Source organism: Shimazuella soli (assembly GCF_022511585.1).
GTDB classification, from domain to species: domain Bacteria; phylum Bacillota; class Bacilli; order Thermoactinomycetales; family Thermoactinomycetaceae; genus Shimazuella; species Shimazuella soli.
Window position 1 is genome coordinate 57672 of sequence record NZ_JAKWBN010000004.1, and the last position, 57671, is coordinate 115342.

Sequence of the window (57671 nt, forward strand, 5' to 3'; positions counted from 1 at the left end):
GTGGCAAGGAGCGAGAGGAGCAGAGTATCATGGATTTCGTATCCATAGTGTTCGCTTACCAGGATTGGTTGCCCATCAAGAAGTTTTATTTGGAGGAACAGGACAGTTACTGACAATTCGTCATGACTCTTTGAATCGTGAGTCTTTTATGCCTGGGGTGCAAATAGCGGTAGAGAGAGTATTAGAATTAAATGAACTGATATATGGTTTAGAAAATATTTTAGAAGTATAGGGGTAGTATTATGAATAAAATTGATATATTAGCTTTTGGGGCACATCCTGATGATGTGGAATTGGGTGCAGGTGGAATTCTAGCAAAACATGCAAGGGCTGGATTTAAAACCGCAATCTGTGATCTCACTTATGCAGATCTGTCTTCCAATGGTACGGTGGAGAATCGTCAAATGGAGGCGGAAAAAGCGGCGCATGCACTTGGATTGACTGCAAGATATTGCTTAGGTTTTCCAGATAGAGGTCTTACAGGGTCAAAAGAACAGATTTTAAAAATAACTCAGATTATACGTCAGCTTCAGCCTAAAATAATCTTTTCACCTTATTTTAAAGATCGCCATCCTGATCATGTAGCTTGTAATCAATTAGTAAAAGAAGCTATTTTTGATGCTGCTATTAAAAAAATTGTTACTCCTGGAGATGAAGAAATTCATCGTGTGACAAAAGTGTATCATTATTTCATCAATGACCTTGCTGAAGCGGATGTCATTGTAGATATTGGTTCTGTGTATCAACAAAAAATTGCAGCTTTTAAAGCATATAAAAGCCAATTTGGCCAACAAGAAAATAATGCTAAAACACCTTTGAACACGCCGAACTTTTTTGGAATGATTGAAGGGCGAGATCGGTTATGGGGACAACAAATCGGCGTGATGTATGGGGAAGCCTTGGTCAGCGCACGTCCTATTTCATTAAGTTACCTTTTGTAAGGGGAATCCATCATGAAAATTGGTTTTACTTGCTATCCCACTCACGGTGGCTCTGGTGTTATCGCGACAGAACTTGGAAAATTATTAGCAGAACGTGGTCATGATATTCATTTTATTACGTACGATATGCCTTTTCGATTAGGAGGCTTTCAACAAAATATTTTTTACCATGAGGTAGAAGTAAGCCGATATTCGTTATTTAAATATCCCCCCTACGATTTAACTTTGGCTAGTCGAATGGCTCAAGTAGCCAAATTATATGAGTTAGATTTGTTACATGTTCACTATGCTGTTCCTCATTCGGTGTCTGCTTTCTTAGCTAAACAAATGGTTGGAGAAAAATTAAAGATAGTCACTACTTTACATGGGACGGATATTACCGTACTGGGGGAAGATCCAACACTACACAACATCATCTGTTTCGGCATGAAGCAAAGTGATGCTGTTACGGCTGTCTCTGAAAGTTTAAAACAGCAGACAAGAGATCTATTTTCTGCTGATCAAGAGATAGAGCGAATTTATAACTTTGTGGATCAACGAATTTATCATCCTCGAAACGTTCGATATTTGCGAGATAATTATGTTTGCCCTGATGAAAAATTAATCATTCATATTTCAAATTTTCGGGCAGTAAAGCGACCTCAAGATGTCATACGTGTGTTTGATCAAATTCAAAAAGAAATTCCAGCAAGACTATTACTTGTTGGACAAGGTCCTGAATGGTCTGCTATTCATCAGTTGGCGCAATCACTTGGTCTAACTGATAAAGTGAATTTTCTTGGAAGACAAGATGACGTTTCGCAGTTTATGTCTATAGCAGATTTACTTCTATTACCATCTGCAAAAGAAAGTTTTGGATTGGTGGCGTTGGAAGCAATGGCCTGTGGCGTGCCTACTGTGGGGGCACGTATTGGTGGAATTCCTGAAGTAGTAGTGCACGGAGAAACAGGATTTCTTTCTGAACTAGGAGATGTAGAGAATATGGCAAAGCATGCTATTCATCTTTTACAGGACGAGTCCAAGCATAAGTTATTTGTGCAAAATGGTCTTCATCGAGTTGACCAGGAGTTTTGTGCAGATCGAATCGTAGATCAATATGAAGCACTATACAAGCGTGTGTTAGGAGCAGAATAAATGAGTGAGCAGTTTATAGCTGCCCAAAAAGTATTAGAAGCTTTAGAAAAAGCTGGGTATGAAGCATATCTGGTGGGAGGTTGTGTGCGTGATAGTCTGCTCAATAAAGAACCAGCAGACTATGATGTCACCACTAATGCCTTACCAGGGGAAGTACAAAAAATATTTCCACGGACTGTTCCTACTGGGTTACAACACGGTACGGTAAGTGTGATACAAAATAAGACCGTTGTAGAGGTAACCACTTTTCGAGTAGATGGAACATACGAAGATTGTCGTAGACCAAGGGATGTGAAGTTCGTTTCTAATCTGAAGGACGACTTGATGCGAAGGGATTTTACCATCAATGCACTGGCAATGGATCGAGATGGAAATGTAATCGATTATGTTGATGGTCGTATAGATTTAAAAAGAGGATTAATTCGAACCGTTGGAAAAGCAGAAGAACGGTTTAAGGAAGATGCCCTTCGAATGATGAGAGCATGTCGTTTTGCAGCGCAACTTTCCTTTCAAATCGAAGAATCTACAAAAGTAGCCATAAACACTTGTAAATGTTTTGCAAATCACTTAGCTGTAGAGCGAATTGTAGCAGAATTTACTAGAATCTGGAAAACGAATCAACCTTCTAAAGGTTTGATTCCTTTAGTGGAAACAGGTTTGCTAGGTGAATTACCACCATTTTATGAAACATCCATAACACCAAATATTCAGCAGAGAGAATGGGAAAATCTTGATAGATTTGAAACTCATTTGGAAAAGTGGGTTTACTTTTTTTATCTTGTTTTTCGCGACAATGAAAATCATAAACAAGTTTGCAAAGCAAACATAATTGATGTGTTGCCTAAATTCAAATTCTCCAATTCAGAAAAGAAGACAATCTTCAACATGATTAACCTGATCGCATCATGGAACCCGAATATAAAAGAAAAAGAAGGAAAACTTCTATTATTAAAGCATCACTTTAAAAGGGTACAATTAGCAGAAAAGTTATGGCGAATCATTTCATGGAGAGAATCATCTCTTCCATTGGAAAAATGGTGGACGGAAATGCCTGTCCATCATTTTTCCGAATTAGCTATTAACGGAAATGATTTATTACGAGTTACAGAACGAACTCCAGGTCCTTGGATAAGAGAGACTTTACAGTATTTATTTTATCAAGTAGCATTTGGACATATTAAAAATCAGAAACAGGTTTTAGAAAAGGAAGGCGGGAAATATGGGGCAGGAATTACGCCATAAAATCTTATCCGTCCTGCTGAATGATAGCACTACATTTTTGTCTGGAGAAGAGATCAGTAAACGAGTTGGTGTTAGCAGGGCAGCAATTTGGAAGCACATCGAAGAATTGAGAAATGAAGGATACCAGATAGATGCTAAACCAAGAAAAGGTTATCAGTTAATCTATCGACCAGATCGGGTAGCAGCAGAAGAGATTCAAAATGAATTACAAACTTTGGCTTTCGGTCGACAAATAAGGTATGAACCAGTAACAAAATCAACGCAAATTTTAGCTCATCAGTGGGCTAGAGCTGGAGCACCGGAAGGTTCACTCGTCATTGCTGATGAGCAGAAGGATGGCAAGGGAAGGCTAGGCCGTGTTTGGTATTCTCCACCTAAGACAGGTGTTTGGATGAGTCTTGTCCTTCGTCCGTCAATTCCAATTCAACAGGCTTCCCATCTTACTTTGTTGGCATCTGTTGGTGTTAGTATGGCAATTATGAATCAAACCAATCTACCGATCCAAATCAAATGGCCAAACGATCTCCTTTTACATGGAAAAAAAATTTGTGGCATTTTAACAGAGTTGCGTGGGGATCAAGATAAAATCGATTATGTTGTTTTAGGGATGGGAATAAATGTGAATCAACAAGCGGAGCATTTCCCATCTGAGTTAAGAGAAGTAGCGACTTCTTTGGCTGTAGAAGGTAATCATATACTTTCAAGGGCAAGCCTCATTGCAGAAGTGATGAAAGAGTTAGAGTGTTATTATCATCTGTATTTAGATCAAGGATTTGAACCAATTCGCAATAAGTGGGAGTCTTTATCGAACTTAATTGGGAAAAAAATAACAGCTAAAACCCCTCAAAAAGAAGTAGTGGGGGTAGCAGAAAGTTTGAGTTCGGATGGATCCCTTTTAGTAAGATCCGGGGAAGAATTAATTAAGATATATTCTGCTGATATTGATAAGTAAGATAAAAAGAACGAGTACACAACAAGAATGTGTGCTCGTTTTCTATAACGGAAATATATGAAATTAATTGAACATAAAATTAATTCTTTGATAATATAAAAGATAGGGTCCGCTGATTCAAAAGATGAGGTACTCAGATGGCGCAGCAAAAACAGCGACTTCACATCTGTGGCGAAAATAGTAACGGAGACAAGATCTGCCTCATGGAGATCTTTACTCCTGAGCACAAATACAGGATCACATCCTCCAAACCGAACCAGAATGGTTCTTATGGGAAGCCAGCCGAAGCATTTCGATACTTCCTTGGATTCACTGAATCCGACTCGCGGCGTGCTATCTCTAATAGAGAGGGGAGTGAGTGTTTCTTTCATAGGAAACGGCTTCACACATATGGTCGAGACCGTGAAGGGAATCAATACTGTGTGAGGGAAGTCCTCATTCCCAAGTTTGGTTATCGAGTGAGCTCTCTCAAGACAGGATCTTCCTTCACTTCGGATCAACCCTATGCCAAAGAGACCAATGCATTGCGCTTTTTTGGTAGTTTGGCACCGCATGTCGACTTGAGACGTGAGATCGATGATGTAAACGGGGAAGTGTGTCCTGTCTGTGCCTGATCGCCACACGGCCACGAGGATTTCTCTATCTGACGAGAATCTACGTGGTCGTTGGACTACAATGATAAACATATAGATCATTTGTTAGAAGTGTTTTCATCCTTCTAGGATGGCGGTGTTGCTTTTATTGATAAAAATGATAATATCAACCAATACAATAAGAATTTCCTATTGTTTTTTTGTGCTATTTTGGCTACTCTAAGCATAGAGCAGGTGATTGCATCCGATAATGGAGCGATACACAAAACATGCTGTACTGGCTTAATCTGTTTTTACTACACAGATTCTGTATGTATCGGCTACTTGCACCAGCCAGCTCTCGCCTTAAAGGGAAGAGCTTTTTTTATTTCCCATAGGTTCGCATATTGCCTTAGGAGGGTTTTTCGGATGGGTGTAACAAGAAGAACATTAGATAAGAAGAAGTTACAAGGTGAGAAAATAGCAATGGTAACTGCTTATGATTTTCCAACTGCAAGGATTGCAGAAGAAGCAGGTGCGGAGATACTTTTAGTTGGAGATTCTCTTGGTATGGTAGTGCTTGGTTACGATTCGACTATTCCTGTAACATTAGAAGACATGCTGCATCATACCAAAGCAGTTACACGAGCAACAAAGCAATCTATGGTAATTACGGACCTACCATTTCTTATTGCTCATCTTTCTACTGACGAAGTGTTAAAATCGGCTGGCAAATTAATGCAAGAAGGTTTCGCTTATGGCGTAAAACTTGAGGGAGGAGAGCCTGTTTTAGAAAAGATTAAAGTTTTGACGGAAGCAGGTGTACCTGTAATGGGTCATCTTGGGCTTACTCCTCAATCAGTTAATCAACTAGGCGGATATGTTATACAGGGCAGAGAAGAACCTGCAATTAAACAGTTACGGTTCGATGCAAAAGCAGTAGAAGCAGCAGGGGCCTTTGCTTTAGTATTGGAGTGTGTTCCTGAGGAAATAGCAGAAGAGATTAGTAATATGTTGTCCATTCCTGTGATTGGAATAGGAGCAGGAAGGTATACAGATGGTCAAGTATTAGTCATACACGATCTGTTAGGTATTGGTGGAGATTGGTCGCCTTCCTTTGTTAAACAGTTTGCAGCTGTAGGTAAGTCTATGCAAATGGGTTTGAATCAGTACGTAAAAGAAGTAAAGAGCCAAACATTTCCTAGTGAAGAACACGTTATCCATTTAAAAGAAGAAGTAAAATTAGCTTTATATGGGGGAAGAGTGGATGGAACTAGTTGAAACAGTAGAAGAATTAAATAATTCCTTGCGAAAGCACCGAAATAGTATCATAGGCTTGGTTCCAACAATGGGATATCTACATGAGGGACATTTGAGTTTGGTTAAAAAAGCAAAAAAAGAATGTGACTTTATTGTGATGTCCATATTTGTAAATCCACTGCAATTCGGTCCAAACGAAGATTTAGATAGATATCCAAGAGATTTAGAACGCGATTTTGATTTAGCTCGTCAAGCTGGAGTAAATGTTTTGTATCATCCTAATGTAAAAGAAATGTATCCAAGTGAACCGCTTATTACGACAAAAGTGTCGAATAAAATTTCAAATGTATTGTGTGGTAAGTATCGTGAGAGCCATTTTGATGGAGTGACAACCGTTGTAGCTAAATTATTTAATCAAACAAAACCAGATCGTGCTTATTTTGGACAAAAAGACGCACAGCAATTAGCGATAATCACACAAATGGTCAAAGATTTGTCATTTCAGGTAACAGTTGTACCCTGTGAGACAGTAAGAGAAGAGGATGGCTTGGCATTAAGCTCACGAAATGTTTATTTGTCTGAAGAAGAGAGAGAACAAGCTCCTATTCTTTCTCAAATACTAAATGAAGTTCGTGATGGATTAATACCAAGAAAATGGAATACACCGGATGAAATAAATCAATATGTAAGAGAGAGAATATCTACGAAACCATTAGCAAAACTACAATACATAGAGACATTAGAATATCCAAATTTACAAGCAACAACTAGTTTGTATGACAAACAAATTATAGTAGCCCTTGCAGCCTATTTTGGCAAAACCAGACTAATTGACAATATTTTATTTTCAGCAGAAGGGGAAAGTCATGTTCCGAACGATGATGAAATCCAAATTGCATCGAGCCACCGTAACAGAAGCTAATCTTCACTATGTGGGTAGTGTGACTATAGATGAAGATTTAATGAATGCTGTAGACTTGCTTCCTAATGAAAAGGTTCAAATTGTGAACAACAATAATGGTTCACGATTTGAAACTTATGTGATTAAAGGGGAAAGGGGCAGTGGTGTTATTTGTCTCAATGGTGCAGCTGCCAGACTAGTTCACCCCGGCGATAATGTCATTATTATTGGTTATGCTTTGTTGAGTGAAGAAGAAGTGAGAAGACACCGGCCAAAAGTTGCAATTCTTAATGAGAATAATCAAATTGAAGAGATTTTAGGCCAAGAAATCGCAGGAACCACATGCTGAGTTAATACAACCAAGGTTTCCATTTTGATAGAAATCTTGGTTGTATTTTTTAAGTTAAATTTCTGGGATATAGTACAACCAAGTGTAATGTTTCCTCAGTTCTCTTTGGGTGTTTTTGTAACTTGGAACGTGGTTCAGTCGAGAATCCGAAGTAATGATCGCGATATTCACTTGGGATTGCACTCGATGAACCTAGTTTTTCTTTCAGTAAATGTGCAAACAATTGCTGGATGAGAGATGTACTAGCTAGATTATGACTCAACCAAACACACATGGTAACTAGATCTTGTCCCGATACGTGCTCATTCGTCTTACAAATTCGGTTGTCCTAGCCAATTGTTCTAGTTCTGTAGGCGACAAATATTTTTGTAAAATCTAGGAAAACAAATGAGTCTACTTCGGTGGTTCCCTTCACAGAAAAAACGCCATCCTTTTCTTTTTTAAATCTTTGAGAAAGAATAGCGTGTTTTTGGGGAGATTATTTCGTTTTTAGCTTGATGGCTATGGAGTAGAGCCACTACATTGCCCCTTACCTACTAAGCATCCAAGCAAAGTAACTGAGATAAGGCTTGTTCCATAGTTTGCTCAGGGTTTTCTACCTTATTCTGGGATTTCCAACCGATAAACCCATCTGGACGAATAAGTACAGCACCTTTTGAAGTCACTCCATATGTGTCACACCATAAATGATCAACATCTAAAAGGTTTTTTTCTTTGTTTATCACATGAATATCTAGAACAATATTCAAGCGTTTTGCTACTTTTTGAGCTGCTTTAGACCAATCTCTTCCGTCTGCACCAACAAGAAGGACAAAATGATGACCGAAAAGATCAAGTGTAGACAATGAGTCATTATTTCTCTTAAGTTTAAAGTGAGGAGCACGTGTACCAGACTGCCCTGTTCGTTGGCGTGAATCATTAGAGAAAGGAATAAGATCTGATTCTTCTTCGATAATCGCTTGAGATCGATAGCTGTAACCAAGGGTCACATTCATTTCGTCTACAATTTTGTCAGATGAAGATTCTCTAGAACCACTGTGGCTCATCAATCGTAATGTTGCTTGTTCTACAGTAAATTCAGCAATAGGTTTACGTTCTATCTCAAAAGTAGCGAGAAGAGAGGGATTAGCAATACCTTTAAGAACGTAGGCAAGCTTCCAAGCCAAATTATGTGCATCTTGGATGCCTGTGTTTGCACCAAAACCTCCAACTGGAGGCATAACATGAGCCGCATCGCCCACAAGAAATATTCGATTGTTTTGATAGCTCTTAGCTACAAAGGATGAAATTTCCCAAGGCTGTATTTTCAAAATATCCAAATCCAAATTAGGATCTCCTATTGCTGAACGTACCAGTTTTGTACAATAATCATCGGTGAAATTTTCTATGTGATCACCTTTCTCAGGATAATAAGGAAATGTCAACAATGAACGATCGTCATAAAACGCTAAAAGTCCACTAACTTGTTGGTTGTCAACGTAGAAGACATTGAATTTTCTTCCCATTAAGGCTTTTTTTAGATCTGCTTTAAATAGAATACTCATACTGTCACCTACCTTGCCAAGTCCTTGTATAGGGATTTTAAGTTTTTGGCGGATGGGGCTCTTTGATCCATCTGCGGCGACTAAATATTGAGCATAAACGGTTTGCTCAACCCCAGTGGTTCTATTTTTAATCAATGCAGCAATTCCTTCATTATTTTGTTCAAATGATACTAGTTCCGTATTAAATCGTATGTCACTCCCTAACACCCTAGCATGTGCTAATACAATAGGTTCTAAAACATCTTGAGGAATATTTGCATACGTAGTTGGGGTAATTTTATTAAGGAAGTCATCATTCGGTAGATCATAACGAAATTCTTCTTTCCCTATAAGTGTTTCTCCTTTGCCGATGCAAGGGGTATTGAACTTTTGACTGTAATCCAGAATAGTGGATTCTAAACCTACTGAGCGATACAATTCCATCGTGCGAGGATAATAACCTGCAGCACGAGGATGAATCGAAGTGCTTGGATGACGTTCGATTAATAAAGAATTTATGCCATGTGAAGATAAAAAAAGAGATGTTGATAAACCAACAATACCTCCGCCAATGATCAAAACAGGAATTTTTTGGTCCAAAGATAACACTCCTAAAGCAGATTTATACACGCTGCTTATTGGTACATAGAAAGATTTTTGTACCCTCTTTTCGATGTAATATAAGAGCAATTATACTGTTGTCCTAGGTTAGAGTTCTTCTGATTTTGAGTGGCTAGTTGCTATTTTACGTAGCCATTCCATATCCCATTGAAGCTTTTCTGCTTGTATATCATTAATAATGGATCGTATCCACTCTAACTCAGCTTTAATCACTGCGCATTGATATTCAATCTCCAGCAAAAACAAACGAGGAATCTCCCCAATTGTGGAAAATTGATATTTGATTTGAGCCAATATTTCTTCAAGAGCATTTGCTCTTTTTTGAAATTGATCAATTACATCTTGGGGTGTTAAAAACATAAGAAAAGAAATTGCTGCAGGGAAATCAGAAAATTCTTGTTTTGGTACAGATAGCATTTCACGTAACCATGTATAAGCAGTTTTAATTCCTACGTCTGTTATCTCGTAAACTGTCCGATCAGGTTTGCCTTCTTTCTGCTTTCTTTCTTGTATTGCGATGATTTTATGATGATGCAAACGTTCGATTGTTTGATAGATACTAGTCCGTTGGCGAACATTAATAACTTCATGTTTCCCCCTCTCTCTAAGAAGTTGTTACATCCGATAAGGGTGCATAGGTTCTTCCATAAGAAGACAAAGTATGGCTAGGGCAATTGGTGAGCTTTTGATTGGCTTTTTCATAGTTATAACATTACTATTCATTATATAACTAAGTCAAGTCGAGAAAGGGTATTTTTGCCCAAATTCCTTGAAAAGATACATTAGCAAAAAACAAACTTTTGTATTCAATGCAAAGGTTGTTTTTCATCTCACTGTTTAAAGGTTCGATTCGTATTCTTTTACCTTTCTATAAAAAGTGTTACTTTTCATCCCCACTTTTTTCATGGCTTCTACAGCTGTTATCTTTTTCTGCTTCCAATCCGCAGAATCAATTATGAACAGATGCTAGATTAGACACTTTTTTATGTTAAACTATATCAACAATGAAACTTTTTATTTTATTGAATTTAGTGCTTGACAATTAATTGCAATTGTTATATCTTAAATTTAAGATAAATAAACAAATCAACAGAAAGGGAGTGGTTCCGATGAATACAACCAAAAACAACGCATTAAACCTATACATTGCTCTATCCCGTGCTCAACAGTGGGTGAATGCGCATGCTGACCGAGACATTAAAAGGTTAGGTTTAAATCGCACTGAATTCGGAGTTTTGGAATTGTTGTATCACAAAGGCCCACAACCCTTGCAAAGAATTGGTACGAAAGTATTGATGAGCAGTGGGAATATCACTTATGTAGTAGATAAGTTAGAAAAGAAAAATTTAGTGTGTCGAAAGTCTTCTACTAGTGACCGTCGTCTTATTTATGCAGAAATCACTGATAAGGGAACAAAGTTTATCGAAGAAGTTTTTCCTCATCATACAAAAGTGATTGAAAATGCAGTAAAAGGCCTGACAGAGGAAGAACAAAAGACTGCTAGTCAGTTGTTAAAAAAGATGGGTCTATATGCACAAGAACATTATTAGGTCGAGTAGTTTTTATTTGCCATATATCTCTAATTTAAGATTTTTAATTATGAAGTATTTGGGGATTCATTTGGATATGCTAAAAATAAAAAGAGAGAAGTGTTTAAAATGAGACAACCAACAGCAGGAATTCACCATATCACTGCATTTGTACAAGATGCACAAGGAACAGTAGATTTTTACTCAGGAATTTTGGGGTTAAGACTGGTGAAGAAAACTATTAATTTTGATGCTCCTGAAGTGTATCATTTGTATTTTGGTAATGAAATCGGTAAACCAGGAACAATTATCACATTCTTTCCATGGGCTGGTTCAAGAAAAGGACGAATTGGCGGGGGACAGGTTGGTATTACAACTTATGTGGTTCCACCAAATTCTTTGGATTTTTGGAAACAGCGGTTGGAGAGTTTTAACGTAAAAGTGACAGAAGTAGAGCGATTCCAAGAAACATATCTTCAATTTCAAGATACAGAAGGACTGCGCCTTGAGATAGTAGAACGTGAAAGTGGTGAAAATAGCAATTGGTCTTTTGGAAATGTTACAACAGATAAAGCAATTAAAGGGTTTGGGGGAGCAGTCCTCTATAGCAAAGCTCCCGAAAAAACAGCTGAAACATTGGAAAGTGTAATGGGATTAAAACGAATTGGTGAAGAAGGCTCATTTGTACGTTACCAAGCTACAGGAGATATTGGCAACATTATCGACATCGATCGATCGGTGACCTATGATGGTATAGGTGGTGCTGGAACTGTTCACCATATTGCTTGGAGAGCCCAAACGGATGAAGAGCACACATTATGGAGAACTCATGTAGAGAATAGCGGATACCATCCAACGAAAATCATTGATAGACAATACTTTCATGCGATCTATTTCCGTGAACATGGAGAAATTTTGTTTGAGATCGCAACAGATCCTCCTGGTTTTGCAAACGATGAAGCAGCAGAAAACTTGGGTGAAAAATTGATGCTGCCAGCTTGGTTTGAAAAATATCGTCACGAAATTCAAAGCAACTTGCCGGATATTGAAGTAAGAACATTAGAGGAGGATGTAGAGTGAAACATATTTATCGAGAAGGATCAAATAAACAAGCTCCCGTTCTTCTTCTCTTACATGGTACAGGGGGAACGGAGAAGGATTTGCTGCCCCTCGCCGAAATCATCTCGCCAACATCTTCTGTATTGAGTGTGAGAGGCAATGTGTTAGAAAATGGTATGCCTCGTTTTTTTAAACGAATAGCTGAAGGGATATTTGATGAAGAGGACTTGAAGATCCGCACAAAAGAACTAAAAGAGTTTATTGACACCTCAGCAGAGCAATACTCTTTTGATCGAAGTAACGTGATTGCTATCGGATACTCAAATGGAGCAAATATCGCTGCGAGTATACTTTTTCAATATCAAAATGCTTTAAAAGCAGCTATTTTACACCATCCTATGGTTCCTCTTCGGGGACTCAAGCTGCCTGATTTATCAGGTACCAACATTTTCATTAGCGCAGGGATGAATGATCCCATTTGTTCTCCGCAAGAGACAGAGGAATTAGAAAGATTATTACTAGAAGCCAAAGCTTCTGTCAGTGTTCATTGGGAGACATATGGACACCAACTAACTCAATCAGAAGTACTTGCCGCAGCAAATTGGTATAAAGAGCATTTTTCAAAGTAAAGTAAACGGAGGGTACACAGTACTCTCTGTTTTTTATCATGATTGTATCTTTAGATTCTTGTAATATAGATCTAAAGACAGATTACGATTTAGACGAATGGTAAGTCATGGAGGTGTGGAATGGATATAGCGATTGTTACAGGTGTCAGTCATCCAAAAGGAATTGGAGCATCTATTTGTCGAAGGCTCTCTAAAAATGGTGTTGATATCTTTTTTACTCATTGGCAAGCAGATAAATATTGGCCAAATTTATTCGCTGATGAGATTAGAGACAAAGGTGTTCGATGTAAATCATTAGAAATCAATCTGGGAGATAAACAAGCAGCTGATACCCTTATAAATCAAGTCGTCCTTCATTTAGGATCACCTACTATATTAGTTAATAATGCTGCATATTCAAGTTTAGATGGCTATCAAAAGCTAAATGCAGATATTTTAGATCGGCATTACGAAGTAAATGTTCGTGCAGTATGTCTGCTAAGTGTCGAATTTGCGAAACAATTAGAAGGTTCAACTATCAGACGGGGTAGAATTATTAACCTTACCTCAGGACAAGCACAAGGGCCGATGTTAAATGAATTGGCTTATGCAGCGTCTAAAGGTGCTATTACGGCTTTTACTTTAACTTTATCGGCCGAGTTAGCACATCTTGGTATTACGGTTAATGCAGTCAACCCTGGTCCTACAGATACGGGTTGGATGACAGATGAAATAAAAGGGGAACTAACTACGAAATTTCCTATGGGCAGGGTAGGTCAGCCAGAAGATGCTGCGCGTTTGGTAGCGTTTTTAGCAAGTGAAGAAGCTGGATGGATAACAGGACAGGTCATCAATTCTGAAGGCGGATTTTTACGTAAATAGAAGTACATAGCCACCTTTTAGAGGCTATGTACTTCTATTTATTTATACTATATTTGGAGTTTCCAATCATTTGTTTGCATAAAATGACCTATCGGATATTCAAATTGGCATTGCTCTACTAGTGTGAAATGTAATTTACGACATATAGCATTTGATGCTGGGTTGCTTATTGATGGAAAAGCATGAATATAGCTGTGTTTATTTTCTAGTTTCGCTTTTTCGATAGCCTTGGCTACTGCAGGTGTTGCTAGTCCTTTTCCTTGAAAATCGGGAAGTATGGCCCAACCTATTTCATAAATCATTTGACCCTTCCATAAATGTTCCCAATAGCCAACGGAACCAATTGTTTCAGTTTCGAAAATGATGCGATAGAAGGTTCCGGTATCACCCATATTTAGATACCGATTATGTCGGGAGATAATTTGAGCTTCTGTTTCTGGTCCTCCGAGGTATTTTGTCATTTCAGGTGTATTTTGGAGATAGAGCAAAAAAAGACATTCTTCGGTCCAAGCTTCTAGATGAAGTTTATCCATGTCGTTACTCCTAATCTTGTTGATAGTGTTTTGTTAAGTTTTGAGCAAGTATGGTTAACGATTTTTTTAAAGAGATTGGTTCTATTACTTTTATAGTAGTTCCATAGGTGAATAAAAAACCAGGGATATACGTTTCCAAACTTTCTCGTTCCACTAAAAATTGAATTTCTGTTTCGGTTTGATGGACAAAATAATATTGCAGTTGCCAATGATGACGCAGATACTGAATGGCTTCTTTATTTCCATGAATCGTCAACGGTACAAAATTTCTTTGATTTTGTTTTGGGGCAAGCCAACTTAAGAAAAAATCGGTTGCTATAAAGTTTTCTGGACGGTTAAAAGTAAATGATTCTATTTCTAATTTTTCTACTCGATCTAGTCGAAAGGTTCTATTCTCACCACGTAAGTGACAATAACCAACTAAATACCATTTCCGGTTCCAATGAACGATACCATAAGGGTCTACTTGTCTATTTTCAGGAGAATTAGATCCTGTCTTTTGATAATGGAGTGTTAGCCTGTTACAAGAAGCAATTGCTTTTTCAATCGTACGCAGCATTTGATCATCTATCTTCATGATTGCTGGAGTTACGACATCAAATCCACGAGTATAATTGGAAAATTCTTTTTGTTGGTCTTCGCTCATTTGATATTTAATTTTTTGAAGTGCATTTTCTAGTGAGCCTTCATACGGATAACCAGCTTGTTTGGCGAATAAGGAAGCGTAATATAGAGCTTTTCGCTCATCTGTATCAAAAAACAAGGGAGTCTCTATAAATTTGTTAAACAATCGATAACCACCATCATGTCCAGATTCTGCTATGATTGGGACTCCGCTAGCACATAAGGAATCAATATAACGATATATAGTACGTACGCTTGTTTCCAAGCTCTCGGCCAGCTCAGATGCAGTCATTCGATGTCTAGAAATTAATAACCACAGAATAGCTAGCATATTATCTGCTTTTGCCATAATATTCCCTCGTTCTTTAGGTCTATTTTCTGTAAGTATATATAACATTCGTACTTCCTACAACAAACAAGCAGCATACAATTCTTCTTACAGGAGATACTTTCTTATAATCAGTTGTTTGTACGGGAGGAAAAGGAATGTTTTATGAAAGTTGGCTTCAAGAAATGGAAGATCAGATTGATGAAATAAAGAAAAAATATCCTCATTCTTCTTCTGATGATAAATGTAAATGGCGTAAACGTTATTCTGAATTAAAACGGGCTTCTCATATGCTATTGGAAACATGGGCAAAAATAGAAGATAAAATGGCAGCAATTACAGCAGATTATCCTGAATTATCTGGTGAAGAAGACATAGAGTTAGAAGAGGAATTTTGGTTAGATGAATCTGTTGTTCGGCAATTTCGACAGGGTCAAGGTTATTACGATTTAACGATGTTTCAAGAAGCAGAAGGATTTTTTTCAGAAGTGGTAGAGGAAGAACCAGATTTTTTGCTTGGTCGTCTATATTTAGGTTTAAGTCAATTTCACCGAAAAGAATGGGAGATGGCATTACAGCATTTTCAATTGGTTTCAGCTACAGCTACACAGTCAGCTTTTTTGGCTTTTTCCCACCATATGATCGGATGTATTCGTGTAAAGCAAGGGAATGAAACGGCTGCGGTTCGTTCTTTTCAACAAGCAATTGAACATGATAAAGAAAATGTTGATGCATGGTTTAATTTAGGTGCTGCATATTTTCGATTGAAACAGTATTCGGATGCTATTCCAGCCTTTTATCATGTTTTAGCGTTAAATGAGCATGATTGGGAATCGATGTTCTATTTATCTAGTTGTTATCGCCATTATGGGGAATGGAAAAGCGTGACTTATTGGAGATTGGCCTCTTTAGAGAAAACAAACCATCCCCAAGTGATGTTATCTTTGGCTCATGATTATGAAGAGATGGATCAAGCCGATCAAGCTATCATCTGGTATCGAAAATTATTGGCACATCCAGAACATAAAAGAGCAGCATATCATGGATTGAGTTGGAATTATTGGACAATGAAGAAGAAGACAGAAGCGGAATTATGGGTGAAAAAAGGTTTAACCCTTTATCCAAATGATCCTGATCTACTCTTTACTTTTATGTGGATTAAACTTGCTGAAGGAAATGCAGAGCGAGCTGAAAAAGCTTATGAGATGTTATCTGATGAAGTGAAAAATGAACCGATTTGGCAAGCGATGAAAATGCGTATTTCCACTAAATCAGGCAGGTATGAGGAAGTACAGGAGATGGCGCAATCTTTAATCGATCAAGAGAAGCCGATGGTACAGGCGATGGGATATTATCATCAAGGAAGATCGATGTTAGAAATTGGTCAAATTCCCCAAGCGATGGAGCATTTTCAGTTGGCGAGACAAAGAGCAACAAAGTGGCAGGAACCATTATTTTATGAAGGGGTTTGTCATTTGTTAGAAGGTAGGCCAGAGCAAACATTAGCATGCTGGGAACAGCTCAATATAACATAAGGAATGATCAAAAATGCATACGATGTGGAAAGGTTCTATCAGTTTTGGTCTCGTCAATATTCCAGTAAAAATGTACGCTGCTACGGAAGAAAAGCCTGTGCGATTTCGTTCGCTGCATAAAGAATGTCAAACTCCCATCAAAATGGAGCGCACATGTCCAAAATGCAAAAAGGAAGTCCCATGGTCTGAGGTAGTCAAAGGCTATGAGTACCAAGAGGATCGATTTGTGGTAATGGAAAAAGAGGAGTTAGAAAAATTATTACCTGATCAAGGAAAAACGATAGAAATATTAGATTTTGTTGATCTCAAAGAAATTGATCCGATTTATTATCAAAAAACATATTACTTAGGTGCACAAGATGCAAAGAGTAAAGCTTACGCTCTGCTGAGAAAAGCATTACAAGACTCACAGAAGATCGCGATTGCCCAAATAACGATTCGATCCAAACAAACATTAGCTGTTGTTCGGGTTTATAGGGATTGTTTGGTCATGGAAACCATTTTTTATCCAGATGAAGTGCGTGATGTCGGATTAGTACCAGATGTTCCACAAGATTTACAGCTCAATGAAAAAGAAGTGATGATGGCGAATCAGTTAATCGAACAATTGACGACTGCGTTTGATCCGAGCAAGTACCAAGATGAATATCGCCTTGCATTAGAAGAAGTGATTGAGAAGAAAATTCAAGGGGAAGAAATAGTAGAAGTCAAAGAAGTGCGTGATGAAAAAGTCGTTGATCTGATGGAAGCTTTAAAAGCTAGCTTAGAAGCAGCAAAAAAGAAGCCGCCTGAAGAGGAACAGCGAGCAAGTTCCTAAATATAAAGCAGGCGCCGCATATCGATCTCATCGATATGCGGCGGCCCTCTGACAGCATTTGGGGAGGTGGCTCACACGAAGAGTGTGACCATCCAACTTACGGTGGCTACTGCCAGAACAGATACGCCGACCCAACCGAGCCAGATGCTGATCTTGATCCACTTGTTCTTGATGGGAAGGATGTGCGCCGTGAGGTAGTGGCACTCATCCAGCAGACGGTTGTACTTGCTCTGCATGAACTCTTCGGAGTCCGTTGCGAGCATTTGCTTGCTGAGGTCCTCCTTGGAGAGCGACTTGTTGTTCAAGCACTTCGTTCGCGGGTAGACCGCGTACTGGGTAGCGACAACAGCTGCCATCAAGAACAGGGCTGCAAAGAGCAGCAGTCCCTTCAGCAGGTTCGAGAGGTTGTCGGGAGAGCTGCCGACCAGAGTCGCCGCAGCAATGGCGAGGGTACCGCCACCGGTACCCAGGAAGTTCGCCTTCGAGTCTGCTGCGCGGATGTTCTCCTGCGCGTTCTTGGTGGTTTCCTTCACGTTCTCGACCGACTCCTTCTGCTGCTGAGTCGTCAGGCTGGAGAAGGTGTCAATGGTCTGAGCAGTCATGATTGCCTCCGATGAGTCCGTCACCCATGCTGTCAAAGGGTGATTACGAATGCCATATTCATTATAATGAATTTAAAAGTAAATATCAAAATAAATTATATATTTACAATATTTCCTTATCCTTTGTTTGGTGGATACTTTATTTTCAAGTAGAATTAGATCTTTTTTTGTGATACATATAAAAAACAGACCAATCAAAATAAATTGGTCTGTTCTCTTATTCTCCTTGATCATCTATGATGACTTTTCCTTTTTTGGAATTCCAATATCGCAAATAGGTGTGATCCCCAGTCGGACTTCGCTTGATTTCTTTTCCTTTTCGGTCATACCAAACCTCGATCGCTTCGTAGTCCTCAACAATATAATCACCTTGTTTTGTTGTCTTCACCTTCTCTGATATGATCTCACTTCTAGTAGTAGGTGTATTTACCTCCGCTATTGAAGGTACATCACTTTCTATGTGGACTGCATTTCTTTCCCATAAGAATAAAATTAAAACGAGATTTACGAAAACAAAAGTACCGATAAGAGAAACTTTTATATGTTTCATACCATTCCTCCTTTTACGAATGAAAAGATGGCAGATTTTGTACTCTGTTCGAATCGTGTGGGTATCGTCTACACTAAATATGATTATGTGAAGAGGAGGTTAGACATGTCCGGTTATCAATTACTTCGTCAATTAGACGAACACCAAATTTCACAACTACACGATCTATACTCTCGCCAATGGTGGACAAGTGAGAGGACTTTAGCAGATATAAAAAAGATGCTCGCTTCTAGTGATTTGCTTTTTGCCTATTGGGATAAACAAATGGATAAATTAGCAGCGTTTGCTAGAGTGCTGACCGACCATGTCTACCGTGCTATCATTTTCGATGTGATAGTGGATGAAGACCTGCGAGGCTCTGGACTAGGAAAGAAATTGATGAATGATATTATAGATGAAACTTCTCATATTGAGCGGGTAGAATTATATTGTAAAGAGGACAAAATAGCTTTTTATGAGAAGTTAGGATTTGCGACATTACCAACAACTTTGTTAATGCGCAAAGGATGAGAAAAACACCTTATGAAAAGGTGTTTTTTTGATGTGCTATTTTGCTCTGACAACACTTTCGAAATTGCCTTTGTGACTTCCATCGCAAAATGGTTTATTATCAGACAAACCGCATCGACAAAGAGAGATAGCTGGTTTGGTTTCAAATACATTTCCCTCTGCATCTACCAATTCAAAATCACCTTGAATCAGCAAAGATCCATTATCACGAACGGTGATTTTTGTTTTACTCATTTTCATTTCCCTCCTATTTCTATCCCTTCATTATGCCCGATGGTGGATAAAATTAGCAATAGATGTGTTGAGTGTTTTCGCTGCTTTTGTAGGAAGTTGATGAGTAACGTTTTCGATCATTTCGAGCGTATGGTCTGACAGTTTTTCTTGCAGCAATTGCTTGTCTGCTTGAAAATTTTTATCTTTTCCACCGTATAAAAGAAGAGATGGCTGCTTGATATTCGAGAGTTTCTTACTGTAATCGAACGAAAGGCTATAGCGGTAGTATTCTTGTATTCGATTAGGGTTTCCTTTTATCGCTTCATGATATAACATTTGATAGGTAGATGTACAGTCTGAATTACTATTGCATATTGATTTAGCCAATATCGGAAGGGTTGCCTTATTAGAAAGAAATACAGCCAATTGAATAATGCTTTTTAGATAAAAGCTTGTCGGCTTTACCATTGCGCTAATTAAGATTCCACCACAAAACCGGTTGCTATATGTATGCATCGCTTCTAGTGCGATGGAACCACCTGTAGAATAACCTGCTATATATGCTTGTTCGATTTGCAAGGCATCCAGCAAACCCATCATATCTTCGATAATTAGGGGATATGTAAGGATTTTATCACCAGAAGAACTTTTGCCGTGTCCGCGAATATCAAAGGTAATAATTTTGAACTGTTCGCCTAGTTCTAGCTGCTGATAGTAAAAATTAGAACTAGATAATAAGGGAGGATGGATGAAAATAATCGGTACTCCATCGCCAATTACTTCGTAATATAAATTGGTGTTGTTTACTTCAATTTCAGGCATTTTGAAAACTCCTTGTTGAATTTGCGTGTTTTTAATCATCGCCGTACATACTAATATGGTGATAAAAATGATCGTATGGTATATAACTCTTCGCCTTCTAAAATGATGACAGTAAAAGAATTTCAGGCTATTATTTTATCGTTTTTCTTCTCGACTTATCCCTTTAGTCCATGAAGTATTGCAGGAAAGATTTTTATTTCAGCTTTGAAAAATGAAATTTCAGAAATTGAAAAAGTAGTACAAGAAAATAAAATGCGTGTCGGTTTTCATCCCGACTACCTTACTGTACTCAATACACCTCGAAAAGAAATTCTTCAATCATTTGTAAAAGACTTATTCCACGATGTGGTCGATAATCTCACAAGACTTCCAGATGTGAAACAGATTACTGAAGGTATTGTGGAAATCACTTAAAAAGTAGGGCTGGTTTACTACCTATAAAATAGGGTATAAATGTGGAGTGGAAATTTTTTATTTTTCGTCTAGGAGGATAATCATCATATGCATAAAGCAATCGTACTGGGCACTGGACCAGCAGGACTAACAGCAGCGATTTATCTAGCGCGTGCCAATCTAGAACCATTAGTAATTGAGGGTCCTGAGCCAGGTGGACAACTGACAACCACTACAGAGGTCGAAAATTTCCCTGGTTTCCCAGAAGGTATTATGGGTCCAGAACTTATGGAAAATATGAGAAAACAAGCAGAACGATTTGGGGCAATTTTTCGTCGAGGCTGGGTCAAAAAAGTAGAATTAACAGAGAGACCTTTTACCTTATTTTTAGGGGAAGAAAAAATCCAGACAGAATCCTTGATTCTCTCAACTGGTGCAACAGCAAAATTACTTGGTATTCCAGGAGAACGTGAAAACATTGGGCTTGGAGTAAGTACTTGTGCAACTTGTGATGGATTTTTCTTCCGTGGGAAAAAGATTATTGTTGTAGGTGGCGGTGATTCTGCAATGGAAGAAGCGAACTTCTTAACTCGTTTTGCATCAGAAGTTCATATTGTTCATCGCCGAGAAGAATTACGTGCATCTAAAATCATGCAAGACCGTGCCCGTGAAAATGAGAAAATAACTTGGGGCTTAAATAAAACTCCGCTTGAAGTTGTCCGCAACGAGAACGGAGTAACAGGACTAAAAGTAAAAAACAATGAAACTGGCCAAGAAGAGTTAATAGAGACCGAAGGTATTTTTGTAGCTATCGGACATAAGCCTAACACAGAGTTTTTGGATGGACAAATCAAATTAGATGAATTGGGATATATAGACGTGAAAGCTGGTACCACTGAAACCAATATTCCTGGAGTATTTGCTTGTGGTGATGTGCAAGATCATGTTTATCGTCAAGCAATTACCGCAGCCGGAACTGGGTGTATGGCAGCTCTAGATTGCGAAAGATTTTTAGAAGGTAATGCGGTTCATGACTGGAGTAAATCACTTTAAGTGAAAAAGAAAGCTTACTCTCCTAAGGGAAGTAAGCTTTCTTTTGTTTATGTAGAAACATATGTTCTGTATTTTCGTCAACTATTGAAAAAAGATGAACAAAAGAGATTGAGTTACATATTAAACGGTAAATCTTATTTTGCACACAAAAAGAGATTTTTCTCGTTCAATTTTCGTCTTTCCACAATATATGGTATGAGTTATACTCTAATAGCAACTATATATAGATCGGACGTGAATGAGATGATTGAGGCAAGGGACCAAGTTACATATGAAGAGCAAGTTCAGGCAGCATGTGCAGATTTTCCTCATTTGTCGATGGAAGAGTTAATCCAGGAAGCTAAACTTCAGTTATTAAATGAAAAATCAAATGATGAGATGCTTGCTGTTTTGACACAAGTAGCAGTGGAAAAAACAAGTGCAGATGAACCAGATTGGCAATTTGTAGCAGCTCGTCTGTTTCATTATCAATTGTATAAACAGGCTGCAGCAAACCGAAATTATATGGAAACAAGCTCTTATGGCGATTTTTATTCTTTGTTACATACCTTAACAAATAGTGGGTTATATGGCACTTATTTATTGGATACTTATACAAAAGCAGAAATCGAAGAATTAGGACGCTCGATTTCCCCAGAGAGAGACAAGTTATTTAACTATATTGGTATTAAGGTGTTAGCTGATCGTTACTTGGTTCGGACATTTGACAATCAAGTAATGGAGTTACCACAAGAGAGATTTATGGTCATTGCTATGCACTTAGCCCTGCAAGAAGCAGATCGGGTGCGCTGGGCAAAAGCATTTTATGAAGTTCTTTCCAATTTAGAGTTAACAGTAGCAACTCCAACTTTAGCTAATGCTGGAAAACCTCTACATCAATTATCTTCTTGTTTTATTGATACTGTTGATGATTCTCTTTGGTCTATCTACCAAACAAACTCAGCTACTGCCCAAGTATCCAAGTACGGTGGTGGAGTGGGAATATACCTTGGTAAAGTGCGTTCCAAAGGTTCTAAAATTCGCGGACACAAAGGTGCATCAGGTGGAGTGGTGCCATGGATTCGCAACTACAACAATACTGCTGTAGCAGTAGATCAATTGGGTGTTCGTCGGGGTGCATTTGCCATTTATTTAGACGTCTGGCATGCGGATATTTTTGATTTTCTAAATTTAAAAACAAACAACGGGGATGATCGTTTAAAAGCGCATGATATTTTTCCTGGGGTTTGTATTCCGGATTTATTTATGGAAAAGGTGAAAGCAAGAGAGAGCTGGTACTTATTAGACCCACATGAAGTTCGGGAAGTAATGGGCTTTTCCATTGAAGATTATTATGGGAAAGAATGGGAAGATCGTTATTTGGCATGTGTGGAGCATCCAGGTATTGAAAAGATTGAAATTCCTGCAATTGATATCATGAAGCGTGTAATGGTCAGTGCTTTTGAAACAGGAACTCCTTTTCTCTTTTTCCGTGATACGGTCAATAAAGCAAATCCAAATAAGCATCAAGGTATGATCTATTCATCTAATCTATGTACGGAAATATGCCAAAACATGGCACCTACCGAATTAGTAAGTGAAGAGTTAGAAGATGGAGTAATTGTTACAAAGCAAAAACCTGGAGATTTTGTTGTATGTAATCTTTCTTCTATTAACTTGGGTAAGGTTCGTACATATGAAGATATCGCTCGAATAGTCCCTGTTCAAATGAGAATGTTGGATAATGTCATTGATTTGAATATGTATCCTGTTAAACAAGCAGAGCGTACCAATAAAAAATATCGAGCTGTTGGACTTGGAACAAGTGGATATCATCAATATCTTGCTCAACATCAGATCGTGTGGGAATCAGAAGAACATTTGGAAGAAGCGGACAAATTATTTGAAGAGCTCGCATATCAAGCTATTCGTTCTTCGATGGAGATAGCAAAAGAAAAAGGAAGTTATCCTGTGTTCGAAGGTAGTGAGTGGGAAACAGGAGAGTACTTTAAGCGACGTAACTACACAAGTAAACGCTGGCAAGAACTGGAGAAAGAAATTAAAGAAAATGGTATGCGTAATGCTTGGGTTTTTGCAGTTGCACCTACTGGTTCCACTTCGCTTATCGCAGGTTCGACTGCGGGGATTGATCCTGTTTATGCCAAGTATTTTGTAGAAGAAAAACGCGGTGCTTCTATTCCCCAAACAGCACCCAATCTATCACCGAGCACCACTTGGTATTACAAAGAAGCGCATAAAATAAACCAATGGTACAGCATACAAGCAGCAGGAAAAAGACAAAAACATATTGATCAATCTCAATCATTTAACCTATATATCACTCCAGAAACAAATGCAAAAGAATTTTTAGAGTTGTATATCACTGCATGGGAAGCAGGATTAAAAACAATCTACTATGTTCGAAATCAATCTGTTGAAATCGAAGAATGTGTAAGTTGTTCGTCATAAGAGAGGGAGCATAAACATGGAAAAACTACAGCGAAAAAAAATATTTAATGAATCAGGCCAACGTGGTACACAACGCTTGATCAATGGTAATACAACTAATCTTAGGGAATGGAATCGCATCAAATACGATTGGGCCCATAAGTTATATCGTACCATGCTGAATAACTTTTGGATTCCAGAAGAAATTCCCTTAGCGAGTGACGCCAAGGAATTCCAACAATTGACAGATGCGGAAAGACGCGCTTTTGATAAGACGATTTCTTTTCTTAATTTTTTGGATTCCATTCAAGGCGAAAACTTGCCGAATATCAATGAGTATGTAACAGCACCAGAAGTATCCTCTTTATTGAATATTCAAGCTTTCCAAGAGGAGATACATGCACAATCGTATAGTTATATTTTAGATAGTGTCTGTTCTCCTGAAACGCGTGAAAATATTTATGATGAGTGGCGCAACGATGAACACTTATTAGAACGTAACCGATTTATTGCCGATTTGTACGAACAATTCGTTCATCAAAAAGATGATAAACAATTTGTTCGCACCTGTATGGCTAACTTTCTTTTAGAATCCTTGTATTTCTATAGTGGATTCTCGTTCTTCTACGCGCTGGCCCGCCAAGGCAGAATGACAGCAACTGCGACAATCATCAAATATATTCAAAGAGATGAGCTAACCCATGTTGTTCTTTTTCAAAACATGATTAAGGAATTGCAAAATGAAAACCCAGATTTGTTTGATGATAATTTTAAAGAAGAACTACGGGAGATGACTCGTACAGCAGTGGAACATGAGATTAAATGGGGGCAATATATTACAGCAAACCAAATAGCTGGTTTAAACAATGAGACGATTGCAAAATATATTAAGTTCCTTTCTAACGAAAGATTAGGTCGGTTAGGTCTTCCTATCTTATATCCTGAGATCACTGCACATCCGATGCGCTGGGTTGAAAGTTTCTCTAATTTAAATGCAACCAAAACTGATTTCTTTGAACAAAAAGTGACCAATTATACAAAAGCGAGCTCTTTAGATTTTAATGATCTGTAAGAGCAAAAAAAGAAACGGATACCGCTTTATCCGTTTCTTTTTTTGTAGGTCAGTAGTATAATTGTATTGTTTTCATAAATATTTATTTACCAACAGTATTTCAAATCTCTGGAGGGAAGTTTATTGCAACCCTTAAGCAATTTTTCATCTACTCTATATGATAAATATGGGGTTCAAACAATAACTGCAATAGTGAATGATTGTTACAATCGAATATTGAGTGACTCGGAACTCGCGTCTTATTTTGTAGGGGTAGATATGAATGTTCTACGGAAACACCAAGTATTGTTTTTGTCTTACATATTAGGTTCTAAAAGATCATACAATGGTGCAAATTTAAAATCTGCACATACTAACTTAAGTGTAACCGAAGAACATTTTAATCGATTTATTCAACATATAGATGATTCTTGCAGATATTTTAACCTCGATCTAGAGGACCGCGCAGCTTTTGTTGCTCGTATGCGAACACTTAAATATTTTATTGTACATCAATGAAAAATGCAATTCTCCGAAAAGGGAGAATTGCATTTTTTTACTGTCAAAATGTATATGCATAATAAAACCAAGCAGCAGCAACCGCGATAGCGAGTTGATACAGGAATTCAATCCAATCGGAAAATGTTTTTAACCCGTTTTGAACATCAAGAACAGCATGATAAACAGCATGAATAAAGATGACAATTAGAGAAAGTTGTAATAAGAGCAATGGCATTGTCATTCACCTCCTAAGGCAATTTATTCAGTTGACAGATGAATTATGATTAATGGGAAACAAAATACTCCCTTTATAAAATATGAAATAATCTACAAAATGCTTGGGCATAAGAAAAAGAGAATTCATTTAAAGAATAAGAAAGATAAAATTCGCTTTAAAATGTGTTTGATGGAACAAAAACAGATGCTCATTGTGATAAAATGGCTATTAAGGTTTTGAGAAGTATGAGATTTCACAAGGAAGGACAGGTGTTAGCAAATGGCTGATAGAATGGACGATAAAAAGTTCTTTGACTTATTAGACTATGAAGGTAAAGATGAAGAACAAATGATACGAAAACTAGAAAAGTTGCTCAATAGTGATCGGCCGGAACTAAATCCATATCGGCCTGAATTTGAACAAAGACTAGCAGAACTCAAAGAAAAAAAGAAAGAACAAAAGAGTGAATAAAGTATTTTAGGTTTAATGAAAAGTGAGGGACTTTTTTTCCTCGCTTTTTTATGTATGAATGTAAAAAACTCACATGTGAATATGCCAAAACTTAAAGTGGAATCCGTATTTTTTTACAAAAGATCTTTTAATAAATGAAATTTCAGAATATAATAAAGATGGAGAGCAAATCGCTTTCCCTCGCGAGGAAAGGTGCAATCACCTTGAAGCACGATCCAATGTCACTCCAAATCAGCAGACCCGACCTCGGTCGCGGTGCTGATTGGTCAACCCCAACACTAGTTGAGGCGGCCATGCGGATCCCCGGAGTCATCACGCTCTGGTGGGAGGGCAGCTGCCCCAACTGTGACAGGAAGACCAGGCTGTGCAGTATTCCTGGTTGTGGATTGTGCTCGAATTGTCACCCTGCGGGTCACCGATTCCGGTGATCGAGTAAGGTGACGCCCTCCCCTTGGATTACGGTTCAAGGGGAGGATCGGAAAATCCAAGGGTCCTATCAGGACCCTTTTGTTTTTGCATTCGGAAAATGTAATTACCAATAAAAAAATACTTCTGAGAAATAATAAACCACTAAAGTATATGTTATAATTAATTTAGAAAACCGAAATATTTGTGTGCAGAAAGGATTTTTGTTTTATGGAAGCAACAGAAAAAACAGGGTTAGTGGTGGAAGAGCCGCCACATTCGCTCAAATCTATTTTTAAGCAACCAAAACCAGCATGGGCAGTAGCATTTGCTTGTATGGTTGCTTTTATGGGTCTAGGTCTAGTTGATCCTATCTTACCAGCAATCGGGAAGCAACTTCATGCTACTCCAAGTCAAGTTTCTTTATTATTTACTAGCTACATGCTTGTTACCGGTGTAATGATGCTTATTACTGGTTGGTTGTCCAGTCGTATCGGGCCAAAGGCTACCTTACTTGTGGGCCTTTTTGTAATTGTTTTATTTTCTTTACTTGGTGGTCTGTCGGAGACGGTTGGACAGCTTGTCGGTTACCGTGCTGGATGGGGACTCGGTAATGCTTTGTTTATTTCTACTGCATTAGCAGTAATTGTCAGTGTCGCAGCTGGTGGGACGGAAAGTGCCATTATTTTATATGAGGCAGCACTCGGTTTAGGTATGTCAGTAGGACCATTGCTAGGAGGGCTTTTAGGAGGTATTAGTTGGAGAGGTCCATTTATTGGTGTGTCAGCTTTGATGGTTATCGGTTTTGTAGCAGTGTTTATTTTATTGGACAAAGTACCAAGGCCAACAAAGAAAAGCTCTATTCTCGATCCTATCCGTGCTTTGGGGCATGGAGGCTTATTGTCCATCGGACTTACAGCGTTGTTTTATAACTTTGGATTCTTTACTTTACTTGCTTTCTCACCCTTTGTTCTTGGTCTTGATGAGCATGGAATTGGGTTTGTTTTTTTCTTTTGGGGAGTATTCTTAGCAATATCGTCTGTAGTGATTGCTCCAAAACTTCAAGAACGTTTTGGTACGAAAAAAGTTATGTACATGGTTTTATTTTTATTTGCGATACTTCTATTTATCATGGGATTTTCCATTCAATATGTTCCAGTACTTATTATATGTATTGTTCTTTCAGGTGGATTACTTGGAATAAACAACACATTGATCACTACGGCTGTGATGGAAGTCTCTCCTGTCGAACGATCTGTCGCTTCTTCTGCATATAGTTTTGTTCGTTTTGTGGGAGGGGCCATAGCTCCTTGGTTAGCAGGAAAATTATCCGAATGGTTTAATCCGCACATTCCATTTTATTTTGGAGCATTTGCTGTATTGGTTGGATTATTTGTGCTCTATTCCGGCCGAAAATATATGATGGAATTAAACTAAAATATTTTCTATCTGATGTGAATAAATATTTGAAATAAAAGATGATAATTTCAAATTTGAAGTGTGCCACTCATAGGAGTGGCATTTTTTATTCCTATGAAGATCAATGTTGATTTTAATTCACCTTTTTTGTGCATGAAATACCATATATTAGAGCAAAATTTATGTAACTTCTTATGAAAATATAGGACATGAGGGATCGGCATGAATTCAAATGAAGACAAAAACAAGAAAAGAGAAAAAAAGCGATTAAAATCGCCTTATAAACCGCATAAAACGTCACAAGAAATAACTATCAACGAAAATAGCAGTGAAAAAGAACGAAATCTACATACTAAGATCATAGGGAAAAAATCAAAAAATCAAATTGATAATTCTTTAAGTCATGAAGAGAATGATTTAACTCCGTTGAATGATACAACTGAAGATGAATCAACCAAGGAAATGGAACAAAATGAAGTCAAAGCTGAGCAAGAAGAATTAAAAGATGGTAGTAATGCTCCAACTGAAGATGAATCAACCAAAAAGGGAAAAAACGAAGACAAGGCCGAGCAAGAAGAATTGAAAGATGGTAGTAATGCTCCAACTGAAGATGAATCAACCAAAAAGGGAAAAAACGAAGACAAGGCCGAGCAAGAAGAATTAAAAGATGATAGCAATGCTGCAACCGAAGATGAGTCGAACAAAGAAAAGGGACAAAGCGAAGACAAAGCTGAGCAAGATAAAGAAGATACATCTCAGAACTCCCCAGATAATACCAAAGGTAAAGCCGCAAATGAATCAGATAGAGCAAATAAAGAGGATAAAAAGGAATCAGAACCTATTTCTGCATCTATAGACGCAAACATCCGTCATGTAAAAGAAACTACTGGAGAAAGTCAAGACATTGTGATTAGGGAATTTCGTTTTGGAGCAGAACAAAAATTAGCTGCTTGTTTATTTTATACAGAAGGCTTGACTGATACAAATGCACTACAGCAATTTGTATTGGAACCACTAATGGTTTTTCTGAAGGAAAAAGATTGGACAGACTATCGTATTCCACCGGAGGTTTGGTTTCCATTTATTGAGCGATCTTTACTTCCGATAGGCGGAGTAAGCCAAATTGAAAACTTTGAAGAATTATTTACTTTTATGCTTTCTGGAGAAGTTATTTTTCTTATGCAAGGGAGCAAAAAGGGATATCGCGTCTCTTTAAAATCATGGAAAGATAGAGGGGTACCAGAAGCTGAAGGGGTAGTTCGAGGACCTAGAGAGACATTTAGTGAAACGATGAGAACCAATACTGCTCTGTTAAGAAGGAAAATTAATAATCCACGACTGCGTTTAGAAGGCAAGACGATTGGTAAAATCACAAAAACACAGTTAAGTATCATGTTTATAGATGGTTTAGTAGATGACAATGTTCTAAATGAAGTTCGCAAACGATTAGACCGAATTGATATTGATGGGATATTAGAGAGTGGATACATTGAGGAATTGATTCAAGATGAGGTATATTCCCCATTTCCCACTATACATCATACAGAAAAACCAGACGTCGTAGCTGCTGCTCTATTAGAAGGAAGGGTAGCAATCATTGTGGATGGTACTCCAATTGTTTTAATTGTACCTGCTTTGTTCAACCAATTTTTTCAAGCTGCAGAAGATTACTATGAACGATCACTTATTTCTAGTTTGATTCGTATTCTTCGCTTTATCTGTTTATTTATCTCTTTACTAGCACCAGCAGTTTATATTGCAGTAACTACTTTCCATCAAGAGATGTTGCCAACCCCACTGCTTGTAAACCTAATGGTGCAAAGGGAAGCTGTTCCTTTTCCAGCTTTTGTAGAGGCATTTATGATGGAGCTTATGTTTGAGATTCTGAGGGAAGCAGGAGTTCGGTTGCCAAAAGCTGTAGGTCAGACTGTGTCATTTGTAGGGGCATTAGTTGTTGGTCAAGCAGCCGTAGAAGCAGGGATTGTATCTGCAGGAATGGTTATTGTGGTAGCGATTACTGCGATTTCTAGCTTTGTTATCCCGGCTTATAACATGTCGATCGCATTACGTATTTTGCGTTTTATTCTTATGATGATTGCGGCTGGATTTGGTTTGTATGGTGTAATGCTTGGAATTATTGTGATCGTACTTCATTTATGTAGTATTCGTTCTTTTGGTATTCCTTATATGACACCTTATGGGCCATACATTTCCTCTGAATTTAAAGATAGTGTTGTTCGGATGCCTCATTGGATGATGGATAAGCGTCCAACCAGCTTGGTTTCCGAAGATGTAGTACGTGGAAATAACTCACCACCTTCGAAAGAGAAAGCAAAAGGGAAGAGTAAATGATGAGAAAAAAGAATCTCCTTCTGATACTAATCCTTATAGTGTCCATAATGGTAACGGGATGTTGGAGCCGTAAGGAACTAAATGACATAGCCTTAGTAATCGGTTTAGGTGTAGATAAAGTTGGAGATGACTATATTTTATCTACCCAAGTAGTAGACCCAGGTGAAATTGCTTCAAAAGGAGGTAGCGGAAGGGTTCCTGTAATAACTTACAAGACAAGAGCACGTACTTTAATAGGTGCAGTTCGAAAGCTGACAAGCTCTACACCTCGAAAATTATATTTATCTCATCTGCGTATGTTTGTGATTGGAGAATCCGTTGTGAAAGATGGAGTAGCCCCTGTACTCGATTTTATAACAAGGGATCATGAATTAAGAAGCGATTTTTTTATCATCATGACAAGAGACAGTAGGGCACAAGATGTACTAACTATGGTGACGCCTCTTGAAAAGGTACCATCCACTTATATGTATACGATGCTTAATCATGCAGAAAAATACTGGACCGCATACACGACGCAAAAAATTGATCAATTGGATAATGATATTGCTAGTGATGGGAAAGAAGCAGTTATCTCAGCAATCGAAATCAAAGGGAGTTTAAAGGAAGGTGAGCAAAAGAAAAATGTAGAGGATATAGCATTAAAAAATTATTTGCAATATACCAGTTTAGGAGTACTTCATAAGGACAAGTTGGTTGGTTATTTGGAGGAAACAGAAGCTTCCGGCTACAAATATGTCATCAATAAAGTCAAAAGTACGGTAGTTGATATGCCTTGTAACAAACAACGCAAAGATGTTACCGAAATCATTCATTCTAAAACGACAATACGAACACGAGTAAAGAATCATAAACCATCAGCCATAGTACAAGTTCATGCAGAAGCAAATGTTGCAGAACTCCAATGTCAAGCAGATTTATTGAAACAAAACGTGATTAATGTTCTGGAAACAAAAACAGAGAATGAAATTAAACATCAGATAGTCAAAGCTCTGCAAAAAACACAGAAAGAATACCATGCTGATGTTTTTGGCTTTGGGAACAATATTCATCAATCCAATGCAAAAGAATGGAAAAAACTAAAGAAAGATTGGGGAAAAACTTTTTCCACTATGCCTGTAAAGATAGAAGTAAAAGTGGAAATACGTAACTTCGGTAAAGTAAATAAAACTACACCTAGTTTGGATTAGGAGGGAAAAGAAATTGTGGCAATCCGTGTTTGTATGTCTTGTGGCCATTGTAGTGGCTTTGTTCGAGATTCCACGATTGAGGAAATTAGGATATATCAAGGAAATATGGTTTTTCTCTTTTTTTCTCCTCCTAGCAACGGCTGCAAATGTAGTAAAATTCCTTTATTTTTAATTGCTAGGTAGAAATGGAGGCAAAATATGATGGGAAAAGAAAAAATTGAACATCGTCAATTTGCGATACTGGTTCTTTTGTTTACAATTGGAACTTCTATCATCATTACTCCTAGTATGCTTGCAGCTTATGTGAAACAAGATGGTTGGATTTCCGGCCTATTGGGATTATTGATTGCATTGTTAATTGTATGGGTTTTTGGTGCTATGGGTAAATATTTTAGGGATCAATCTTTGGTTCAAGTAATAAATTTTTCTTTTGGTAAATATTTAGGCTTTGTGATAGGGCTCTTGTTCGCTAGTTTTGGTCTGGTATTGTCAAGTCTGGTACTTTCGAATATAGGTAATTTTGTCAATTCCCGATTGCTTATCGGCACTCCATTAAATGCGGTTGAGTATATTTTCATTGTTGTGATTGTAATAGGTGTTCGTTTAGGTATAGAAACAATAGCCCGATCGTCGGAATCTTTGATTTCCATTTTTAGCATCTTGTTTTTTCTTCTTGTTATTGCTGTATTACCTCAAATTTCGATTGATAATATAAGGCCAATATTTGAACACGGTTTCTATGATGTTCTTCAAGCGAGCTATGGATTTATTTCTTTCCCATTTGGCGAATTGGTACTTTTTCTGATGCTTACCCCATTCATCGTAAAGCGACAAAAAATTATAAGTGGATATGTAATAGGTGCTTTCATTGGGGGAGTAGTTCTCATTTTAATAACCATTTTATCTATTTTAAGTTTAGGTGGAGAGGGAACTGCTATTAATACCTATCCAGCATTTACAATTGCAAAGAAGATTGATGTTGGTGGGGTAATTCAACGGATAGAAGTTATTATGGCAGGAATATGGATGTTCTCCATTTTTGTGAAACTATCCATATGTGTCTATACTACAGCTTTGTGTATAAAACAGTTATTCCGATTTCATGATCTTAACTGTTTGTTTATACCAATTGCAATAAGCCTTATCCCACTTTCCCAATGGTTTAGTCCAAGTGCTGCTGATTATCAAACCTATACTGAAAAATGGATGATGTATTTTACTTATTCCATTATGATAATTCCTATTCTTACTATGGGAGTCTTTTTTGTTAGAAAAAAATGGAGTGAAAAAAGTAATAAAACCTAAACGATAGGGGGGATCTCATGCTTAATCAGCAGCAAATTGGGATAAGACAGTTTTTTATTTTGGTATTTCTTTTTACGATTGGTACCTCTATTATTGTTGGTCCTCGTTTAGCAACACTCACTGCATATCAAGATGGTTGGATATCAGCGATTTTAGGATTGCTGATGGGAACAGTGCTTATCTGGATATATACTACTTTAGGGAAACACTTTTTGGAAAAAACGTTAGTAGAAATACTACAATTGGTTTTGGGAAAATGGATTGGTTCCATCGTTTCTTTCTGTTTTGTTGTTTTTTTGGTTATTTTATCTTCTGTAGTTTTAATGAATATCGGCCATTTTATCAGTAGCAGAATATTGGTTTATACTCCAATTGTTCCGATTGAGTATATGTTTATCGCTTTAGTAGTGTTTGGAAATATTTTAGGAATCGAGGTTTTAGCAAGGGCAGCTGAATCTCTATTACCTTTATTTTTAATTTTATTTGGGCTGTTTACTATTGGTTTGTTACCATTAATAGAAGTAAATAATATAAAACCTATACTGGAAAATGGGATTTATCCTGTATGGGAATCGAGTATACGATATATGATCGTTGTATTTGGTGAGTTGTTTGTTTTTTTTATGATTATACCTTATATCAATAAGAGCAAAGAGCAGCATAAAAAAATAAAACGCTATTTTTTGTCAGGTGCAATCTTTGGTGGAATAATCATCTTGATTACTGTACTGTTTTCTATTCTAATTCTCGGACCTAAAGCAGCTATATGGACAACATACCCAGCTTATGCATTGGCAAAGAAAATTGATTTTGCAGGTGTATTTCAACGAGTTGAAGTCATTATGGCCGGAATATGGTTTATATCCATTTTCTTTAAATTATCGATTTTAATGCATGTTATTACATCAAGTGTAAAACAAATATTTCATCTAAAAGATAGATCTGTTGTTTCTATTCCTTTCGGAATGTTACTAATACCTATTTCTTTATGGTTTACTCCAAATGTAGCAACTTACCTTACTACAGTCACGCATCTGATGGGGCTATTAATTCTTATTTTTATGCTTTTACCTATATTAGTAATGGGGGTAGGGTGGATACGTTTACGATTTTTAAAGAAGAGTGTATAGGAAGGAATTAAGAAATGACTCTACTTATAAAACCAATGGAACCAATTTTATCCAGAGAACTCCTGTTAGAATCAAAGTACCTTTATCAAGTAAAATGGGATGGAATACGAATCTTAACAAAAATTGAAAACGGGAAAGTGAATTTACACACGAGACATGGCAATATCCGTACTGCAATCTACCCTGAAATCACATCCATACTTGCAAACAGGTTTGCTAAACAAACAGTATATTTAGATGGAGAAATAATAGCTTTACAAAATGGAAAACCTAACTTTTTTCTCGTAGCAAAAAGAGATCGAATAAAAACAGAAAGTAAGATTGAACGATCTATTTCAAAAATACCAGTCAACTATGTGGTTTTTGATGTTCTTCGAAATGATCATTGGTTAGTAGACAAACCTTTATATCAACGTCTTTCCATTTTACAAAATATATTAGACGAATCCGAGAAGATACAAATATGTCCTACAACAGAAGATGGGAAAACCTTATTTGAGTTTACAAAAGAGCTTGGATTAGAAGGTATCGTGATAAAGGAAAGAGAAGGTAAGTACCACATAGGAGAAAAACATCTAACTTGGAGAAAAGTGAAACACTTTCAATATATAAATGCATCCATCCTCGGAGTAACTTTTAAATCAGGAAGTGTGTATTCCTTATTATTAGGAATAAAAGTAGAAGGAAATTGGAAATATATAGGGAGAGTATCTTCGGGTTTGAGCTCAGAAGAAAAACGAATTTTAACTGTATATAGCAGTTCACTAGCTATTCCTGATCCAGTTACCAATATTCCCTTATTTCGTGAAGAAGAGATTAGATGGTTTACACCAAATATACAAACTAAAATTCGGTTTTTAGAGTGGACACCAGATAAGACATTACGCAATCCTGTAATTGAAAACTTTCAAATGCCTAAATAAACAGCACCTTAATAAGGTGCTGTATGTCATAAGAAGAAACGACGACGATGTGGAAAAAACATAAAGAATCTAGGATCATAACCAACAGGTTGGTAACCAGGATAAAATTGAGATGGATAAATATTGTTAGGATCTTGATACTCATCGATTGCTACATCTGTATCCAGTTCATTTTCTATTTCGTCCCATAAAGCATCATAATCGATTGTTTTGTTGAACATATTAACTCCTCCTCGATTCAAGTATATACAGCAGTGTATGTGATAAATATCTATTTGCTCATGGAAAGCAGGTAATTAGGCGATATGTATGTTCGTATACAGGATGAAGAAGTAAAGATCTCTAACCCAGATAAAGAACTTTTTCCAAGTATAACAAAGTGGGACTATGTCCAATATCTAGGTATCTTAAGTCCTTATTTATTAAAATACTGTTATAATCGTTTATTGACCACCATTCGTTTTCCAGATGGAGTGTTTGGAGAATCTTTTTATCAAAAAAATGTTCCTGCATCTAAGCCTGATTTTGTTGCTACTTCAAAAGCAGAAAACACGCAGTATATAATGTTACAAAATGTACCAACATTAATTTGGTTAGCCAATCTTGCTTGTTTAGAGTTTCATACCTCTTTTCATCTATATACTGATATGAATGTGCCGACTGAATTAGTTTTTGACCTTGATCCAACAGGATCACCTTTTGAACAGGTAAAAGAAGTTGCATTACATACAAGAACATTAATGATGGAAATGGGTTTAGATGGAGTAGTGAAAACTTCAGGAGCAAGTGGTTTGCAAATTTATATCCCATTAGAACCGATTCATACATTTGAAGAGACTCGCAAAGTTAGTACATTCATGGCTCGTTATTTATCGGAGAAATATCCAAACTTAATTACAATCGAACGACTAGTAAAAGACAGGGGAACAAAAGTATATTTCGATTACTTACAACATTGGAGAGGAAAAACACTAATTGCCCCCTATTCTCCAAGATCTAAAGAAGAGGCTACTGTATCTACACCACTTGAATGGGATGAATTAGAAACAGATATTGTACCAAACGATTTTACTCTGATGAATATTGCAGATCGCATACAGGAAAAAGGTGATTTATTTTCATCTCTCTATAATGGATCAAAATACAATCTTTCACCATTGCTGGATTTAATGAATAAATATCTATGAAGATATTTATTAGATTTTGATTACTCTTTACTTTATGTGATAAATTAATTCTCAAGGCCAGTATTATTGATAGGAGAGAATAAATGAAAAATAACTACCAGCGGATTCTTCCGCATGTTCCATTCCTTTTCCTTTTCCTATGTATGTTTATGATCAGCCGTTTTATTTACATGTATGGGGATGATTATCGATATGCGACTTACTTTAGTTTGTTTCCTCATTTTAAAGGCAGTACGTTTTCATTTACACAAGTCATTGAAAATCAGTTATATGACTATACCCATGTAAATGGTCGTTTTTTTATTAATATTTTTACCATTTATTTGCTTGTTCATGGTATTGAATTTTGGAGATGGGTAAATCCATTTCTTCTTACTATTTTGGCCTATGCTATTTTTTATGCTGTTTTTGTTCGTTTTCCCAAAAAAGGAGATGAGATGGTTGCGTGGACCTTGGTGTCCTTGTTTTTTTTGGTTCATATTTATATCGCAAGACAAACTTTGTTTTATGCTGTAGGATCATTTAATTATGTTTATCCCATGTTGGGATTGATGCTATTAGCTATTTTTTTCCGTCGTATCGATATCCACAAACCTATTAAGCATAAAGCAGTGATTATTTTATTTTTTTGTCTTGCTTTTCTATTAGGTTGGTCCCAAGAACAAGTGTCCTTGCTAACTTTAGGATTAATAGTTTGTTGGATTTGCAAAGAGTATATAGTATACAGGAAAATCAAATTATTATATGTAGCGTTTTTTTTCACCAGTTTGATTGGCTTTCTTGGATTATACTTATCTCCTGGTGTAAAAGCACGTGGTGCATCAAAAGCATTAGCATCTTACAATCAGTCATCTACTATTGTAAAATTAAAACAGACCTTTCCAGCGATGATCGATTTTTTTATTCATCAGCAAGCCATTTTTACTATTCTAGTAATTGCCTCGCTTGCCATAATCGGATACCAAATTTCAAAAAAATGGTATTGGTTACTAGGAACGCCTATTGTGTCACTTCCGCTTCTATTGTCTGTACCATTTTTTGGACAAGCTAATCCATTTGATCAGTGGTTTTTGCATAAAGCTTATTTGAGTTTTTATGGTATCGTTCTAATTTGTATGCTTGTTGCAATGTCTATTTATGTAACTGTACAAATGCGAGATTATATATATTTGATATTCCCGTTAGGATTTATTTTAATAAACATAGCTACTGTATTTACCCCAAGTCTTACAGGCGGGAGAGTCGCTTTTCCAGCAATACCTCTAGCAATGGGGAGTATTATTTTACTTTTTCAAGCTATACATAGTTCGGGAATAAAGAAACAGCTGATGATATTCCTTATTTTTTTTGCTGCACTTAATTATCAGTACTTGTATAATGAATATCGCCTGAATGCTAATATTCAAGAAAAACGAATTCATATTATTAAACAACACCAAAACATGAAAGCAGGAGAACTAGTATTGCCAAAATTAAAGAATCGATCTGCTGCAGGTTATGAACTAAATGACCAAGAATATGTAATGCGTGGATTCAAAAATTATTATCGAATAAACGAGAATGTCACCATTCTTTTGAAATAATGGAGGTAACATGAGAACAGCTTATACAAATGCAATAATACTGACAATGGAAACTGATTTCTCTCCTTTTTTGGGAACGCTTGTTATTGAAAATAATATGATTTTAGGGGTATATGAAGGGGAATCATTTCCAATGGACATGGCCGTTGATCATACAGTGGATATGAGTAACAAAGTTATACTTCCTGGATTCATAAATACTCATGGTCATACTGCAATGAGTTTACTACGCGGCTATGCTGATGACTTACCATTACAAGAATGGCTAGAAGAAAAAATGTGGCCCCTAGAAGCGAAATACAAACGGGAACAAGTCACTGCTGGTACCGCATTGTCTATTGCGGAAATGATCCGTTCTGGCACCACTTGCTTTTTAGACATGTACGATCATATGGATGCAGTAGCAGAATTGGTAGAGAAAACAGGAATTCGGGCATCGCTTTGTCGGGGTTGTATTGGGTTTGGTGATGATGCCTTACGAAAAAACAAATTAATCGAAGCTACAAACTTTGCAAAAAATTGGAATGGGGCAGCAGAAGGACGAATTAGTACCATGATGTCTCCTCATTCTCCCTACACATGCACACCAGACTATATCGCTCGATTTATTGAAAAGGCATTAGAAATTGGTGTACCTATCCATACTCATATGTCCGAAACAGCAAGGGAAGTAGCTCAAAATGTTGAAGAATATGGAAAAAGGCCAGTGGAGCATTTGGATTCCCTTGGCTTTTTCGATCTGCCTTCATTGGTTGCACATGCAGTCCATCTTACTGAAGGAGAAATTGATTTACTTGCTTCCAAAAATGTCAAGGTTTCTCATAATCCAGGAAGTAATCTAAAATTAGGAAGTGGTATCGCACCTATTACAAAGATGATAGACGCAGGTATACGACCTTCACTTGGAACGGATAGTTCAGCTAGCAACAACAATTTAGATTTATTGGAAGAAATCCAATTGGCAGCCCTTATCCATAAAGGTGTCAACCAAAACCCACTTGCTGTCCCAGCCAAAACAGCTCTACTAATGGGGACAGCATATGGAGCTGAAGCGTTATTTTTAGATGAAATTACCGGAACCTTAAGTAAAGGAAAAAAAGCAGATTTTATCACGATAGATATAACTGGTACCCATATGCAACCTGCTCATGACATTGTATCTCATATTGTATATGCGTCTTCTCGCAGTGACATCGTAGATGTATTTGTAGATGGTAAAGCATTGATGAGAAATAGAGAGTTAACCACAATAGATGAAGAAAAAGTAAGTGCAGAAGCAAATCAATCTTTTTTTGATCTTATAAGATGAACCATCTGCAAAAATTTACTTCTCGATTTAAATAGTTCTTCCAAGAAATAAATAGACTACGTCATCTAATTCCAAAACCAAATTAAAAAGAGCTCCAATGAATCCTCAGCCATTCGGGGTCACCGTACCCAAAGAAAAAAATACACGTTAAGACATATTTTAGACACAATTAAACCGACTACCTACACGTTAAGGTAAATAGTCGGTTGTTTGCATTAATCGCTTATTATTGCCCAAGTAAAGGGGATAGGGGTATGGCAATCAAAAGCGAAATATGGGGCCATATGCAAATATTCCCCAATTCAAAAGGGTATTAAGAGAATACTGCGTCTTAATACCTTTGCGTTAATTAGCCACTTGATAAATTGGCATGTCAAATTGTAAATCAGGTGGTTGTCGATCACGATCAAGTCCATACTTGCCAAAACGATTCACATGAGCTGTAATGTATGGGCTTATCTCACTTAATAGTTCCTCATTTAATTCGTTACCTTCTTGATGATATTCATGTAAAATTCGTGTTAATGCAAATACGTTGTAAAAGATGAGACAATTAGCTACTAAGTGATTAAACTTAATGACTTTTCTTTGATTTTCTCGATTATTTTCAGCAATCGTTCCTTCTCCACCAAAAAACAACCATTTTATAAAACTATTAAATGATTCGCTTTTATTCGTAGCTACTTGTATCGTACTTCTCAATTCTTCATTTGCTATGTACTTTAGCAAGAACATGGTATGGTACGATGACTCGTCCTAATTCACGGAATGCTTGATATAATTTATTTTTCTTGCTATAGGTTCCTAGCTTATTCAAAATGGTGGAGGGAGTGATTTTTGGGGTTTAGGGAGCAGTGGAACAGAAAACCGGAATAAGCGTTACTGGCAATAAAAGAGGAACAACGATAGGTAAATCACTGTTCTAGGGGTAGTAAGACGGTTGGTATTCTAATCCGTCAGATAAATTCTTCCATATCTTATTAGGTATAGGTCTTTTCTACATTTAGACAATCGGATCAGGGTTGGTTGGTCGTGTCTTTTTTGCGGAAGTAGGCGATGCCTTGCCGTTATAGCCTATCAGATACATTTTTTGATGACGAGGGATATCAGAGACGAATCCTTACGCAGTTAAACCGTGGAGAGACTCGTAACGGCTTGGCACGTGCGGTTTGTTATGGGAAACGGGGTGTACTTTATCAAAAATATCGAGAAGGACAAGAGGATCAAGTGGGAGCCCTGGGATTGGTGATAAATGCGATTGTCGTTTGGAACACTCGCTACATGGAGGCAGCATTGACTCTTATTTCCGAAATGGGTGAACAGATCGAAGAGCCAGACGTCCAACGCCTCTCTCCTCTCGGTCATGAACATATTAATATCGTGGGCAGATACTCTTTTACTTTGCCTGATGAGGTTGCGAATGGGAAACTACGTAGTCTGATTCATGATTAGAACAGTGATTTTACCTATCACTGTTCCTTTTTTACTGCCAGTAACGCTTATTCCGGTTTTTTGTTCCACTGCTCCCTAAACCTCTTTAGTGTGTGTTTCCTTTTAGGCCTAGAACCAGCATCCGTGTCATAAAGCGCAATTTGACCAAATAATGGAAATGGAACCGACCCATACTTTGTGTATAGCAAGAAATGGTCCGGCGATTGGGTGAGTTGCGCAGTAAGATACAGCGCGATTCATCCAACCGCCGGACCTAGAACCAGCAACGGCTTAAAGAGATTTTCTCATGGAGTTAATGATTATCATAAGTAGTTTGTTATTATATTTTTCAAACCATTTCTATAGCGTTTGATATAAACTAAATATGAATTCCCTGTCCGTGTTCACTTTAGGAGAAGAAATGCGTAGCCTGCGAGATTCCCTTCCCACTTCCATGGAGCACCCTACCTGTCCTATCAAGGTCATCCAGTACCAGCAGGACCACATCGAGGATCTGCGGCAACTGGAAACGGACTCCACCAAACCGCTCCAATGGTTTGGTGTTGAAACGGTAGAGAAGCTAGTGCGGCCAAGCGACGATGTAATCCTATATACCATCTTGGTAGAGGACAAAGTTGCGGGAATCATCTATCTGGAGCCTCGATCCACTAAGATCTCGGACGTAGGCTACCTCTTGATGGAGGACTACCGAAAAAAGGGCGTGATTCAGTTGGTGCTAGTCACTGTCCTCGATCAACTTTTCGGGCAGCTTCTCCCAAACGGTGGGCTGGAGCAAGTTTGGGCCTTCGTGAATCGTAAAAACGACCAATCGTTGAGGTTTCACGAAAAGATTGGGATGCAAGAACTCCCGTCACAAGATATCAGTAGGATCTTCGCGTTCTCCCAAGATGGGTGGCGAAAGGCCGCTCCAAAGGTGGCGAAAAGTGGAATCAGCAGGTTCCGGAAAGGATAGGAAGTTCAACCAGTCGCGTTTTCGCACATGATGTGTGCGTGTGCGACTGGACTCCTTTTATTGAATTTCAAAATGCAATTAATTACCAAAATGTCCTGTCAATTGAATGTGGATGCATACCCTTTATAGAGCCATTCGTTGATCCAGATCCATGCGAAATTCACCGTACGGATTGATATGGTTATAAATAAGAGGAGTAAGGGCTCGATAGTCTTCTGCAGCCATCTGATCCAGCCATTCTTTTTCTTGCAGGACATGTTGGATTTTGAGCGTATTGATATAGACCAAGCAATTTTGCAGTAAATGAAGGCTGAGGATGGCAATTTCCTGTTCCTGAGGTTGATTTTTTTGGATTTCTCCCCCTTTTCCATAAAAGATAAAGTCACCACCGGAATGCCAGTTTTCCACGACATTTAGTCCAGCATGGACTTCGATTCGCACTTCTTCCACATGGAGGTATTCACATAAAAAGATGGTTTTTATCGCTTTCCCTAACTCCTGTAAGGCTTTATAGGTAGGATGAGAGCTGTTTTTCGAAAATTGCTTTAAGATGGCCTCTGTGTCTGCTACGTTTAATCGTAAGGCAGTTGCATATTTCACCATTTCATCATACTGTCTGCGAATTAAATCCCAGTCAATGGGTTTTTGTACAAGAACGGGTTGTAAATGAGGATAAGGGACTCCAGTCTTAGGCCGGTACAGTTTCTGGGAATGAATGTTTTTTAGTCGTGGCATGAGTTTAAAACCAAGCAGATAGCAAAAAGCAAAACCCACTTCACTCTGCCCATGAGTATCGACAAAGTTTCGATCGACTTCTTTGTTGGTATTGTGATTCAGCAATCCATGAAGCATTGCGGCGACTTCAGAAGAATTGGGTGTATTAACAGACGAATGAATGCACATGGACTTTTCCTCCACATGCCAATAGACAGAGATTCCTGGTCCCCGTTGACGTGGGTTCCATTGGGTTCTTAGATTTTGATCATATGCTGCCACTCTTGTAGAATCGGATGCACAAGAGGTTGTTCCTCTCCCCCAAATCTCTTCTCGTCGATCCGCTAAAATGGCATTTACTAGGTGTTCATTCGCTGCCTTTACGTTATCTTTGTAGATATATTTTCGTTTGATGTATAGCAAGTCTTTATAGGTCACATCTGGATTGCCAGAGGAAACCCGTTTCAAGCCTGTGTTTGTTCCTAATCCGAAAAGACAAAGAAGTAACCGTTTTTGAATGGTTTTTCGATCCAACCGCTCATAAGTAGCTAACGTTTGAAAGAGATCCGTAAAACCGACCCGTAAATCCGCTTCTTTCAAAATATCCGTCAGATTGGTCATCCACCAACGATTGGCAATCTCCTGTTTGAGATAAGCTAATCGCTTGGGTTCAGGTTGTACGTCACTATCTGCAACGGAGATCCACCCACCCCTGTATTCCGAAATGGATACCTTTTCGTTTTTAGGAAGTCCTTGATCGAGCATGGTGAGCTTCTCATGCATCTCCTCTTGTAATTCGGTGATCTTTTCTTCTACGTTCAAAGGAAGTTTTAATACAGCATAATGTTCTTCCCGTCGTTTCGCAAAGTCAGAGGGAAGGTGATGGTCTGGATTTCGGTAACGATCTGCACCTGTTACCCAAATTTCGCGACATTTTAATTTATCTTTTAAAGCATGAAGTACACAAATTTCATAGTTCATCCGATTGATTTTCTCATTCCCTTTGGAATCGGTATCCATGACGTGCTCTCTCCATTTCACAGGGATGATATCTTTCCCAGTCGGAACATCCTCATCGAGAGCATAATTAACGGAAGCAGAACCTGCATAGTTGCGAATCAACTGAATGGCTTCAATCAGAGGCTGATGATGTTGATTATTCGATCGAAAATCCAAGGTTTTTAGCAATTCTGTCACTGCTGATCGATATGAACTACTATAGGAGCTTCGTATTTTCCAATATACTTTTTCTTGATAAATCGACTTCTTATATTTCAATTCGGTAATGATGCTTTCTAAGGTGCCTGTGTCCACTACAGAAAATAGGGTATCTTTTATAATTCCATCTGGATTTTGTAAAGCCGCTTCTAATAAGGAAATCAGAATGTCATTTTTGCTATGTACTTTCTTCACTTCCAGAATCAGTTCTTTATTGACCTTTTTCTCCGCACGGGCATCAATCTTATGGATCAGCGTGATTAAAAGTTCGATGAGACTGTCCGTGATCTCCTTGATGCGAGACCAAAAGAGGGCAACTAGTAGTGTATACCGAACTGGTGATTGATGTCTACGCAGCTCTCTTTTTTCTTCGGAAACAGCACGTAATCGATACCTATTTACTATTTTGGGTGGGACGGAGTGGAATAGATCCTCTGGAAGCTCCAGCATATGTAGTGTTTTCCACTTTTTTATCTCCAGAAATAACGTATCTTTGCTTACTCGACCTGGTCCGAGTGTAATCTTGCGAAAAGTAATTTTGTTTTTATCCTCTTTTTCATCCCCTGTCTCTTCGTTCTCCATGTCCACCCAAGATTCCATCAGGGCATCCATACGTGAGAGGCAAGTAGAAGAAAGCTTTTGATAGGTATCTTGGTAAAATTGCTGTTCTCGATTCCAAAGGGCAGATTTGACCATTCGCTCGACCCGGTCATTGGTAGGAGGTTCTATTTTTCTACGCCTATATTCAGCATAGAAAGCTTCTTTTAAAGGTTCAAACTCCTCGGCATAGTCCCAAACTTTCTCCTGCAACCAATGTGTGACCTCTTTCTCATCTTGCAGTGTCCCTTCACGAAATCCATATAATTTCCGAATCTCTCTCCGATGATTCGTCAAGGTTCTGGAACTCCAAGAATAGTGATCAAACATTTCGGAAGGAACTTTCAGTTGCTTGGCGATAAAATCAATCATTGCTTTTGGAATATCGCTCGATTTAGCTGGAAATCTGGCTTCATGCTGAAAAAACTTCATCAGAACAGCAAAGCCAAGTCTTGAATTGGAATATTTGTTTTCTACCAACTGTCTCTCAGGCTCTATTAAAGTGAAATTCTCGATCAGTTCATCTAATTCCCATTGTCTTTTCATGATGTATCCTCTCAGAAGAAATTACGGCCTATCTACATTTGTTATCTTTGTTACTCTGGAATAACCTCTTGTTCATCTTTGACTCTACGGTATAGTGTCATCCTTGAAATTCCTGCTTTTTCAGCTGCTTCAGTGATCGTAGATCCTTGATCAACCAGATATAAAGCGTATTTAATTTTTTCTGGATCGACAGGAGGTCTACCCGGATTCTTCCCTCTTTGTCTAGCAGCGATAATTCCTTCTTTGGTTCGCTCTGCGATCAAGTCACGTTCAAATTGGGCCATTCCAGCGAAGAGAGTAAAGAGCATTTTTCCATGAGCCGAGGTGGTATCTAGCCAAGATTCTTTTAAACTTTTGAGATTCGCTCCTTTGTTTGCAATCAGTTCCGCAATTTCTAACAAATCTTTCGTCGAACGAGAGAGGCGGGTGAGATCCGTAACAATGACGGTATCTCCAGAACGAAGAAACTCTAAAAGCCGTTCTAGTTCAGGTCGATCCCGCTTTGTGCCTGTCACCTTCTCGAAAAAAATACGTTCGCAGCCTACTTCTCTTAATTGTTGCTCTTGCCGATTCAAATGTTGATCCATGGTGGAAACTCGCATATAACCAAACTTGATGAAACTCAAAAAAATCCCTCCTGATCATGGAAACGATGTTCCAATTGTACCAAAAAGGAGATTTAGGAAGTATAGTGACAAAACAATATTGTTATATATTTTTGTGACAATCATTTTACGGGTTTGAAGGTTTGGTTAGGACTCGTGCAACACAATAACTAAACCGACCCTTTTTGTTACTCCCTTTACACAACAAAACCACCCTTTCAGGTGGCTAATTTTTAATCAAAGAATCTAAGTTATTTATTGGGATGTACAAAAACAGTCAGTATCTTTTCTGTTGTTTTATATCCATCAAATAGGAAACTTAATTTATATTTCCCGCTTTGGTAAATCACATAACGCCGTCCGTCTTTTTTCTCATCAGAAGCAGGAGTCCCTGCTGTTTTTATTACTTCTTCATACGTGACTTCTTTCAGTCTTTTATCAGCGGAATTAACCCAAGTTACGATACCTTTATGTAAACCAAATTCCGTTTGCTTTTTAGCCGCATAAGATAGAAATGTATCATTGGAGCTTGTTGGTTTTCCCCATTTTTTTACAATATCTGCTTCTTGTGAACCAATTCCAAATTCTTCGCTGCTGATCGTTCTTCCTTTTGCAGCTAAATCTAATACTTGTTTGATTAGTTTCTGATGACCAACATCCTTACTACTTGCATCTGCATTTTGTTGTGCAGATGAGATACACCCAGTCAACACCACTATAAAAGCGAAAGCAACTACTAATTTCATCCACAAAAACTTTTTCATCTGACATCCCTCTTTTGTTTTTTTATTGATACATGTATTAGATGATTGGAAGGTAAAAATAGTTTGATAAAAAGAAGGAATATTATGTCCAATTTATGGACATTCATTAGTTTTTACAAAATGTTGGCGGTACAAGATGATTTTATCCCCTGATCCTTTCATATCCGATAAGGTCTATTCCGGTTTTCTGTTCCACTGATCCCTAATGAACAATTTTGGGAGATATGCAAAAAACCTAAATTTATGAAAATTCGATATTCCGCCTTTTCGAGGCGTTGGGAAAAAACACCCTAAATCCGCTTTTTTCTGTCGGAATCCCAATTTGCCCAACAATTGGAAATATCCTGCTGGATCGAGATGAGATGATTCGATCCATTTTGAAATTTGCCATAATTAATTTTGTTTGACCCAAACTTTTCTTGGTTTTGATCGATCTAATAGGTAGATCTTCCAAGTTAAAGCAGTTTCACTGGCATCATATAAGCAATTATCTCTTGGTGATGATTTTTAACTTCTGTGGAAATGGATGTGAAGTGATGGAAATGGAGCAACTTATACGCAAGGCACAGAAAGGAGATTGGGAGAGTTTTTCGCAGGTTGTTTTTTCAGCCAAAGATCAAGCTTATCGGATTGCATACTGTTACCTCTACAATGAGAATGACAGCATGGATGCGGTTTGTGATGCGATGGAGAAAGCTTACCGAAAAATTAAATCTCTTCGAGAACCTCAATTTTTTTCTACTTGGTTTATTCGAATCGTGATAAACGAGTGTAAAACGCAGCTGAAAAAGAAGAAAAATGCCCGTTTTCATACGGAGGTACAAGCAGTTATCGGGCAAAATCCAGAGGAAATAGTAGACCTTAAGTTGGCTTTACAGAGTTTATCTCCAAGCGAACGGGTAATTGTTCAAATGAAATTTTTTCTTGGTTATACCTTTCAAGAAATAGCAGAAGCAATCGAAATACCAGAAGGAACGGTAAAAACGAAATTATACCAAACATTGAAATTACTAAAATCCAAGTTAGCGTTACAGGAGGTTTAAAGGATGAAACCCTATGATTCTAAGCAAGATAACTCGAAATTGGAGCTTCAGGCTCATGAACAAGAGGAATTGATGAAGTATATGGATATTTCTGTTCCTAAGGAATTAAACGATCGTCTTGCTTCAAGACTGACAAAAATGAAGTCTCCCATCTTTTTTCGCAAAAGTTGGATAAAGATGCTTATTGCTACTGCTGCTTCCATCATGATTGTTCTCTCATTAGGAATGGGTCTTTCCTCAGCATTCGCTGCATATGTAAAAAGTATTTTTATGGAAAGTGGTGATCCGGGGTTAAAAGAAGCATTTGAAAATGGACATAGTAAAACAGTGGGAAAACAAGTGACAGATCAAGGAGTAACCGTGAGAGTGAAAGAAGTAGTTGCTGATCTCAATCGTATCTCTGTGAGTTACGATATCGTAAACGAGAAAGGTGAAAGCATGGACCCATCTTTGGTGAAGAGTGATTCTGGAGACCCTATTTATTTGACGAATTTAAATGGAGAAAAATTACATTTTGGTGGGCATGGTGGTCCTGTATGGGATCGAAAAGGCAAGCAGCTTGGAGGTGTGGTTACTTTTGATCTTCCTAAAAATATAGCAAATGAAAAACAATTTATTTTCCATTTGCATTTTACCAATATTGGAGAAATAACCAATGAAATAGGAACAAAAGTGATCCAACCAGGAGTAAAAGGTAAATGGGTTTTACAATTTCCTATTGATTTAAGAAAAGAGAAAAATGCTTCCAAGGAAATAAAGTTGGATGCTATTTTGGATTGGAAACATGAAATAAAATTAACGTTCGATAAATTGGTATTATCCCCCAGTTTAAGTCGGTTGTTTTATCATGTGGATCAATCAGAAAAATTAATGCAATTACCAAGTCAAGATGCTGATGACTTTAAAGTAGTAGACCTACAATATTATATAACGGATGAACACAACAAGAAGGTAGCGATTTACGGCACAGATGATTTCAATTCAGGAGCTGAGACAACAAACAAAGAAATTCAACATCCTCCATTTCCAAAATCGAAGTACTACGTTTTCCATTTAACTGGTATGTCGTACGCTACAGTTGCAAATGAAACATTTTCTATTTCAAGTAAATCATTACCTGTGACCAAAAGCACAAGTGTGGGGAAAATCATGATAAAAAGCATGAAGAAGGTGAATGGAAATACGGTGATTACAATTGAGGGAGAGCGTTCAAAAGACATCGATTCGTATGGATGGGTTGTTCGAGACGAAAAAGGTCAGGTAAAAGAAATGTTTACACATGGGTCAGAAAACGGAAAAAGCAAACAAGGTAAAACGCAATCTTTTACAGAGGATATAGGGATTGTTGGCGAGCCGACATCAGGAAAGATTCAGTTACAATTGATTGCTGTGAAAAAGTATCATGCTACAAATTGGTCTTTCAAAATAAAGAGCGAATAGAATGCTAAAAATAGGATCAGGAATGTTGTTCGAAGTTATAAGCGATATTTTAGTTTTAGCGGAAGAGATGAAAGATATGAATAAAACAACCTCAACCTTTTGAAGGGAAATTAAAATTAGAGTTGGAAAGTGCTTGATGGGAAGGGCCTCTGTGCCCTTTTTCCAATTTTTCCTATCTATCGTGCTGCTGTTGGACTTATCTCGGACGACCCCCGATTAGGGATTCAAGTCATTCTTCCATTATTTGGTCAAATTGCGCTTTATGACACGGATGCTGGTTCTAGGCCTTTTAGGGGGGGCAGGTAACACATCTTTGGAAACTCTGAAACGGATGTCAAATTAACAGAAGTTGTTACATAGATAAGCTAGGGAGTAGTTCGGAGGTCATGAACTACTCCCTTATTTAATTTGGAAGTTATTTGCATATGGTCCCATATTTCGCTTTTGGTTGCCATACCCCAAACTGATCCATTAAAGGCCTTAGCGCACAAATTACAAGTGACAAATTTCAATGTCTGTCACTTGTAATTTGTATTAATTGTGCTACAATTACCTCATCAACAGATTGGAGGAATTGTTAATGGATCAACGTAAAATAGGCCATAGCGATGCGACAGTTTCAGCTATAGGTCTTGGTTGCATGGGGATGTCTGATCTTTACGGTGCAACTGATCGCAAAGAGAGTATTGCTGCTATACACGAAGCGCTCGAGAAACAAATTACCCTCTTTGATACGGGGGATTTCTATGGTGTTGGCCATAACGAGCTACTCCTGCGTGAGGCACTAGGCCATCGACGTGACAATGCTTTTATCGCCGTTAAATTCGGGATGTTAAGGTCTCCTGATGGTTCTTGGCTTGGCATGGATTATCGGCCGCAGGCTATCAAAAATTCATTAGCATATACGCTTAAACGTCTAGATGTTGATTATGTAGATCTCTACCAACCTGCGCGTGTCGATCCAACGATTCCAATTGAAGAAACAGTTGGAGTCATTGCAGACTTGATCCAAGCTGGTTATGTGAAGCATATTGGACTGTCTGAAGCAAATGCAGAAACTGTTCGACGTGCTCACGCCGTTCATCCAATCAGTTGGTTACAAATTGAATATTCGCTCTTTAGTCGGGGCATTGAAATGGAAATATTGCCGACTTTACGTGAGTTGGGTATCACTCTTTCCGCATACGGAATTCTTTCACGCGGTCTGCTCAGCGGCAAATGGTCCAAAGATCGTCAAGGTTCGCTTGATTCACGTACATTCTCACCCCGTTTTCAAGGTGAGAACTTGGATAAAAATCTAGCGCTTGTTGAATCGTTGCGAATTATTGCTCTTGAAAAAAATATTAATGTTGCACAACTTGCGATTGCATGGGTATTATCCCGTGGCGATGATATTATTCCGCTCATAGGCGCCCGAAAACGTACCCAACTTCATGATGCACTCAGTGCCCTAGAGATTACATTTACGGATGTTGAACTTGCAAACATTGAAGTAGCCGTACCGCCAGGAGCCGTAATTGGAACTCGTTATGCAGCAAATCAAATGCCAATTCTAGGGGTGCTTTAACATGGTCGAAATACCTTTAACAAAAGAACAAATTTTAGATACGGCTGAACAGGTGTTTCGCCGATTTGGTCTCGAAAAATCAACGGTCGTAGATGTGGCAAGAGCTCTTAACGTCAGTCACGGAACTCTTTATCGCCATTTTCCAAGCAAAGTTTCCATTCGAGAAGCAGTAGCTCATAGATGGCTAAGACGCATTTCATATTCACTTGAAGGAATACATGCGCTACCAGAACGTGCAACAGCGCGATTACGTCGATGGTTAGATACTTTAATTCAAATAAAACGTTCTCAAGCTGTGGAAGATCCGGAATTATTTGCGATGTACGTAGCGCTTGCAGAAGAAGCGAATGATGTTGTTCAAGCACATGTGAATGAGTTAGTACTTCAGCTTACGAGAATTATTGAAGAAGGAATCCAAGCGGATGAATTCAAATCAGAGAATGCGTCAACTTCTGCATCTGCTGTTTTTACAGCAACGATCAGATTTCACCACCCTGGACATGCCAATGAGTGGACTTCCCCAACTATCGATCAAGAATATGAGCATGTTTGGAATCTCATTATGACCGGTTTGTATAACAATTCAAAATATAAATGATATTTAATTCGATTATCATCTTAAGCCCCCAAGGGGAGGTGAGGTATATGTATGGTGAATATCGTTCCACTGCAAGAATAAACAAAATATAGCAACCTAAAAAAGACCCAAGGAGGAACAGAGAATGACAACAGTTTTATTTGTAAAAGCTAACAATCGTCCGGCAGATCAGTCAGTAAGTGTGAGATTATATGAAGCTTTTCTAGCAAGCTATAAAGATTCACATCCAAATGATAAAGTGATAGAGCTTGATCTATTCAATGAAGAATTGCCATATGTAGGCGTAGATTATATTAATGGTTCTTTTAAGGTTAGCAAAGAACTAGATTTAACAGAAAAGGAAGCAAAAGCAGTCGCTGTTGCTGATAAATATTTAGATCAATTTCTTGCTGCGGATAAGGTTGTATTTGCTTTCCCTCTTTGGAACTTAACAATCCCTGCTGTACTTCACACCTATATTGATTATTTAAATCGCGCTGGCAAAACATTTAAATACACGCCAGAAGGTGCAGTAGGAATGATTGGAGATAAGAAAATTGCCTTATTAAACGCAAGTGGCGGTGTATATTCAGAAGGTCCAAGATCCGAAATGGAAATGGCGGTAAAATACGTTACGAACATGATGAACTTCTTATGTACAACGAATATGGAAACCGTAGTGATTGAAGGACATAACCAATTCCCAGAGCAAGCTCAAAAAATTATTGCAGATGGCCTTGAAAAGGCAGTTAAAGTAGCTAGTACGTTCTAATTGCCAATAACAAAAAATTCTGAATATATCATTTTAGCGTTTCCTTTATAGTAGGGGTCCCCCACTGTACGCTTAGACATATTTTAGGCACAATTCAACCGACTACCTGTACGTTAAGCAAAAGCAGTCGGTTGATCACAATTACTCCCAGTTTATTTAAGTTTTTTTCTCTCTCAAAGGTCGAAGAATATCAAAAGAAATTCGCTGCTTGAGATTCCAAATATAATCACCTGTGAGGTTCGATGCTTCAAGTATTCTTCTGGAATATCCATCCCTTTTGCTCGTAAGGTTTCTACTGCCTGAGCAATATAAACGGTATTCCATAGAACAATCGCAGTGACAACCAGTTGTATCCCACTTGCTCGATAGGATTGATCCTCGTAGATTCGATCTCGTATTTCTCCTAATCGGTTAAAGGCTACCACTCTTTTAACGCATTTGCTGACTCTCCTTTGTTCAAGCCGATTTGAGTTGGTGTCGTCCCTGACGCCTGGCTCTTTATTTCACGACATACTACTCACCACTATTGTCATTGGCAGGCCTAACCGGACCAATCGATGGAGATCGTGCAAACAGTATCATTGATTCTTACACATTGGCGTTTTTTGATAAGTATCTAAAGAGTAAGCCAGCAAAACTGCTTGATGGACCATCAAAACAATATCCTGAAGTGCACTTTGAAAAACGGTGACCTAGATAGACATAAGTTCTCGATTAATTATTCTGTAAAGTAACGGTGAAAGGACGAAATAGACGTGCATAGGACTTTTAATAAGTTCGCGATGAAGCAGACATGCAAAATGCTCTACAAAAATAATAAAACCTATGAGGTGTATACAAATGAACAAACGAATTTTGATTTCAGGTGCAAGTATTGCAGGTCTGACTTTGGCGTACTGGTTGGAACACTATGGATTTCGTCCCACTGTGATCGAGCGAGCTCCAAAGCTGCGAGAGGATGGCAATGGGGTTGATATACGAAAACAGGCGATCGAGGTAGCAAAACGGATGGGGATTATGCCAATAATTCAAAAGAAGGCACGTGACACTATTGGAATGTCCTTTGTAAATGCAGACAACAAAGTCATAGGACGTATAGACATGAATGAATCGAGACAAAAAAACAGTAGCGGCGAAGTAGAGATCATGCGTGGAGATCTAGTAGATTTATTATACGAAGTGACAAATAATGTCGAATACATTTTCAACGATTCTATTCAAAAATAGAGCAATCCAACGATGGATTAACCGTCTTTTTTGAAAAAAATTCATCTCGTTCGTTTGACTTAGTTATTGGGGCTGATGGCATACATTCCAACGTCCGCCGTTTGGTATTTGGATACGTAACACATTAGCTCGATCTTCATTGTTTGAGTACGTGTCGAAAATGGCAAAAAAGCGAATCGAACCATTGCCAATTTATAAGTAGAAAAATGGGTGTCTCTCTTTAGTAGGGTTTGTTGCATCATTCCCTTGCCGATTTTCAACCAAGACATTTTCTTGGGAGAAGATTAATCCAGTGGAGTGCAAATTCCAGCTCTTCCTCGGAGCCTTTTCTAGGTTGGTGCCTTTAGGAAAGAACTCCGTAAATGCTTCATAGCAGGCAAATTCTTTTCCGCGATCCACTGTTGCTGTTTGAAAGGTACCTTTGGGAAAATGAGTAGCAAGCAGCTCAAAAAAAACCTAAAACATGGTGGATACGCTTTTACTGTTCGGGATTCCTATTGATCTTCGTTTAAGAAAGGACAAAGATGGAAAGAAAAAAACAAAACTAACCAAAACGGTTGAAAATTCTTAGCAAGGATGAAATAAGGGTTGTTTAACGATTTCGATGGCATGTCCTCTCTATTTTGCAGGGATATTGGATAATGTATTTACTTTGTTTCACAATCACTTTATAATGATATAAAAGTGATATCACTCTTATATCATGGAGGGGTCAGAATGAAGGAAAAATCAGTTTTTAAAATCAATGGTTATGCAGCACTACTTCTTGCACTAATATGTATTTTTGGCGGAATATACTTAGCTAACCATGCTCTTTCATTTGGAGAAAAAGCAAGCGGAATCTTAGTAATCATTTTAGGCTTGATTATCTTCACAAGTTTAACAATTGTACAACCAAACCAAGCAAAAGTATTAACTTTCTTCGGAACGTATTTAGGTGTCATTCGTGATCAGGGATTATGGGCAACGATTCCTTTCACCTTTAAACGAAGCGTATCATTACGCGTTACCAACTTTACAAGTGAAAGATTAAAGGTAAATGACTTAGAAGGAAATCCAATTGAAATTGCCGCAGTAGTGGTTTATAAGGTAAATGATTCAGCAAAAGCATTGTTTGATGTTGAAAACTATGTGAAATTCATTCAAATTCAAAGTGAAACTGGAATTCGTCATATTGCAAGTAGATATGCCTATGATTCGTACGAAAAGGAAGGAGAAAACATTCTCACTCTAAGGCAAAATAGTGATGAAATTGCAGAGGTTCTTGTTCATGATTTACAAAAGCGAATGGATGTTGCAGGTGTCGATATAATTGAAGCACGGATTATGCATTTGGCATATTCTTCCGAAATTGCTTCTGCTATGCTGCAAAGACAGCAAGCAAATGCCGTTTTGTCTGCTCGTAAAGTGATAGTCGACGGGGCAGTAGGGCTTGTAAAAGCAGCGATTGATCAGCTTCAAGAGCAAGAAATTGTCGAGTTGGACGAAGAGAAAAAAGCACAGATGGTCAATAACCTAATGGTTGCCATTGTTTCTGAAAAAGGAACACAGCCTATCATCAACACAGGAAGCATTTATTGAGGTTGTGTTGTAAATGAGTAAACGAAAAGCATTTCCACTTCGGATCGATCCAAAACTATATGAAGTACTGGAAAAATGGGCTCAGGATGATTTGCGAAGTGTGAATGCTCAAATTGAGGTCATATTAAAAGAAGCAGCAAAAAAAGCAGGAAGAATAAAGAAAGAATAAAGTTTTTTTACAGATCCTTTTGAAAATCAAAACTAAAATTCATGAAATGACTTGAACCTGTACATACAACAATTCAAGTCATTTTCTATTGACACTTGCTCTCAAGTGATTAAGTATATTAAGGGGGCGTTCTTCTGCTATGTACTAAGTTGTAATCGGCTCATGGAGAAAAGCTTTAGTCAAAAAGGTTTGTACCGTCCATAACCTTTGTAGTGCTGCACTCAAATAAAAAAAAGTGCTCACCAATATTTGGCAAAGCACTGATAATACACGAAGGAATAGGTAGAAGATTTTTTTGAAAAACTAAGACTAACTAAAGCTATGTTTGTACATCAATATCCAAACGAAAACGTAACGGTGGTTCTTCATCTTCATTCCAATTTCGGTATCGGGCTGCGGGGGAGGCCCATGATTCCGCATGAATAAAGGATTCCACCTTACCTAGTTGTACCTCAGACAGATGAGTTTCCAACAAATCGTACAACCAACAAGAAGTCATCTAATACCCTCCCTTGCGGTGTATCTATAGTATCACCTGGCGGATCGAAGGTATGTCTTACACATTTTAGAAAGACCGTTTTTACGGTCTTTTTTCGTGTTACCAATCTTTCCTTCCTACGGATGTATATAACATATGATATACTACATAGTGTATTTTTTGATATACCGAAAAACTGGAGGTGCGTGACGATCATGACAAAGCAGATAAAAGTCATTATGATTAGCTTGGTTGTCACGTTAATTGTGCTTTTTGGTGGATACCAAGGTTATCAGTACTTTAAAATAGAAAAGCCTATAAAAGATGTAATCCATGCTCAAAAAGATATTTCCCTCACAAAAATAGAAGCAGATCCCGAAGATACAGAAGTGCAATTAAACGTGAAACCGACCTATGATTTTATAGATAAATTTCCAGAAGTATCTATACAACTGGATAAAAATCTTGGTAAAGGAAAATGGCATATTACTTTTACCAATCCACAATCCAATAAAGTGGAAATAGCATGGCATGAGATGGTATTTGGAGTAAAGGAAGGTCTGGAAACAGGAAAGTACACATTAATCCAAACTACTGTTAAGCAAATTTCCTCTAAATATCATCTGCATTATCAACTATATATAGACGATCAGTATGTTTATCTTTCACTAAAGGACGAAAATAAAACATGGTACCAAATTTTACCTATAAAGGCGGTGAAATAATATGTATCTTCCATTCATCGGAGCAGGGCTAGGAACCATTCTGTTTCTCGCTTATTTGGGTGTGCCATTGTTACCTATGATTGTAATAATAGGCATAGGCGTAGCGATTTGGTATTATTCTAGTGCTGGAACAAAAGTCGGATCTTATTGGAATAAAGGTAGTTCACAAGATCAACGTAATGCGATTCCCAATATCCAATTTACAGACATCGGAGGACAGACAAAGGCAAAGCAAGAATTAATGGAAGCGCTGGATTTTTTAATCCAACAAGAAAAGATGAAAGATTATGGTATACAACCCCTGAAGGGAATTCTATTAACCGGACCGCCTGGAACCGGTAAAACATTGATGGCCAAAGCAGCGGCTCATTATTCAGATGCAGTTTTTCTCACTGCATCTGGTAGTGAATTTGTCGAGATGTACGTCGGGGTTGGTGCAAATCGTGTTCGTCAATTGTTTTCTCAGGCTAGAAAAGCTGCAAAAAATCAAAAGAAAAATAGAGCAGTTATTTTTATTGATGAAATTGATGTGATCGGTGCCAAACGAGAAGGTTCTCAACATAAAGAGTATGACCAAACTCTCAATCAATTATTAACGGAAATGGATGGAATAAAAAAGAATGATATCCCCGTTTTTGTGATTGCTGCAACGAACCGAAAAGATTTGTTAGACTCAGCATTAACTCGTCCTGGAAGATTCGATCGGCATATAGCAGTGGATTTGCCGGATAAAGCAGGACGTAAACACATTTTATCGCTCCATGTTAAAGGGAAACCGATACATGATGAGGTGGATCTCGATAAGATTGCAAGAGAAACATTCGGCTTTTCTGGTGCTAGTTTGGCAAGTGTCGTGAATGAAGCAGCAATTTATGCGATGCGAGATGAGGCAAAGCAAATTAAAATGAAGCATTTTGCACAAGCTGTAGATAAGGTTCTAATGGGAGAACAGATTGATCGTGCTACCTCTACAGAAGATAAAAAAAGGGTTGCTATCCATGAATTGGGACATGCTCTAGTTGCTGAGTTATTGGAACCTAATTCTGTTGCCCAAGTTGTGCTGACTCCCCGTGGCCAAGCATTAGGATATGTCCGTCATCATCCTAAAGAAGATCGTTATTTACACACGAAATCTCAACTTGAAAAGCAAGTCATGATTTGCTTAGCGGGAACAGCAGCCGAAGAAACATGGTATCAAAATCGATCCACTGGAGCAAAAAACGATTATGAACAAGCCATACACCTTTGCAAAACAATGATTGATACAGGACTTTCTTCTTTGGGTATAATCGATATGTCTCTGATTGATCCTGACAAATTATCCAAAGAAGTTACTCATATTTTGAATGAGTTGTATGAACAGACTTTGAACATCACCAAGCGGCACTATTCATTTCTCCAAGATTGCTTGAACCTCCTGTTAATAGAAGAAAGAATAGACGGAGAACAATTTCGGGATTTGTTAGCGCGAGAATTAGTGAGCTAGGGAAGGAGTTATCTTGTTTTGGCAGAAGAAATACAACAAATCGCTGTTATTGGCGGAGGCACGATGGGACAAGGAATCGCTGAATTGTGTGCTTCCAAAGGATATGAAGTTTTGTTATTAGAAAAAACAGAAGAACTAGCACAGTATGCAAAAGGAAAGATTGAGCAAAGCCTTGATAAAAAATTATCGAAGTGGGGGATTACAACCGCAGAGAAAAAAATTACGTTATCCCGCATTGTATTTACTTCGAATATAGAATTATTGAGAAACGCAGATTTTGTAATCGAATCTGTGGTAGAAGACATGAGCACCAAAAAAGCTGTTTTTCAAATATGTGATGAGCTTTGCCGAGAAGATGTGCTTTTCGCAAGTAATACATCCACCTTGAGCTTAACAGAGATAGCAGCTGTAACCAATCGACCCGAAAAAGTTGTTGGTCTACATTTTGTCTATCCTGTAACCAAACGCCCCTTGGTAGAAGTAGTTCGAGGTTTAAAAACATCTGAAAAAACTGTAGCTGATCTTCGGACGTTGTTGACAACACTTCATTTAACTGGAGTAGAGGTTTTTGAATCTCCGGGTTTTGTAACCACAAGAATGATTGTCCTGTTTATCAATGAAGCAACTTATATATTGATGGAAGGCGTTGCAGAAGCAAATGAAATCGATTTTGCCATGAAGCATGGATACCATTTTGCATTTGGTCCATTTGAAATGGCTGACCGATTTGGGTTG

Annotated in this window: 59 protein-coding genes and 5 pseudogenes (2 of these 64 cut by a window edge); 44 read left to right on the top strand and 20 right to left on the bottom strand. The window is 37.9% G+C overall.

Annotation, left to right across the window (positions count from 1 at the left end; genetic code table 11):
- The 9 genes from dapB to panD form a co-directional block, all read left to right on the top strand.
- A protein-coding gene (gene dapB, locus MK805_RS10995; protein ID WP_255724610.1) for a 4-hydroxy-tetrahydrodipicolinate reductase crosses the window boundary here: on the top strand, positions 1 to 232 show its 3' end. 548 nt of this gene lie to the left of the window's left edge; 232 of the gene's 780 nt are visible here — the last part of the coding sequence; its start codon lies off the left edge, out of view; it ends in the stop codon at positions 230 to 232.
- A gap of 10 nt (positions 233 to 242) precedes the next feature.
- A complete protein-coding gene (gene bshB1, locus MK805_RS11000; protein WP_240875941.1) occupies positions 243 to 941 on the top strand; it encodes a bacillithiol biosynthesis deacetylase BshB1 in 699 nt (232 codons plus the stop codon).
- A 12-nt stretch (positions 942 to 953) separates the two neighbouring features.
- Positions 954 to 2075: an N-acetyl-alpha-D-glucosaminyl L-malate synthase BshA gene (gene bshA / locus MK805_RS11005; RefSeq protein WP_240875942.1), complete on the top strand. Its 1122-nt coding sequence runs from the start codon at positions 954 to 956 to the stop codon at positions 2073 to 2075.
- A complete protein-coding gene (locus tag MK805_RS11010; protein ID WP_240875943.1) occupies positions 2076 to 3317 on the top strand; it encodes a CCA tRNA nucleotidyltransferase in 1242 nt (413 codons plus the stop codon).
- Positions 3295 to 4269, top strand: a complete 975-nt coding sequence (locus MK805_RS11015; RefSeq protein WP_240875944.1) for a biotin--[acetyl-CoA-carboxylase] ligase — start codon at positions 3295 to 3297, stop codon at positions 4267 to 4269. Before MK805_RS11010 ends, MK805_RS11015 begins: the two co-directional genes overlap by 23 nt.
- A 137-nt stretch (positions 4270 to 4406) precedes the next feature.
- Entirely contained in the window at positions 4407 to 4883 is a 477-nt protein-coding gene (locus MK805_RS11020) for a hypothetical protein (RefSeq protein WP_240875945.1), read from the top strand.
- Positions 4884 to 5270: 387 nt separating this feature from the next.
- Positions 5271 to 6122 (top strand): 3-methyl-2-oxobutanoate hydroxymethyltransferase, encoded by an 852-nt coding sequence (gene panB, locus MK805_RS11025; protein WP_240875946.1) that lies wholly within the window; start codon positions 5271 to 5273, stop codon positions 6120 to 6122.
- Complete coding sequence (gene panC, locus MK805_RS11030) at positions 6109 to 7023, top strand: pantoate--beta-alanine ligase (protein WP_240875947.1); 915 nt, start codon at positions 6109 to 6111, stop codon at positions 7021 to 7023. Before panB ends, panC begins: the two co-directional genes overlap by 14 nt.
- Positions 6968 to 7351 (top strand): aspartate 1-decarboxylase, encoded by a 384-nt coding sequence (gene panD, locus MK805_RS11035; protein ID WP_240875948.1) that lies wholly within the window; start codon positions 6968 to 6970, stop codon positions 7349 to 7351. The genes panC and panD overlap by 56 nt, the downstream gene beginning before the upstream one ends.
- Positions 7352 to 7400: 49 nt before the next feature.
- Here panD and MK805_RS11040 read toward each other — a convergent pair whose 3' ends face one another.
- From MK805_RS11040 to MK805_RS18045, 4 genes and pseudogenes are all read right to left on the bottom strand, one after another.
- Positions 7401 to 7625 carry a hypothetical protein gene (locus tag MK805_RS11040; RefSeq protein WP_240875949.1) on the bottom strand — a complete coding sequence of 75 codons (225 nt, stop codon included), beginning with the start codon at positions 7623 to 7625 and terminating at the stop codon, positions 7401 to 7403.
- A 262-nt stretch (positions 7626 to 7887) separates the two neighbouring features.
- A complete protein-coding gene (locus MK805_RS11045; protein ID WP_240875950.1) occupies positions 7888 to 9474 on the bottom strand; it encodes an FAD-dependent oxidoreductase in 1587 nt (528 codons plus the stop codon).
- 108 nt (positions 9475 to 9582) lie between these two features.
- Positions 9583 to 10032 carry a PadR family transcriptional regulator gene (locus MK805_RS11050; RefSeq protein WP_240875951.1) on the bottom strand — a complete coding sequence of 150 codons (450 nt, stop codon included), beginning with the start codon at positions 10030 to 10032 and terminating at the stop codon, positions 9583 to 9585.
- Positions 10033 to 10332: 300 nt separating this feature from the next.
- Positions 10333 to 10434: pseudogene (locus tag MK805_RS18045) on the bottom strand (recombinase family protein); the annotation flags it as partial.
- Positions 10435 to 10604: 170 nt separating this feature from the next.
- On the opposite strand from MK805_RS18045, the gene MK805_RS11055 reads away from it, so the two are divergent.
- From MK805_RS11055 to MK805_RS11070, 4 genes are all read left to right on the top strand, one after another.
- A complete protein-coding gene (locus tag MK805_RS11055) occupies positions 10605 to 11045 on the top strand; it encodes a MarR family winged helix-turn-helix transcriptional regulator (RefSeq protein ID WP_240875952.1) in 441 nt (146 codons plus the stop codon).
- Between the two features lie 108 nt (positions 11046 to 11153).
- On the top strand, positions 11154 to 12104 hold the full coding sequence (locus MK805_RS11060; RefSeq protein WP_240875953.1) for a ring-cleaving dioxygenase: 951 nt from the start codon (positions 11154 to 11156) through the stop codon (positions 12102 to 12104).
- Positions 12101 to 12712, top strand: a complete 612-nt coding sequence (locus tag MK805_RS11065; protein ID WP_240875954.1) for an alpha/beta hydrolase — start codon at positions 12101 to 12103, stop codon at positions 12710 to 12712. The genes MK805_RS11060 and MK805_RS11065 overlap by 4 nt, the downstream gene beginning before the upstream one ends.
- 120 nt (positions 12713 to 12832) lie before the next feature.
- On the top strand, positions 12833 to 13573 hold the full coding sequence (locus MK805_RS11070) for an SDR family oxidoreductase (protein ID WP_240875955.1): 741 nt from the start codon (positions 12833 to 12835) through the stop codon (positions 13571 to 13573).
- Between the two features lie 47 nt (positions 13574 to 13620).
- On the opposite strand, the gene MK805_RS11075 is transcribed toward MK805_RS11070, so the two are convergent.
- Both MK805_RS11075 and MK805_RS11080 read right to left on the bottom strand, forming a co-directional pair.
- Positions 13621 to 14106 (bottom strand): GNAT family N-acetyltransferase, encoded by a 486-nt coding sequence (locus tag MK805_RS11075; RefSeq protein WP_240875956.1) that lies wholly within the window; start codon positions 14104 to 14106, stop codon positions 13621 to 13623.
- 10 nt (positions 14107 to 14116) lie between these two features.
- A complete protein-coding gene (locus MK805_RS11080; protein ID WP_240875957.1) occupies positions 14117 to 15127 on the bottom strand; it encodes a helix-turn-helix transcriptional regulator in 1011 nt (336 codons plus the stop codon).
- Between the two features lie 89 nt (positions 15128 to 15216).
- Between MK805_RS11080 and MK805_RS11085 the strand changes: the two genes are divergently transcribed.
- Both MK805_RS11085 and ku read left to right on the top strand, forming a co-directional pair.
- Positions 15217 to 16593 carry a tetratricopeptide repeat protein gene (locus tag MK805_RS11085; RefSeq protein ID WP_240875958.1) on the top strand — a complete coding sequence of 459 codons (1377 nt, stop codon included), beginning with the start codon at positions 15217 to 15219 and terminating at the stop codon, positions 16591 to 16593.
- 13 nt (positions 16594 to 16606) lie between these two features.
- Positions 16607 to 17410 carry a non-homologous end joining protein Ku gene (ku, locus tag MK805_RS11090; protein WP_240875959.1) on the top strand — a complete coding sequence of 268 codons (804 nt, stop codon included), beginning with the start codon at positions 16607 to 16609 and terminating at the stop codon, positions 17408 to 17410.
- A 71-nt stretch (positions 17411 to 17481) separates the two neighbouring features.
- Here ku and MK805_RS11095 read toward each other — a convergent pair whose 3' ends face one another.
- Together MK805_RS11095 and MK805_RS11100 are read right to left on the bottom strand one after the other, a co-directional pair.
- Complete coding sequence (locus MK805_RS11095; protein ID WP_240875960.1) at positions 17482 to 18012, bottom strand: Pycsar system effector family protein; 531 nt, start codon at positions 18010 to 18012, stop codon at positions 17482 to 17484.
- A 217-nt stretch (positions 18013 to 18229) separates the two neighbouring features.
- Positions 18230 to 18562: a hypothetical protein gene (locus tag MK805_RS11100; protein WP_240875961.1), complete on the bottom strand. Its 333-nt coding sequence runs from the start codon at positions 18560 to 18562 to the stop codon at positions 18230 to 18232.
- Positions 18563 to 18667: 105 nt separating this feature from the next.
- Here MK805_RS11100 and MK805_RS11105 point away from each other — a divergent pair, with 105 nt between their 5' ends.
- Positions 18668 to 19072 (top strand): GNAT family N-acetyltransferase, encoded by a 405-nt coding sequence (locus MK805_RS11105; protein ID WP_240875962.1) that lies wholly within the window; start codon positions 18668 to 18670, stop codon positions 19070 to 19072.
- A gap of 36 nt (positions 19073 to 19108) precedes the next feature.
- Here MK805_RS11105 and MK805_RS11110 read toward each other — a convergent pair whose 3' ends face one another.
- Together MK805_RS11110 and MK805_RS11115 are read right to left on the bottom strand one after the other, a co-directional pair.
- Complete coding sequence (locus MK805_RS11110) at positions 19109 to 19306, bottom strand: CDGSH iron-sulfur domain-containing protein (protein ID WP_240875963.1); 198 nt, start codon at positions 19304 to 19306, stop codon at positions 19109 to 19111.
- Between the two features lie 30 nt (positions 19307 to 19336).
- Positions 19337 to 20107, bottom strand: coding sequence for an alpha/beta fold hydrolase (locus MK805_RS11115; RefSeq protein ID WP_240875964.1), 771 nt, complete (start codon positions 20105 to 20107; stop codon positions 19337 to 19339).
- Between the two features lie 204 nt (positions 20108 to 20311).
- Here MK805_RS11115 and MK805_RS11120 point away from each other — a divergent pair, with 204 nt between their 5' ends.
- The 5 genes from MK805_RS11120 to MK805_RS11140 all read left to right on the top strand — a co-directional run bounded on the left by MK805_RS11120 (position 20312) and on the right by MK805_RS11140 (position 25550).
- Positions 20312 to 20521 (top strand): hypothetical protein, encoded by a 210-nt coding sequence (locus MK805_RS11120; protein ID WP_240875965.1) that lies wholly within the window; start codon positions 20312 to 20314, stop codon positions 20519 to 20521.
- Positions 20522 to 20608: 87 nt separating this feature from the next.
- The gene (trxB, locus tag MK805_RS11125; RefSeq protein WP_240875966.1) at positions 20609 to 21553 is read left to right on the top strand and encodes a thioredoxin-disulfide reductase; all 945 of its coding nucleotides are present in this window, start codon (positions 20609 to 20611) and stop codon (positions 21551 to 21553) included.
- A 243-nt stretch (positions 21554 to 21796) separates the two neighbouring features.
- Entirely contained in the window at positions 21797 to 24001 is a 2205-nt protein-coding gene (locus MK805_RS11130) for a ribonucleoside-diphosphate reductase subunit alpha (protein WP_240875967.1), read from the top strand.
- Positions 24002 to 24017: 16 nt separating this feature from the next.
- Positions 24018 to 25052, top strand: coding sequence for a ribonucleotide-diphosphate reductase subunit beta (locus tag MK805_RS11135; protein WP_240875968.1), 1035 nt, complete (start codon positions 24018 to 24020; stop codon positions 25050 to 25052).
- 123 nt (positions 25053 to 25175) lie between these two features.
- Positions 25176 to 25550 (top strand): group I truncated hemoglobin, encoded by a 375-nt coding sequence (locus tag MK805_RS11140; protein ID WP_240875969.1) that lies wholly within the window; start codon positions 25176 to 25178, stop codon positions 25548 to 25550.
- A 43-nt stretch (positions 25551 to 25593) separates the two neighbouring features.
- On the opposite strand, the gene MK805_RS11145 is transcribed toward MK805_RS11140, so the two are convergent.
- Positions 25594 to 25767 (bottom strand): hypothetical protein, encoded by a 174-nt coding sequence (locus MK805_RS11145; protein WP_240875970.1) that lies wholly within the window; start codon positions 25765 to 25767, stop codon positions 25594 to 25596.
- A gap of 261 nt (positions 25768 to 26028) precedes the next feature.
- On the opposite strand from MK805_RS11145, the gene MK805_RS11150 reads away from it, so the two are divergent.
- The 7 genes from MK805_RS11150 to MK805_RS11180 all read left to right on the top strand — a co-directional run bounded on the left by MK805_RS11150 (position 26029) and on the right by MK805_RS11180 (position 34944).
- Positions 26029 to 26220, top strand: coding sequence for a hypothetical protein (locus MK805_RS11150; protein ID WP_240875971.1), 192 nt, complete (start codon positions 26029 to 26031; stop codon positions 26218 to 26220).
- Between the two features lie 636 nt (positions 26221 to 26856).
- Complete coding sequence (locus MK805_RS11155; RefSeq protein WP_240875972.1) at positions 26857 to 28062, top strand: MFS transporter; 1206 nt, start codon at positions 26857 to 26859, stop codon at positions 28060 to 28062.
- A gap of 822 nt (positions 28063 to 28884) precedes the next feature.
- Complete coding sequence (locus MK805_RS11160) at positions 28885 to 30396, top strand: spore germination protein (RefSeq protein ID WP_420833072.1); 1512 nt, start codon at positions 28885 to 28887, stop codon at positions 30394 to 30396.
- Positions 30396 to 31586, top strand: a complete 1191-nt coding sequence (locus tag MK805_RS11165) for a Ger(x)C family spore germination protein (protein WP_255724626.1) — start codon at positions 30396 to 30398, stop codon at positions 31584 to 31586. Before MK805_RS11160 ends, MK805_RS11165 begins: the two co-directional genes overlap by 1 nt.
- 198 nt (positions 31587 to 31784) lie before the next feature.
- Positions 31785 to 32891: a GerAB/ArcD/ProY family transporter gene (locus MK805_RS11170; protein ID WP_240875974.1), complete on the top strand. Its 1107-nt coding sequence runs from the start codon at positions 31785 to 31787 to the stop codon at positions 32889 to 32891.
- A 17-nt stretch (positions 32892 to 32908) separates the two neighbouring features.
- Positions 32909 to 34021 carry a GerAB/ArcD/ProY family transporter gene (locus tag MK805_RS11175; protein WP_240875975.1) on the top strand — a complete coding sequence of 371 codons (1113 nt, stop codon included), beginning with the start codon at positions 32909 to 32911 and terminating at the stop codon, positions 34019 to 34021.
- A 14-nt stretch (positions 34022 to 34035) separates the two neighbouring features.
- Positions 34036 to 34944, top strand: a complete 909-nt coding sequence (locus MK805_RS11180) for an ATP-dependent DNA ligase (RefSeq protein ID WP_240875976.1) — start codon at positions 34036 to 34038, stop codon at positions 34942 to 34944.
- A gap of 26 nt (positions 34945 to 34970) precedes the next feature.
- Here the strand turns inward: MK805_RS11180 and MK805_RS11185 are convergent, their stop codons facing one another.
- Positions 34971 to 35165, bottom strand: coding sequence for a hypothetical protein (locus tag MK805_RS11185; RefSeq protein ID WP_240875977.1), 195 nt, complete (start codon positions 35163 to 35165; stop codon positions 34971 to 34973).
- An 84-nt stretch (positions 35166 to 35249) separates the two neighbouring features.
- Here MK805_RS11185 and ligD point away from each other — a divergent pair, with 84 nt between their 5' ends.
- The 3 genes from ligD to MK805_RS11200 all read left to right on the top strand — a co-directional run bounded on the left by ligD (position 35250) and on the right by MK805_RS11200 (position 39023).
- Positions 35250 to 36131, top strand: coding sequence for a non-homologous end-joining DNA ligase (gene ligD, locus MK805_RS11190; protein ID WP_240875978.1), 882 nt, complete (start codon positions 35250 to 35252; stop codon positions 36129 to 36131).
- A gap of 83 nt (positions 36132 to 36214) precedes the next feature.
- Positions 36215 to 37714, top strand: coding sequence for a DUF6056 family protein (locus MK805_RS11195; RefSeq protein WP_240875979.1), 1500 nt, complete (start codon positions 36215 to 36217; stop codon positions 37712 to 37714).
- A 10-nt stretch (positions 37715 to 37724) separates the two neighbouring features.
- Positions 37725 to 39023 carry an amidohydrolase gene (locus tag MK805_RS11200; protein WP_240875980.1) on the top strand — a complete coding sequence of 433 codons (1299 nt, stop codon included), beginning with the start codon at positions 37725 to 37727 and terminating at the stop codon, positions 39021 to 39023.
- Positions 39024 to 39368: 345 nt separating this feature from the next.
- On the opposite strand, the pseudogene MK805_RS11205 reads toward MK805_RS11200, so the two are convergent.
- A pseudogene (locus tag MK805_RS11205) lies at positions 39369 to 39861 on the bottom strand (Tn3 family transposase); the annotation flags it as partial.
- Between the two features lie 248 nt (positions 39862 to 40109).
- On the opposite strand from MK805_RS11205, the pseudogene MK805_RS11215 reads away from it, so the two are divergent.
- Both MK805_RS11215 and MK805_RS11220 read left to right on the top strand, forming a co-directional pair.
- Positions 40110 to 40475: pseudogene (locus tag MK805_RS11215) on the top strand (Tn3 family transposase); the annotation flags it as partial.
- Positions 40476 to 41037: 562 nt separating this feature from the next.
- Positions 41038 to 41427: a GNAT family N-acetyltransferase gene (locus tag MK805_RS11220; protein WP_338057499.1), complete on the top strand. Its 390-nt coding sequence runs from the start codon at positions 41038 to 41040 to the stop codon at positions 41425 to 41427.
- A gap of 123 nt (positions 41428 to 41550) precedes the next feature.
- Here MK805_RS11220 and MK805_RS11225 read toward each other — a convergent pair whose 3' ends face one another.
- From MK805_RS11225 to MK805_RS11235, 3 genes are all read right to left on the bottom strand, one after another.
- Complete coding sequence (locus tag MK805_RS11225; RefSeq protein WP_240875983.1) at positions 41551 to 44502, bottom strand: Tn3 family transposase; 2952 nt, start codon at positions 44500 to 44502, stop codon at positions 41551 to 41553.
- Between the two features lie 50 nt (positions 44503 to 44552).
- The gene (locus MK805_RS11230) at positions 44553 to 45119 is read right to left on the bottom strand and encodes a recombinase family protein (RefSeq protein ID WP_240876112.1); all 567 of its coding nucleotides are present in this window, start codon (positions 45117 to 45119) and stop codon (positions 44553 to 44555) included.
- 239 nt (positions 45120 to 45358) lie between these two features.
- A complete protein-coding gene (locus MK805_RS11235; protein WP_240875984.1) occupies positions 45359 to 45871 on the bottom strand; it encodes a DUF4309 domain-containing protein in 513 nt (170 codons plus the stop codon).
- Positions 45872 to 46407: 536 nt separating this feature from the next.
- Between MK805_RS11235 and MK805_RS11240 the strand changes: the two genes are divergently transcribed.
- The 5 genes from MK805_RS11240 (at position 46408) to MK805_RS11260 (ending at position 51270) form a co-directional block, all read left to right on the top strand.
- On the top strand, positions 46408 to 46914 hold the full coding sequence (locus MK805_RS11240) for a sigma-70 family RNA polymerase sigma factor (RefSeq protein WP_240875985.1): 507 nt from the start codon (positions 46408 to 46410) through the stop codon (positions 46912 to 46914).
- Between the two features lie 3 nt (positions 46915 to 46917).
- Positions 46918 to 48354 (top strand): DUF4179 domain-containing protein, encoded by a 1437-nt coding sequence (locus MK805_RS11245; RefSeq protein WP_240875986.1) that lies wholly within the window; start codon positions 46918 to 46920, stop codon positions 48352 to 48354.
- Between the two features lie 580 nt (positions 48355 to 48934).
- Complete coding sequence (locus tag MK805_RS11250) at positions 48935 to 49921, top strand: aldo/keto reductase (RefSeq protein WP_240875987.1); 987 nt, start codon at positions 48935 to 48937, stop codon at positions 49919 to 49921.
- A gap of 1 nt (position 49922) precedes the next feature.
- The gene (locus tag MK805_RS11255; RefSeq protein WP_240875988.1) at positions 49923 to 50519 is read left to right on the top strand and encodes a TetR/AcrR family transcriptional regulator; all 597 of its coding nucleotides are present in this window, start codon (positions 49923 to 49925) and stop codon (positions 50517 to 50519) included.
- A 124-nt stretch (positions 50520 to 50643) separates the two neighbouring features.
- The gene (locus MK805_RS11260) at positions 50644 to 51270 is read left to right on the top strand and encodes an FMN-dependent NADH-azoreductase (protein WP_240875989.1); all 627 of its coding nucleotides are present in this window, start codon (positions 50644 to 50646) and stop codon (positions 51268 to 51270) included.
- Between the two features lie 156 nt (positions 51271 to 51426).
- Here MK805_RS11260 and MK805_RS11265 read toward each other — a convergent pair.
- Positions 51427 to 51733, bottom strand: a pseudogene (locus tag MK805_RS11265) (Tn3 family transposase); the annotation flags it as partial.
- 377 nt (positions 51734 to 52110) lie between these two features.
- Here MK805_RS11265 and MK805_RS11270 point away from each other — a divergent pair.
- On the top strand, positions 52111 to 52497 hold the full coding sequence (locus MK805_RS11270; protein ID WP_240875990.1) for an FAD-dependent monooxygenase: 387 nt from the start codon (positions 52111 to 52113) through the stop codon (positions 52495 to 52497).
- A gap of 59 nt (positions 52498 to 52556) precedes the next feature.
- Here MK805_RS11270 and MK805_RS11275 read toward each other — a convergent pair whose 3' ends face one another.
- The gene (locus MK805_RS11275) at positions 52557 to 52739 is read right to left on the bottom strand and encodes a hypothetical protein (RefSeq protein ID WP_240875991.1); all 183 of its coding nucleotides are present in this window, start codon (positions 52737 to 52739) and stop codon (positions 52557 to 52559) included.
- A gap of 14 nt (positions 52740 to 52753) precedes the next feature.
- Positions 52754 to 52947, bottom strand: a pseudogene (locus tag MK805_RS11280) (IS30 family transposase); the annotation flags it as partial.
- 267 nt (positions 52948 to 53214) lie between these two features.
- On the opposite strand from MK805_RS11280, the gene MK805_RS11285 reads away from it, so the two are divergent.
- Both MK805_RS11285 and MK805_RS11290 read left to right on the top strand, forming a co-directional pair.
- The gene (locus tag MK805_RS11285; RefSeq protein ID WP_240875992.1) at positions 53215 to 54078 is read left to right on the top strand and encodes an SPFH domain-containing protein; all 864 of its coding nucleotides are present in this window, start codon (positions 53215 to 53217) and stop codon (positions 54076 to 54078) included.
- Between the two features lie 13 nt (positions 54079 to 54091).
- Positions 54092 to 54247, top strand: coding sequence for a type II toxin-antitoxin system antitoxin (locus MK805_RS11290; RefSeq protein ID WP_240875993.1), 156 nt, complete (start codon positions 54092 to 54094; stop codon positions 54245 to 54247).
- Positions 54248 to 54566: 319 nt separating this feature from the next.
- Here the strand turns inward: MK805_RS11290 and MK805_RS11295 are convergent, their stop codons facing one another.
- The gene (locus MK805_RS11295) at positions 54567 to 54746 is read right to left on the bottom strand and encodes a hypothetical protein (RefSeq protein WP_240875994.1); all 180 of its coding nucleotides are present in this window, start codon (positions 54744 to 54746) and stop codon (positions 54567 to 54569) included.
- Between the two features lie 194 nt (positions 54747 to 54940).
- Between MK805_RS11295 and MK805_RS11300 the strand changes: the two genes are divergently transcribed.
- The 3 genes in view from MK805_RS11300 to MK805_RS11310 are tightly spaced (at most 18 nt apart) and all read left to right on the top strand, a layout consistent with a single transcriptional unit that may run on beyond the window.
- Complete coding sequence (locus tag MK805_RS11300) at positions 54941 to 55450, top strand: hypothetical protein (RefSeq protein ID WP_240875995.1); 510 nt, start codon at positions 54941 to 54943, stop codon at positions 55448 to 55450.
- A gap of 1 nt (position 55451) precedes the next feature.
- Positions 55452 to 56936, top strand: coding sequence for an AAA family ATPase (locus MK805_RS11305; RefSeq protein ID WP_240875996.1), 1485 nt, complete (start codon positions 55452 to 55454; stop codon positions 56934 to 56936).
- A gap of 18 nt (positions 56937 to 56954) precedes the next feature.
- On the top strand, positions 56955 to 57671 hold the 5' portion of the coding sequence (locus tag MK805_RS11310; protein WP_255724612.1) for a 3-hydroxyacyl-CoA dehydrogenase family protein. Its footprint extends 159 nt past the window's final position; the window shows 717 of its 876 coding nt (coding positions 1–717); the start codon lies at positions 56955 to 56957; the stop codon falls past the right edge of the window.

Excerpts from the sequence above, each read along its gene's own strand:
- MK805_RS11075 (WP_240875956.1), bottom strand. The coding sequence starts at position 14,106 with ATGGATAAACTTCATCTAGAAGCTTGGACCGAAGAATGTCTTTTTTTG.
- trxB (WP_240875966.1), top strand. The coding sequence starts at position 20,609 with ATGCATAAAGCAATCGTACTGGGCACTGGACCAGCAGGACTAACAGCA.
- bshB1 (WP_240875941.1), top strand. The coding sequence starts at position 243 with ATGAATAAAATTGATATATTAGCTTTTGGGGCACATCCTGATGATGTG.
- MK805_RS11145 (WP_240875970.1), bottom strand. The coding sequence starts at position 25,767 with ATGCCATTGCTCTTATTACAACTTTCTCTAATTGTCATCTTTATTCAT.
- MK805_RS11275 (WP_240875991.1), bottom strand. The coding sequence starts at position 52,739 with ATGATGCAACAAACCCTACTAAAGAGAGACACCCATTTTTCTACTTAT.
- panD (WP_240875948.1), top strand. The coding sequence starts at position 6,968 with ATGTTCCGAACGATGATGAAATCCAAATTGCATCGAGCCACCGTAACA.
- MK805_RS11245 (WP_240875986.1), top strand. The coding sequence starts at position 46,918 with ATGAAACCCTATGATTCTAAGCAAGATAACTCGAAATTGGAGCTTCAG.
- MK805_RS11150 (WP_240875971.1), top strand. The coding sequence starts at position 26,029 with ATGGCTGATAGAATGGACGATAAAAAGTTCTTTGACTTATTAGACTAT.
- MK805_RS11040 (WP_240875949.1), bottom strand. The coding sequence starts at position 7,625 with ATGTGTGTTTGGTTGAGTCATAATCTAGCTAGTACATCTCTCATCCAG.
- MK805_RS11130 (WP_240875967.1), top strand. The coding sequence starts at position 21,797 with ATGATTGAGGCAAGGGACCAAGTTACATATGAAGAGCAAGTTCAGGCA.
- panC (WP_240875947.1), top strand. The coding sequence starts at position 6,109 with ATGGAACTAGTTGAAACAGTAGAAGAATTAAATAATTCCTTGCGAAAG.
- MK805_RS11085 (WP_240875958.1), top strand. The coding sequence starts at position 15,217 with ATGTTTTATGAAAGTTGGCTTCAAGAAATGGAAGATCAGATTGATGAA.
- ligD (WP_240875978.1), top strand. The coding sequence starts at position 35,250 with ATGTATGTTCGTATACAGGATGAAGAAGTAAAGATCTCTAACCCAGAT.
- MK805_RS11260 (WP_240875989.1), top strand. The coding sequence starts at position 50,644 with ATGACAACAGTTTTATTTGTAAAAGCTAACAATCGTCCGGCAGATCAG.
- MK805_RS11200 (WP_240875980.1), top strand. The coding sequence starts at position 37,725 with ATGAGAACAGCTTATACAAATGCAATAATACTGACAATGGAAACTGAT.
- MK805_RS11240 (WP_240875985.1), top strand. The coding sequence starts at position 46,408 with ATGGAAATGGAGCAACTTATACGCAAGGCACAGAAAGGAGATTGGGAG.
- MK805_RS11155 (WP_240875972.1), top strand. The coding sequence starts at position 26,857 with ATGGAAGCAACAGAAAAAACAGGGTTAGTGGTGGAAGAGCCGCCACAT.
- MK805_RS11080 (WP_240875957.1), bottom strand. The coding sequence starts at position 15,127 with ATGTTATATATACTTACAGAAAATAGACCTAAAGAACGAGGGAATATT.
- bshA (WP_240875942.1), top strand. The coding sequence starts at position 954 with ATGAAAATTGGTTTTACTTGCTATCCCACTCACGGTGGCTCTGGTGTT.
- MK805_RS11300 (WP_240875995.1), top strand. The coding sequence starts at position 54,941 with ATGACAAAGCAGATAAAAGTCATTATGATTAGCTTGGTTGTCACGTTA.
- MK805_RS11195 (WP_240875979.1), top strand. The coding sequence starts at position 36,215 with ATGAAAAATAACTACCAGCGGATTCTTCCGCATGTTCCATTCCTTTTC.
- MK805_RS11165 (WP_255724626.1), top strand. The coding sequence starts at position 30,396 with ATGAGAAAAAAGAATCTCCTTCTGATACTAATCCTTATAGTGTCCATA.
- MK805_RS11095 (WP_240875960.1), bottom strand. The coding sequence starts at position 18,012 with ATGACTGCTCAGACCATTGACACCTTCTCCAGCCTGACGACTCAGCAG.
- MK805_RS11185 (WP_240875977.1), bottom strand. The coding sequence starts at position 35,165 with ATGTTCAACAAAACAATCGATTATGATGCTTTATGGGACGAAATAGAA.
- MK805_RS11285 (WP_240875992.1), top strand. The coding sequence starts at position 53,215 with ATGAAGGAAAAATCAGTTTTTAAAATCAATGGTTATGCAGCACTACTT.
- MK805_RS11270 (WP_240875990.1), top strand. The coding sequence starts at position 52,111 with ATGAACAAACGAATTTTGATTTCAGGTGCAAGTATTGCAGGTCTGACT.
- ku (WP_240875959.1), top strand. The coding sequence starts at position 16,607 with ATGCATACGATGTGGAAAGGTTCTATCAGTTTTGGTCTCGTCAATATT.
- MK805_RS11255 (WP_240875988.1), top strand. The coding sequence starts at position 49,923 with ATGGTCGAAATACCTTTAACAAAAGAACAAATTTTAGATACGGCTGAA.
- MK805_RS11175 (WP_240875975.1), top strand. The coding sequence starts at position 32,909 with ATGCTTAATCAGCAGCAAATTGGGATAAGACAGTTTTTTATTTTGGTA.
- MK805_RS11170 (WP_240875974.1), top strand. The coding sequence starts at position 31,785 with ATGATGGGAAAAGAAAAAATTGAACATCGTCAATTTGCGATACTGGTT.
- MK805_RS11010 (WP_240875943.1), top strand. The coding sequence starts at position 2,076 with ATGAGTGAGCAGTTTATAGCTGCCCAAAAAGTATTAGAAGCTTTAGAA.
- MK805_RS11115 (WP_240875964.1), bottom strand. The coding sequence starts at position 20,107 with ATGCCTGAAATTGAAGTAAACAACACCAATTTATATTACGAAGTAATT.
- MK805_RS11015 (WP_240875944.1), top strand. The coding sequence starts at position 3,295 with ATGGGGCAGGAATTACGCCATAAAATCTTATCCGTCCTGCTGAATGAT.
- MK805_RS11020 (WP_240875945.1), top strand. The coding sequence starts at position 4,407 with ATGGCGCAGCAAAAACAGCGACTTCACATCTGTGGCGAAAATAGTAAC.
- MK805_RS11305 (WP_240875996.1), top strand. The coding sequence starts at position 55,452 with ATGTATCTTCCATTCATCGGAGCAGGGCTAGGAACCATTCTGTTTCTC.
- panB (WP_240875946.1), top strand. The coding sequence starts at position 5,271 with ATGGGTGTAACAAGAAGAACATTAGATAAGAAGAAGTTACAAGGTGAG.
- MK805_RS11070 (WP_240875955.1), top strand. The coding sequence starts at position 12,833 with ATGGATATAGCGATTGTTACAGGTGTCAGTCATCCAAAAGGAATTGGA.
- MK805_RS11100 (WP_240875961.1), bottom strand. The coding sequence starts at position 18,562 with ATGAAACATATAAAAGTTTCTCTTATCGGTACTTTTGTTTTCGTAAAT.
- MK805_RS11290 (WP_240875993.1), top strand. The coding sequence starts at position 54,092 with ATGAGTAAACGAAAAGCATTTCCACTTCGGATCGATCCAAAACTATAT.
- MK805_RS11105 (WP_240875962.1), top strand. The coding sequence starts at position 18,668 with ATGTCCGGTTATCAATTACTTCGTCAATTAGACGAACACCAAATTTCA.
- MK805_RS11225 (WP_240875983.1), bottom strand. The coding sequence starts at position 44,502 with ATGAAAAGACAATGGGAATTAGATGAACTGATCGAGAATTTCACTTTA.
- MK805_RS11295 (WP_240875994.1), bottom strand. The coding sequence starts at position 54,746 with ATGACTTCTTGTTGGTTGTACGATTTGTTGGAAACTCATCTGTCTGAG.
- MK805_RS11110 (WP_240875963.1), bottom strand. The coding sequence starts at position 19,306 with ATGAGTAAAACAAAAATCACCGTTCGTGATAATGGATCTTTGCTGATT.
- MK805_RS11250 (WP_240875987.1), top strand. The coding sequence starts at position 48,935 with ATGGATCAACGTAAAATAGGCCATAGCGATGCGACAGTTTCAGCTATA.
- MK805_RS11180 (WP_240875976.1), top strand. The coding sequence starts at position 34,036 with ATGACTCTACTTATAAAACCAATGGAACCAATTTTATCCAGAGAACTC.
- MK805_RS11060 (WP_240875953.1), top strand. The coding sequence starts at position 11,154 with ATGAGACAACCAACAGCAGGAATTCACCATATCACTGCATTTGTACAA.
- MK805_RS11135 (WP_240875968.1), top strand. The coding sequence starts at position 24,018 with ATGGAAAAACTACAGCGAAAAAAAATATTTAATGAATCAGGCCAACGT.
- MK805_RS11055 (WP_240875952.1), top strand. The coding sequence starts at position 10,605 with ATGAATACAACCAAAAACAACGCATTAAACCTATACATTGCTCTATCC.
- MK805_RS11235 (WP_240875984.1), bottom strand. The coding sequence starts at position 45,871 with ATGAAAAAGTTTTTGTGGATGAAATTAGTAGTTGCTTTCGCTTTTATA.